At 70.0% G+C, this 57,523-nt stretch carries 48 protein-coding genes and 1 pseudogene (1 of these 49 cut by a window edge); 23 read left to right on the plus strand and 26 right to left on the minus strand.

The annotated features are described in order from the left end of the window. Positions 1-755, minus strand: a pseudogene (locus ABT070_RS35400) (Fe-S oxidoreductase); the annotation flags it as partial. A gap of 306 nt (positions 756-1,061) precedes the next feature. Between ABT070_RS35400 and ABT070_RS35405 the strand changes: the two are divergent. The 5 genes from ABT070_RS35405 to ABT070_RS35425 all read left to right on the plus strand — a co-directional run bounded on the left by ABT070_RS35405 (position 1,062) and on the right by ABT070_RS35425 (position 6,536). Further along, positions 1,062-2,276: an MraY family glycosyltransferase gene (locus ABT070_RS35405; protein WP_351766848.1), complete on the plus strand. Its 1,215-nt coding sequence runs from the start codon at positions 1,062-1,064 to the stop codon at positions 2,274-2,276. A gap of 95 nt (positions 2,277-2,371) precedes the next feature. Continuing rightward, positions 2,372-4,210, plus strand: a complete 1,839-nt coding sequence (gene dnaK / locus ABT070_RS35410; RefSeq protein WP_171398464.1) for a molecular chaperone DnaK — start codon at positions 2,372-2,374, stop codon at positions 4,208-4,210. Continuing rightward, positions 4,207-4,863: a nucleotide exchange factor GrpE gene (gene grpE, locus ABT070_RS35415; RefSeq protein WP_351766849.1), complete on the plus strand. Its 657-nt coding sequence runs from the start codon at positions 4,207-4,209 to the stop codon at positions 4,861-4,863. Before dnaK ends, grpE begins: the two co-directional genes overlap by 4 nt. A gap of 39 nt (positions 4,864-4,902) precedes the next feature. Further along, positions 4,903-6,078: a molecular chaperone DnaJ gene (dnaJ, locus tag ABT070_RS35420; protein ID WP_351766851.1), complete on the plus strand. Its 1,176-nt coding sequence runs from the start codon at positions 4,903-4,905 to the stop codon at positions 6,076-6,078. 5 nt (positions 6,079-6,083) lie between these two features. After that, positions 6,084-6,536: a heat shock protein transcriptional repressor HspR gene (locus tag ABT070_RS35425; RefSeq protein WP_351766853.1), complete on the plus strand. Its 453-nt coding sequence runs from the start codon at positions 6,084-6,086 to the stop codon at positions 6,534-6,536. 112 nt (positions 6,537-6,648) lie between these two features. Here ABT070_RS35425 and ABT070_RS35430 read toward each other — a convergent pair whose 3' ends face one another. Next, a complete protein-coding gene (locus ABT070_RS35430; RefSeq protein ID WP_351766854.1) occupies positions 6,649-9,555 on the minus strand; it encodes a hypothetical protein in 2,907 nt (968 codons plus the stop codon). 136 nt (positions 9,556-9,691) lie between these two features. Here ABT070_RS35430 and ABT070_RS35435 point away from each other — a divergent pair, with 136 nt between their 5' ends. Continuing rightward, positions 9,692-10,264 (plus strand): hypothetical protein, encoded by a 573-nt coding sequence (locus ABT070_RS35435; protein WP_351766855.1) that lies wholly within the window; start codon positions 9,692-9,694, stop codon positions 10,262-10,264. 22 nt (positions 10,265-10,286) lie between these two features. Here ABT070_RS35435 and ABT070_RS35440 read toward each other — a convergent pair whose 3' ends face one another. The 13 genes from ABT070_RS35440 to ABT070_RS35500 all read right to left on the minus strand — a co-directional run bounded on the left by ABT070_RS35440 (position 10,287) and on the right by ABT070_RS35500 (position 24,716). Next, a complete protein-coding gene (locus ABT070_RS35440; RefSeq protein ID WP_020129155.1) occupies positions 10,287-10,544 on the minus strand; it encodes a hypothetical protein in 258 nt (85 codons plus the stop codon). 45 nt (positions 10,545-10,589) lie between these two features. Continuing rightward, positions 10,590-12,086 (minus strand): WhiB family transcriptional regulator, encoded by a 1,497-nt coding sequence (locus ABT070_RS35445; protein ID WP_351766857.1) that lies wholly within the window; start codon positions 12,084-12,086, stop codon positions 10,590-10,592. A 133-nt stretch (positions 12,087-12,219) separates the two neighbouring features. Beyond that, entirely contained in the window at positions 12,220-12,972 is a 753-nt protein-coding gene (locus tag ABT070_RS35450; protein ID WP_351766858.1) for a hypothetical protein, read from the minus strand. Positions 12,973-12,979: 7 nt separating this feature from the next. Next, positions 12,980-14,233 carry a hypothetical protein gene (locus ABT070_RS35455; RefSeq protein WP_351766860.1) on the minus strand — a complete coding sequence of 418 codons (1,254 nt, stop codon included), beginning with the start codon at positions 14,231-14,233 and terminating at the stop codon, positions 12,980-12,982. After that, entirely contained in the window at positions 14,230-14,838 is a 609-nt protein-coding gene (locus ABT070_RS35460; RefSeq protein WP_351766861.1) for a hypothetical protein, read from the minus strand. Before ABT070_RS35460 ends, ABT070_RS35455 begins: the two co-directional genes overlap by 4 nt. A 37-nt stretch (positions 14,839-14,875) precedes the next feature. Next, complete coding sequence (locus ABT070_RS35465; RefSeq protein ID WP_351766863.1) at positions 14,876-15,505, minus strand: hypothetical protein; 630 nt, start codon at positions 15,503-15,505, stop codon at positions 14,876-14,878. A 54-nt stretch (positions 15,506-15,559) separates the two neighbouring features. Further along, positions 15,560-17,743 (minus strand): hypothetical protein, encoded by a 2,184-nt coding sequence (locus tag ABT070_RS35470; RefSeq protein WP_351766866.1) that lies wholly within the window; start codon positions 17,741-17,743, stop codon positions 15,560-15,562. Between the two features lie 19 nt (positions 17,744-17,762). Then, complete coding sequence (locus tag ABT070_RS35475) at positions 17,763-18,380, minus strand: hypothetical protein (RefSeq protein ID WP_351766867.1); 618 nt, start codon at positions 18,378-18,380, stop codon at positions 17,763-17,765. Between the two features lie 13 nt (positions 18,381-18,393). Then, positions 18,394-19,023 (minus strand): hypothetical protein, encoded by a 630-nt coding sequence (locus tag ABT070_RS35480; RefSeq protein WP_351766869.1) that lies wholly within the window; start codon positions 19,021-19,023, stop codon positions 18,394-18,396. Between the two features lie 65 nt (positions 19,024-19,088). Further along, the gene (locus ABT070_RS35485) at positions 19,089-22,085 is read right to left on the minus strand and encodes an ATP-binding protein (protein ID WP_351766870.1); all 2,997 of its coding nucleotides are present in this window, start codon (positions 22,083-22,085) and stop codon (positions 19,089-19,091) included. Between the two features lie 54 nt (positions 22,086-22,139). Then, entirely contained in the window at positions 22,140-22,625 is a 486-nt protein-coding gene (locus ABT070_RS35490; protein ID WP_351766872.1) for a hypothetical protein, read from the minus strand. A 64-nt stretch (positions 22,626-22,689) separates the two neighbouring features. Beyond that, positions 22,690-22,944 (minus strand): hypothetical protein, encoded by a 255-nt coding sequence (locus ABT070_RS35495; protein WP_230195104.1) that lies wholly within the window; start codon positions 22,942-22,944, stop codon positions 22,690-22,692. Between the two features lie 68 nt (positions 22,945-23,012). Next, positions 23,013-24,716, minus strand: a complete 1,704-nt coding sequence (locus ABT070_RS35500) for a conjugal transfer protein (RefSeq protein ID WP_351766874.1) — start codon at positions 24,714-24,716, stop codon at positions 23,013-23,015. A gap of 335 nt (positions 24,717-25,051) precedes the next feature. Here ABT070_RS35500 and ABT070_RS35505 point away from each other — a divergent pair, with 335 nt between their 5' ends. From ABT070_RS35505 to ABT070_RS35530, 6 genes are all read left to right on the plus strand, one after another. Next, entirely contained in the window at positions 25,052-25,678 is a 627-nt protein-coding gene (locus tag ABT070_RS35505) for a hypothetical protein (protein ID WP_351766875.1), read from the plus strand. A 105-nt stretch (positions 25,679-25,783) separates the two neighbouring features. Continuing rightward, a complete protein-coding gene (locus ABT070_RS35510; RefSeq protein WP_351766877.1) occupies positions 25,784-26,146 on the plus strand; it encodes a DUF4913 domain-containing protein in 363 nt (120 codons plus the stop codon). A gap of 200 nt (positions 26,147-26,346) precedes the next feature. Next, a complete protein-coding gene (locus ABT070_RS35515) occupies positions 26,347-27,027 on the plus strand; it encodes a hypothetical protein (protein WP_351766879.1) in 681 nt (226 codons plus the stop codon). A gap of 6 nt (positions 27,028-27,033) precedes the next feature. Next, entirely contained in the window at positions 27,034-29,142 is a 2,109-nt protein-coding gene (locus tag ABT070_RS35520) for a peptidoglycan DD-metalloendopeptidase family protein (RefSeq protein WP_351766880.1), read from the plus strand. Further along, complete coding sequence (locus ABT070_RS35525) at positions 29,139-30,584, plus strand: outer membrane protein assembly factor BamB family protein (protein WP_351766882.1); 1,446 nt, start codon at positions 29,139-29,141, stop codon at positions 30,582-30,584. Before ABT070_RS35520 ends, ABT070_RS35525 begins: the two co-directional genes overlap by 4 nt. 129 nt (positions 30,585-30,713) lie before the next feature. Beyond that, positions 30,714-32,444, plus strand: a complete 1,731-nt coding sequence (locus ABT070_RS35530) for a type IV secretory system conjugative DNA transfer family protein (protein WP_351766884.1) — start codon at positions 30,714-30,716, stop codon at positions 32,442-32,444. 78 nt (positions 32,445-32,522) lie between these two features. On the opposite strand, the gene ABT070_RS35535 is transcribed toward ABT070_RS35530, so the two are convergent. Beyond that, entirely contained in the window at positions 32,523-33,812 is a 1,290-nt protein-coding gene (locus ABT070_RS35535; protein WP_351766885.1) for a hypothetical protein, read from the minus strand. A gap of 360 nt (positions 33,813-34,172) precedes the next feature. Then, positions 34,173-35,873, minus strand: a complete 1,701-nt coding sequence (locus tag ABT070_RS35540; protein WP_351766887.1) for a fibronectin type III domain-containing protein — start codon at positions 35,871-35,873, stop codon at positions 34,173-34,175. Positions 35,874-36,166: 293 nt separating this feature from the next. On the opposite strand from ABT070_RS35540, the gene ABT070_RS35545 reads away from it, so the two are divergent. Then, on the plus strand, positions 36,167-37,276 hold the full coding sequence (locus ABT070_RS35545) for a sugar ABC transporter substrate-binding protein (protein ID WP_351766889.1): 1,110 nt from the start codon (positions 36,167-36,169) through the stop codon (positions 37,274-37,276). 371 nt (positions 37,277-37,647) lie between these two features. Here the strand turns inward: ABT070_RS35545 and ABT070_RS35550 are convergent, their stop codons facing one another. Next, on the minus strand, positions 37,648-37,887 hold the full coding sequence (locus ABT070_RS35550) for a hypothetical protein (RefSeq protein WP_351766891.1): 240 nt from the start codon (positions 37,885-37,887) through the stop codon (positions 37,648-37,650). Between the two features lie 340 nt (positions 37,888-38,227). Between ABT070_RS35550 and ABT070_RS35555 the strand changes: the two genes are divergently transcribed. Next, positions 38,228-39,328 (plus strand): helix-turn-helix transcriptional regulator, encoded by a 1,101-nt coding sequence (locus ABT070_RS35555; protein WP_351766893.1) that lies wholly within the window; start codon positions 38,228-38,230, stop codon positions 39,326-39,328. On the opposite strand, the gene ABT070_RS35560 is transcribed toward ABT070_RS35555, so the two are convergent. Both ABT070_RS35560 and ABT070_RS35565 read right to left on the minus strand, forming a co-directional pair. Beyond that, positions 39,231-40,283 (minus strand): helix-turn-helix transcriptional regulator, encoded by a 1,053-nt coding sequence (locus tag ABT070_RS35560; protein WP_351766895.1) that lies wholly within the window; start codon positions 40,281-40,283, stop codon positions 39,231-39,233. The genes ABT070_RS35555 and ABT070_RS35560 overlap by 98 nt on opposite strands. 141 nt (positions 40,284-40,424) lie before the next feature. Then, positions 40,425-41,273 carry a hypothetical protein gene (locus ABT070_RS35565; RefSeq protein WP_020129176.1) on the minus strand — a complete coding sequence of 283 codons (849 nt, stop codon included), beginning with the start codon at positions 41,271-41,273 and terminating at the stop codon, positions 40,425-40,427. 525 nt (positions 41,274-41,798) lie between these two features. Between ABT070_RS35565 and ABT070_RS35570 the strand changes: the two genes are divergently transcribed. Further along, positions 41,799-42,134 (plus strand): Rieske (2Fe-2S) protein, encoded by a 336-nt coding sequence (locus ABT070_RS35570; protein ID WP_054241900.1) that lies wholly within the window; start codon positions 41,799-41,801, stop codon positions 42,132-42,134. A 177-nt stretch (positions 42,135-42,311) separates the two neighbouring features. Here the strand turns inward: ABT070_RS35570 and ABT070_RS35575 are convergent, their stop codons facing one another. Next, positions 42,312-42,725: a pyridoxamine 5'-phosphate oxidase family protein gene (locus ABT070_RS35575; protein ID WP_351766897.1), complete on the minus strand. Its 414-nt coding sequence runs from the start codon at positions 42,723-42,725 to the stop codon at positions 42,312-42,314. Between the two features lie 121 nt (positions 42,726-42,846). Here ABT070_RS35575 and clpB point away from each other — a divergent pair, with 121 nt between their 5' ends. Next, complete coding sequence (clpB, locus tag ABT070_RS35580; RefSeq protein WP_351766899.1) at positions 42,847-45,450, plus strand: ATP-dependent chaperone ClpB; 2,604 nt, start codon at positions 42,847-42,849, stop codon at positions 45,448-45,450. A gap of 60 nt (positions 45,451-45,510) precedes the next feature. Here the strand turns inward: clpB and ABT070_RS35585 are convergent, their stop codons facing one another. After that, the gene (locus ABT070_RS35585) at positions 45,511-46,026 is read right to left on the minus strand and encodes a hypothetical protein (RefSeq protein WP_351766901.1); all 516 of its coding nucleotides are present in this window, start codon (positions 46,024-46,026) and stop codon (positions 45,511-45,513) included. A 142-nt stretch (positions 46,027-46,168) separates the two neighbouring features. Between ABT070_RS35585 and ABT070_RS35590 the strand changes: the two genes are divergently transcribed. Further along, complete coding sequence (locus tag ABT070_RS35590; protein WP_351766903.1) at positions 46,169-46,732, plus strand: type III secretion system chaperone family protein; 564 nt, start codon at positions 46,169-46,171, stop codon at positions 46,730-46,732. Positions 46,733-46,867: 135 nt separating this feature from the next. Here the strand turns inward: ABT070_RS35590 and ABT070_RS35595 are convergent, their stop codons facing one another. Together ABT070_RS35595 and ABT070_RS35600 are read right to left on the minus strand one after the other, a co-directional pair. Next, complete coding sequence (locus tag ABT070_RS35595; RefSeq protein WP_351766904.1) at positions 46,868-48,064, minus strand: pyridoxal phosphate-dependent aminotransferase; 1,197 nt, start codon at positions 48,062-48,064, stop codon at positions 46,868-46,870. 401 nt (positions 48,065-48,465) lie between these two features. Beyond that, positions 48,466-50,226, minus strand: a complete 1,761-nt coding sequence (locus ABT070_RS35600) for an ATP-binding protein (RefSeq protein ID WP_351766906.1) — start codon at positions 50,224-50,226, stop codon at positions 48,466-48,468. Between the two features lie 546 nt (positions 50,227-50,772). Between ABT070_RS35600 and ABT070_RS35605 the strand changes: the two genes are divergently transcribed. Next, the gene (locus tag ABT070_RS35605) at positions 50,773-51,567 is read left to right on the plus strand and encodes a hypothetical protein (protein ID WP_351766908.1); all 795 of its coding nucleotides are present in this window, start codon (positions 50,773-50,775) and stop codon (positions 51,565-51,567) included. Positions 51,568-51,590: 23 nt separating this feature from the next. Here the strand turns inward: ABT070_RS35605 and ABT070_RS35610 are convergent, their stop codons facing one another. Together ABT070_RS35610 and ABT070_RS35615 are read right to left on the minus strand one after the other, a co-directional pair. Next, positions 51,591-52,397 (minus strand): protein phosphatase 2C domain-containing protein, encoded by an 807-nt coding sequence (locus ABT070_RS35610; RefSeq protein ID WP_351766910.1) that lies wholly within the window; start codon positions 52,395-52,397, stop codon positions 51,591-51,593. Positions 52,398-52,401: 4 nt separating this feature from the next. Next, a complete protein-coding gene (locus ABT070_RS35615) occupies positions 52,402-53,247 on the minus strand; it encodes a sigma-70 region 4 domain-containing protein (RefSeq protein WP_351766914.1) in 846 nt (281 codons plus the stop codon). Positions 53,248-53,704: 457 nt separating this feature from the next. On the opposite strand from ABT070_RS35615, the gene ABT070_RS35620 reads away from it, so the two are divergent. The 5 genes from ABT070_RS35620 to ABT070_RS35640 form a co-directional block, all read left to right on the plus strand. Then, the gene (locus ABT070_RS35620; RefSeq protein WP_351766915.1) at positions 53,705-53,974 is read left to right on the plus strand and encodes a DUF6284 family protein; all 270 of its coding nucleotides are present in this window, start codon (positions 53,705-53,707) and stop codon (positions 53,972-53,974) included. Then, positions 53,971-55,089 carry a conjugal transfer protein gene (locus tag ABT070_RS35625; protein WP_351766916.1) on the plus strand — a complete coding sequence of 373 codons (1,119 nt, stop codon included), beginning with the start codon at positions 53,971-53,973 and terminating at the stop codon, positions 55,087-55,089. Before ABT070_RS35620 ends, ABT070_RS35625 begins: the two co-directional genes overlap by 4 nt. After that, positions 55,086-55,703 (plus strand): GGDEF domain-containing protein, encoded by a 618-nt coding sequence (locus ABT070_RS35630; RefSeq protein ID WP_351766918.1) that lies wholly within the window; start codon positions 55,086-55,088, stop codon positions 55,701-55,703. Before ABT070_RS35625 ends, ABT070_RS35630 begins: the two co-directional genes overlap by 4 nt. Further along, positions 55,700-56,524, plus strand: coding sequence for a phosphoadenosine phosphosulfate reductase (locus ABT070_RS35635; protein ID WP_351766920.1), 825 nt, complete (start codon positions 55,700-55,702; stop codon positions 56,522-56,524). The genes ABT070_RS35630 and ABT070_RS35635 overlap by 4 nt, the downstream gene beginning before the upstream one ends. An 83-nt stretch (positions 56,525-56,607) precedes the next feature. Continuing rightward, positions 56,608-57,523: the start of a cell division protein FtsK gene (locus ABT070_RS35640; RefSeq protein WP_351766922.1), read on the plus strand. The gene runs 1,322 nt beyond the window's last position; the window shows 916 of its 2,238 coding nt (coding positions 1-916); its start codon is at positions 56,608-56,610; its stop codon lies beyond the right edge, outside the window.

Genomic DNA, 57,523 nt, shown 5'->3' on the forward strand with positions numbered 1-57,523 from the left:
TCGCGCTTGAACCAGATGTTCGGGAACGCCAGGAAACGGTGCCACGCCACACCCATGTTGGTGTTGAGCGAGACCACGATCATCCAGATGAACGACGTCCCGATCTTGATCATCGCGACGAGGTAGACCAGGTTCTGGAGCGTGGTGACGCCCAGTCCCTTGAAGGCCAGGACGAGCGGGTACGAGGCGAAGTAGCCGGCCTCGTAGTGCTCCACGTGGTGCAGTGCACCCTCCAGGCCGCGCAGCACGTAGATGGCGAGGCCGATGGTGAGGATGACGTACTCGACGAAATAGGCCTGACCGGACTTGGAGCCGGCGAAGCGGGACTTGCGGCCCGCGCGTGAGGGCAGGTTCAGCAGGCGGATCGCCATGAGGACGACGATGCCCAGGATCGTCATCACGCCGATGAACTCGATGTAGAGCTCGAACGGCAGGAAGTCGCCGATGACCGGCAGCACCCAGTCGGCCTCGAAGAGCTGGCCGAAGGCCTGGGCGAGGGTCGGCGGCAGCGTCAGGAAGCCGATCGCCACGAACCAGTGGGCGAAGCCCACGATGCCCCAGCGGTTCATCCGCGTGTGGCCGAGAAACTCCCGTGCCAGCGTCACGCTGCGCGCGTAGGGATTGTCTGTCCGGGTTCCGGCGGGGAGCGGCTGGCCCAGCTTGAAGTACCGGACGAACTGGCCGATGGCACGTGCGATCAGGGCGACGCCGACCACGGTCAGAAGCAGCGACACGATGATCGCGGCGAGTTGCATTTGGGGGCTCCTCGGGCCTGCGAGGGAAATTACTAAGCGGTAACTTATGCAGTCCGTTTGAGACTACCCCGTATTCTCCGTCGCACTGTAGCGGGGTGCGGAGTGATCTCAGTCGCTGAGGGTTGCCTCAGAATCCGGTCGGGTTGAGGTCGAGTTCGGGTCGGGTTCGGGTCGGGTTCGGGTCCGGTTCGGGTGGGTATCGGGTCGGCTCCGGGTGGAGGGAAGGTCGGGTTCCGGTGGGGATCCGGTCGCGAATCGGCCGTGTTATTCGTACCAAATTGGTACATATGTGACTAATTTATATCCGTGCTCTACGGGATCGTCGCAGCCATCACCGCCCTGTTCCTCGCCGCCGTCCTCGCCGCGCTGCTGCGCGTGCCCGCCCTGCGCCTGGGGTTGCTCGACCGGCGGCAGCGGCAGCGGCGGGTGCCTCTGTTCGGGGGTGCCGCCGTGGTGCTCGCCACCTGTCTCGTCGCGGTCGCCGGGGACTGGACGGGCATCGCCCCGCTCGGCGACGGCATCGAGGTGCTGCTCGTCGCGGGAGGCGCCGTCGCCGCGCTCGGACTGGTCGCGGACGTGTGGCGGCTCAACGCGCGGTTCCTGGTGGTCGGTACGGCGGTCGCGGCCGCCTTCGTGGTGCCGTACGGCGACACCGGGGCGGCGGCCGGAGTGGCGGGCGTCGGCTGGATCACCTTCGTCGCCCTCGCCTTCCGGTCGCTCGACCACGCCGACGGAGTGGCCGGAACCGTCGGGGTCGTCACCGCCTTCGGAGTGGCCGCCTGCGCCGCGGCCGAGGTCATGGACGGGCTGGCCGTGCTGCTCAGCGTGTTCGCCGCCGCGCTGACCGGGTTCCTGATGCACAACTGGCCTCCCGCGCGTGTCGCCCTCGGGGCGTGCGGGTCGCTCTTCGCGGGCTTCCTCCTCGCGGCGGCCGCCGTGATCGCCCGCGCGGGGCACGATCCGGTCGCCGGCGCGGGGGTGCTGTTCGCGCTCACCGCGGTCGCCGTGGCCGACGCCGTCCTGGTCGTGCTGTCCCGGCGGCTGGCCCGGCGGCCGTTGCTGCGTGGCGCGTCCGACCACCTCGCCCACCGGCTGCGGCGGCTGGGGCTCACCGCGCAGGGGGTGACCGTGCTGCTCGGGGTGGCGGCCTTCGCCGCGGTGCTCGTCGGGGTGCTGGTGCACGCCGGGTCGGTCGGCGCGCAGGCGGTGTCGTGGGTGGCCGGCGGGGCACTCGTCTTCGTGCTCGGGATGCTGCGGGTCGCGGTGTACGGGCCGCCACGCGCGCGTGGCCGTCGTCCCCGGCGGTCCGGCCGGGCCGGGCGCGCGGGCCGTTCCGCCTCACGCCCCGCGCCCCGCCCCGCACCCCGTCCGGCGTCGCGACCCGGGTCGGGTTCGGCGTCGGTGTACGCGCCCCGGCGTCAATCCGAGGACCCGGCGGACCACCCGGAACCTGGTGTGAGGCGCACCGGGCGATCTGTATCGCCGCAGGTCAACGCTTCCTTGCGTGTAAGGAACGGATAAGAGTTGAGCGGGTGCGACTCAGGTCTGTTGACCCAGAGGGGAGGCTCGTGCACACTTGAGTCCGTTCCACTCAAGTCAGCTGGAGGAAGATCACCATGGCACGTGCGGTCGGCATCGACCTGGGCACAACAAACTCGGTCGTCAGCGTTCTGGAGGGCGGCGAGCCCACCGTCATCACCAACGCCGAGGGTGCCCGGACCACGCCGTCCGTCGTCGCCTTCGCCAAGAACGGTGAAGTGCTCGTCGGCGAGGTGGCCAAGCGCCAGGCAGTCACGAACGTGGACCGGACCATCCGCTCCGTGAAGCGTCACATGGGCACGGACTGGACGATCGAGCTCGACGGGAAGAACTTCAACCCGCAGCAGATGAGCGCGTTCATCCTGCAGAAGCTCAAGCGCGACGCCGAGGCCTACCTGGGCGAGAAGGTGGCCGACGCGGTCATCACCGTCCCGGCGTACTTCAACGACTCCGAGCGTCAGGCGACGAAGGAAGCCGGCGAGATCGCCGGTCTCAACGTCCTTCGTATCGTCAACGAGCCCACCGCGGCCGCGCTCGCGTACGGCCTCGACAAGGACGACCAGACGATCCTCGTCTTCGACCTCGGCGGCGGCACGTTCGACGTGTCCCTCCTGGAGATCGGTGACGGCGTCGTCGAGGTGAAGGCCACCAACGGCGACAACCACCTCGGTGGTGACGACTGGGACCAGCGTGTCGTCGACTACCTGGTGCAGCAGTTCAAGGCCGGCCACGGTGTGGACCTCGCCAAGGACAAGATGGCGCTCCAGCGTCTGCGCGAGGCCGCCGAGAAGGCGAAGATCGAGCTGTCCTCGTCCACCGAGACCTCGATCAACCTGCCCTACATCACGGCGTCCGCCGAGGGCCCGCTGCACCTGGACGAGAAGCTCACGCGCGCCCAGTTCCAGCAGCTGACGGCCGATCTGCTGGAGCGTTGCAAGACGCCGTTCCACAACGTCATCAAGGACGCCGGCATCAACCTCTCCGAGATCGACCACGTCGTTCTCGTCGGCGGTTCGACCCGGATGCCCGCCGTCGCCGAGCTCGTCAGGGAGCTGACCGGCGGTCAGGACGCCAACAAGGGCGTCAACCCGGACGAGGTCGTCGCCATCGGCGCCGCGCTCCAGGCCGGTGTCCTCAAGGGTGAGGTCAAGGACGTCCTGCTCCTCGACGTGACCCCGCTGTCCCTCGGTATCGAGACCAAGGGCGGCATCATGACCAAGCTGATCGAGCGCAACACGACGATCCCGACGAAGCGTTCGGAGATCTTCACGACGGCCGAGGACAACCAGCCGTCGGTGCAGATCCAGGTCTACCAGGGCGAGCGCGAGATCGCGGCCTACAACAAGAAGCTCGGCATGTTCGAGCTGACCGGTCTGCCGCCGGCGCCGCGTGGCGTCCCGCAGATCGAGGTCGCCTTCGACATCGACGCCAACGGCATCATGCACGTCACGGCCAAGGACCTCGGCACGGGCAAGGAGCAGAAGATGACCGTCACCGGCGGCTCCTCGCTGCCGAAGGACGAGGTCGACCGCATGCGCCAGGAGGCCGAGCAGTACGCGGACGAGGACCACCGCCGCCGCGAGGCCGCCGAGTCCCGCAACCAGGGCGAGCAGCTCGTCTACCAGACGGAGAAGTTCCTCAAGGACAACGAGGACAAGGTCCCGGGCGAGGTCAAGACCGAGGTCGAGGCCGCCGTCGAGGAGCTGAAGGCCGCGCTCAAGGGCGAGGACACCGCCGAGATCCGCACGGCCACCGAGAAGGTCGCCGCGGTCTCGCAGAAGGTCGGCCAGGCCATGTACGCCGACGCCCAGGCCGGCCAGGGCGCGGACGCCCCCAAGGCCGACGCCCCGAAGGCGGACGACGACGTCGTGGACGCCGAGATCGTGGACGACGAGCGCAAGGACGGTGCCGCGTGACGGAGGAGACCCCGGGCTTCGAGGAGAAGCCCGACGTCCCCTCCGGCGCCACCCCTGAAGACGCCGAGCCGAAGGCCGCTCCCTCCCCCGCCTCGGCGGCGGGTGCGGCCCCGGCCGGGGACACGAACCAGACAGCCGGTCTGGTGGCCCAGCTGGACCAGGTGCGCACCGCTCTGGGCGAGCGCACCGCCGACCTCCAGCGCCTCCAGGCCGAGTACCAGAACTACCGCCGCCGGGTCGAGCGCGACCGGATCGCGGTCAAGGAGATCGCCATCGCGAACCTCCTGACCGAACTCCTGCCCGTGCTCGACGACATCGGCCGCGCGCGGGAACACGGCGAGTTCGTCGGCGGCTTCAAGTCGGTGGGCGAATCGCTGGAGACCGTCGCGGCCAAGATGGGCCTCCAGCAGTTCGGCAAGGAGGGCGAGCCCTTCGACCCGACGATCCACGAAGCCCTGATGCACAGCTACGCGCCCGACGTCACCGAGACGACGTGCGTGGCGATCCTTCAGCCCGGGTATCGGATCGGCGAGCGCACCATCCGCCCCGCGCGGGTGGCCGTCGCCGAACCGCAGCCCGGTGCACAGGCGGCCAAGGCCGACGAGGCCGAGGCGGCCGACGACAAGGAGAGCGGTGGCCCGGACGAGGGCTGAGCTCGATCGGATGAGCGGGTGGGAGGAGGGACGTCGAGGATGAGCACCAAGGACTTCGTCGAGAAGGACTTCTACAAGGTCCTCGGCGTCCCCAAGGACGCCACCGAGGCCGAGATCAAGAAGGCGTACCGGAAGCTCGCCCGCGAGTTCCACCCCGACGCCAACAAGGGCAACGCCAAGGCGGAGGAGCGCTTCAAGGAGATCTCCGAGGCGAACGACATCCTCGGTGACCCCAAGAAGCGCAAGGAGTACGACGAGGCGCGCGCCCTCTTCGGCAACGGCGGCTTCCGCCCCGGCCCGGGGGCGGGCGGCAACTTCAACTTCGACCTGGGCGACCTCTTCGGAGGCGGCGCCCAGGGCGGCGGTGCCCAGGGCGGCTTCGGCGGCGGCATCGGGGACGTGTTCGGCGGCCTGTTCAACCGCGGCGGCCCCGGCACGACCCGAACCCAGCCCCGGCGCGGCCAGGACATCGACACCGAGGTCACCCTGACCTTCACGGAGGCGATCGAGGGCGCGACGGTCCCGCTGCGCATGTCCTCGCAGGCCCCCTGCAAGGCGTGCTCGGGGACGGGCGACAAGAACGGCACCCCGCGCGTGTGCCCGACCTGCGTGGGCACGGGCCAGGTGGCGAGGGGCTCGGGAGGCGGTTTCTCCCTGACCGACCCCTGCCCCGACTGCAAGGGCCGCGGCCTGATCGCCGAGCATCCCTGCCTGGACTGCAAGGGCAGCGGTCGCGCGAAGTCGTCGAGGACCATGCAGGTCCGCATCCCCGCGGGGGTGACGGACGGTCAGCGCATCAGGCTGCGCGGCAAGGGCGCCCCGGGCGAGCGTGGCGGCCCGGCGGGCGACCTGTACGTCGTCGTCCATGTCGGCGCCCACCCGGTGTTCGGCCGCAAGGAGGACAACCTCACGGTGACCGTGCCGGTGACGTTCACCGAGGCGGCACTCGGCGGCGAGATCAGGGTGCCGACGCTCGGCGGACCGTCCCTGACCTTGAAGCTTCCGCCCGGCACGCCCAACGGCCGCACCATGCGGGCGCGGGGCAAGGGCGCGGTCCGTAAGGACGGCACCCGCGGAGACCTGTTGGTCACCGTCGAGGTGAGTGTTCCGAAGGACTTGTCGGGGAAGGCTCGTGAAGCGCTGGAGGCGTATCGCGAGGCGACCGCGGACGAGGACCCGCGGGCGGAGCTGTTCGAGGCCGCGAAGGGAGCATGAGAGTGATGGAGGGTCGTCGGCGTAACCCGTATGAACTGACCCAGGAGACTCCGGTCTACGTCATCTCGGTGGCGGCCCAGCTCTCGGGCCTGCATCCGCAGACGCTGCGCCAGTACGACCGCCTGGGTCTCGTCTCCCCCGACCGCACCGCCGGCCGGGGGCGCCGCTACTCGGCCCGCGACATCGAGCTGCTGCGCACGGTGCAGGCCCTGTCCCAGGACGAGGGCATCAACCTGGCCGGCATCAAGCGGATCATCGAACTGGAGAACCAGGTGGCCGCGCTCCAGGCGAGGGCCGCGGAGCTGGAGGCCGCGCTGGACGGCGCCGCCACGGCCATGCAGCAGCGGGAGGCGGCGGTGCACGCCTCCTACCGGCGGGACCTGGTGCCGTACCAGGAGGTGCAGCAGACCAGCGCGCTGGTGGTCTGGCGGCCGAAGCGGCAGCAGTCGACGGACTGACGTCCGGCGGCAGGTATACGGAAAGAGGGGCCCGGAGATTCGTCTCCGGGTCCCTCTTTCCGTATGTCTTCGTCGCGGGGCTGTTCAGCCGCCGTCTTGTACGCAGGGCTCTTCAGTCGCCCATGTCGACGCCCGGCTCAGGTCGCTCCTGGCCCGGCGGCTGTTGCCGGGGCGGCTGCTGGGCGGGACCGGCTGGCCGGTCGGCCCCGCCCCGAGGCAGACCCATCTGCCAGAGATGCGATCCGGAGACACCGGGGGCGGGGGAGGGGGCGGGGGCGGGGGAGGAGGCGGGAGATGGTGCCGGTTCGGGTGCCGGTTCCGGTTCGGGTGCCGTTGCCGGGGCCGGAATCGGGGACTGGGCCGGTGCGGGGGCTGGCGCCGGTGCCGGTGTCTGTGCCGGAGCCGAGGTCTGGGCCGGGGCTGGGGCTGGTGCAGGCGTCTGTGCCGGAGTCGCGGGCTGGGGCTGGGCCGGTGCTGCGGGCTGAGGGTGGGCTGGGGTTGGGCCGGGGGTGGTGGGGGGCTTCGGGGTCTGTTCGGTCCTCGAGTCCTGTTCCGCCTTCGGCTCGGACTTCTCCTGGGGCAGGGTGGGGTTCTGGGGGCTCGCGGCCGGCGGCTTCGTGCCCTCGCCCAGTTCCGGGCGCTGCCAGCGCTCCGGGACCGTCGACAGCCGTCGTACGGCTTCGGGGTCGCCCGCCTCCGCCGCCGCGACGGCGCGAGCGCGCAGGGCGCTCTGGCGGGCGATGGGGGAGAAACCGGGGGCCGCGTTGCCGGTCTCGGACGGCAGACCGCGGATGCCCATGCCGTTCAGCGCGGCCTGGACTCCCGTCTCCGGGGCGAAGATCTCGCGCGGCAGCTGCCAGGAGGCCGCGCCGTCCACGTCGACGCGGTGTTCCTTCCCGTCCACGGCGAAGGTGAGCCCGTAGCCGATGTACTGGTCGTCCCTGTCGAACAACAGGTCCCCGGAGATCTCCCCGCCCCGGTCGCGCACCTCGTCGGCGAGCACCTGGAGGGCGGGCGGGAGGGGGTTGGTGCGGCCGAGACTGGAGACGTAGCCGCCGGCCCGGGCGGTCCTCCGTTCCCCGGTGGCCTCGATCACGTACTCCGCCTGGAACCAGGTCTCCCCGTTCTCGTGCCGGTAGGTCTCGACCGCGCCCACCTCCGCCCGGCCGATCGTCAGCCGCGGGTTCTCGCCCGCGCCGTACCGGCTGAGCATCTCCGGGTACTGGACCTGGTGCCGGAGCGCGGCGGGCGGAGGCGAGCCGACGATCGTGACGTGGGCGTCGGGGTTCTCCCGCAGGATGATCTCCGCGTTGGCGACCCCGGTGCCGCCGGACCCCGCGATGATCCAGTGCTGGGCCGCGTGCGGGTCGAAACGGTTCTCGGCGACCTCGTCGCCCAGCAGCGCCCGGCCCTCGGCGGCCTCCCGCGCCGCCTCCCACTTCTCCGTCGACTCGAGGGCGGTGAAGCAGTTCTTCATGCGCGCGGCGGCATCGCCCTCCAGATCCGCGGAGAGAGCGTCCTTCAGCATCGAGGAGTCCAGGGCCTCCAGCACGGTACGGGCGTCCGCGCCGCCCCGCTCGGCCTGGGCGAGCCAGGCGCGCACCTCGGCCGCGTGGGTCGTTCCCCGGCTCTCCAGCTCCCGCAGCCGCTCACTGATCAGCCGTACGGCCTCGCTCCGGCTCTCCACCCCGGTCGTGCCGCGTGGCATGCCCGGCACGACGTCCGGCGTGAGGCCGGTCGCGACGCTCGGCGTCCCGTCGCACGCCACCCACAGCGGGGTCCCGCTCTCCTTGCCGTCCGGCCCCAACCCGCGCACCTCGGCGAGGAGTTCGCCCTCCCGGCCCAGGCGCAGACGGGCGTGGCCGTTCACCACGTCGCCCTGGGTGGCGAGCTGGTCCTCCCAGACCCGTACCGCGTGGATGGACACCCGGTGCCGGGGGTCCTCCACCGCCGAGTACGGGTCGACGCCCATCCACTGCGCGAGGTCGCGGTCCTGGTCCGCCGACTGCACGATCCCGTTCCCGGGGTCCAGGTGCCAACGGCCCGCCCCGTCCACCAGCAGCGCCTCCGGGTCCCGCCCGGTGAGGCTCGCGCCACCGCCGATCACGACTTTGCGCAGCGGGAGCTGCCCTTCGGCGAGCTGCCCCTCCAGCGTCTGCACGGTGCGCTCGCTGACCTGCGCGCGGTACTCCGCCCACCGCTCGGCGGCGGGTTGCAGCTCGTCGCGGGGGAGCGGCAGCCCGTCCTGGTCGTAGCCCGGCATGGGCATGGTGACGTCCCGCCGCCCGATGAACGCCTCGACCTGGCGTTCCGCGCGCAGGGCGGCGTCGCGGGAGGCCTGGAGGGCGGTGGCGTCGGCGGGGGAGAGGCTCTCCAGGGGGTGGGCGAGGGCGTCGAGGAGACTCACGGAGTCGGTGGAGAGGGAGCCGAACGCCACTCGGTACCGGACGCGGGCCGCCCTCTCCTGGGGGCGGAACGCCTCCTCGTCGCTCATGGCGGCGGTCGGCCGGATGCCGTACGGATCCAGCAGCGCGGAGAACTCCGCACGCGCCTCCGTCCGCTGCTGAGCGGAGAGATCGGGGGCCGCACTGCGTGCGGCGAGCCAGTTGAGCTCGCCTATGCGGCCCCTGTCCCCCGCGGACAGCTCCTGTTCTGCCGGGAGTTGGGCTCCCTCGCGCAGAAGGTCTTCCCGCACGGGCGCCAGACCCGCGGCGGCGCGTTCGCGCACGGCCATGAGCTCACCGAGTTCGTGAGCGAGTACCCGGTCCAGCATCTCGGTCGGAAGGCGGTCGGAGACGCGGACCACGTAGTTCTGCGATGTGGTGTTCGTCGCCGTGTCGGCGATGGTCCCCGTCACCAGGGGAACGGCGTCCACCCAGACCGTCGCGGGCTCTCCCGGGCCGTCCCGCAGTACGAAGAACTGACGTCCGTCCCTGGTGCGATCCGCGTCGAGGGACTCCAGCCCGTCTCCGAGGACAGCGGCGGCCACCGCGGCCATGCCGCGCCTCGCGGCCGACACGAGTGCATCCTGGTGCGCGTGTGGGTACTGCGGCAGTGTGCCCATCGTCATCCGGGGATTGGCCCAACTGTCCATGTGATGCCCCTCCCCGGGCCCGCAACCTGTTCAAATCGCACAACAGCCCTAGGATCATGTCATGTTGAAAGCCCGTTCCTCGTTGGAAGCGCACCTGTACATGGACTTGCACCCGTGCGAGTGCGGGAGTCCCGACTTCGACCGCCGGCACCGGCTGGAGCAGCGCGGTGACGACATCGTCGCCGTGTACGAGGGCGCCTGCCGGGAATGCGGCCGCAACCGGAATTTCACTTTCCTGATGGCGGACGAGATCCCCCCGCCGCCGCCCGCCTTCGGTGGCCCGGCGCAGTCCGAGATCATCGATCCCGGTGAGTTCGCGACGGTCGCGTCCGATGTCTCCGCCCGTGCCGGACTCGAACTGCTCAACTCACCCGAGTCCGAGCACCGCAAGCACCGCGGGGCGATGGCTTACGCGGTCGCAGCCGTCGAGGAGATCCTGAAGTTCATTCCTCCGGGCCAGGACGCGGTGCCCGCATCGGCTTTCACCTCCGAAGTGGGCAGGGCCCGCTACGAGAAGGATCCGGGGAAGTTCCGCCGCGACATCCTGGAGATCGAGCTCCGCCTCACGCGACAGATCCTCGCCGACATCGACACCGTCAGCCCCCCGCCCGGGGCGACCGGCCCCCGGGCCTGAGGTCCGGCCCGGCGGCGGTCGCTCAGCCCAGCTGTTCCGTCGTGCCGTCCGGGTGGATCAGGAGGCGGATCGCGCCGCCGTAGCGGTTGTCGGTGATGGTGGCCGGGGTGGGGGCGCCGAGCTGCTGGGCGCGTTGCTGGAGGATCGCCAGGACCACGTCCTGGATGTCGCCGTAGGGCGGGGCGGTGACCGGGACGCCGTCGATCAGGCCGGCGTTGGGGGAGAAGACGTGCACCTGGGCGTCCGCCGTGGCGGGGGGTGGCGGCGTCGGTTCGGTCATCGGGGGTCTGGGTTCCTTCCGGCTCGGTTCCGGATCAGTTCCGGCTCAGGCGCTCTTCGCCTCGTCCTGTTCGGGGACGGCGGCCACGGTGACGTCCGGGGCGACGTCGACGGTGCGAGCGTACGTGCCCCGGGCGAGGCGTTGAAGGCGGCCCGACTTGACGAGGGCGGACAGCACGTTGCTGATCGTCTTGGAGGGATCGCCGTAGACGCCGGGCGGGAGGGCGCGCAGGACGTCACGGGCGGAGAACGGGCCGGGGAAGGTCGACACGGCCGTTTCCACGGCCGCCCGGATGCTGGGAGCGCCGGAGGGCACGAGGGTGGCGGCCTGGCCCGTGCCGTTGGACGTCCTGCCGTTCGGGGCCGGATGCGGGAGGCAGGCGCGGATGCCTTGCAGCGCGGTGCGGATCGGTTCCAGAGGGATCTCGTCGCCGTCCGAGGCCCCGGTCGCGGCCAGCATGGTCGCCACCTTCTCTATGTTGGCGAGCGAGGAGGCCAGTTCGCGCAGCAGCGGCTCCAGGAAGTCGCGGCGCAGGGCCGCCACCGGGTCGGTGGTGGCGAGTTCCACGGAGACCGAGCCGGTGAGGGCGCGGAGCGGACCGGCGGCGTCCGGGGCGGTCTCGGCGGAGTCGCAGGAGCCCCGGCCGTCCTCGGGAGCCAGTGCCTCGACGGCCTTCCGCGCGGCGCGGACGGTGTCCGGCATCTCCGGCGCGATCTCGCCGCCGGGCACGCTCGCCAGCATCGTGACCAGCTGGTCCAGGCTGGTGAGCGTGGGCAGCGCGGAGCGGATCAGAGGGGCCAGCAGAGCTTGTCGTACGGCCTGGGCGGGATCCTCGTAGGAGAAGGCGATCCGCTGCCCGGACTCGGCCGCTGCCATGTCCTCGCTCCTGCTTTCCGGGTGGGTGTGTCTTGGATCGGGACCGTTGCCGTGCGCCTGCTGTGGGGTGGTGTGCTCGTGCAACTGCCGCGGGATGCCGGGCAACTCGCGCTGCAGCCTGGCCAGTTGGTCCTGACGCGCGTCGAACGCGTCGAGTATTCGCTCCACGGTGGGCTGACCGCGCTCGGTGTCGTGCCGGGCGGCCGCGTCGGTGCTGAGGGAGCGCAGACGCAGCAGGCGGCGGGACGTTTCGCCGGAGCTGTAGCCGGGGCCCGCGCCGGGGCCGTCCACCGTGTGGGTGGGCAGGTCGCCGCTCGCGTCGCCGACGCCGAGGGCGCGGCGGATCCAGCGGCGGTCGTCCAGAGTGGTCGCGGCCGCGTAGCCGTAGGGCTCGGCGTGGGCGACGGCGTCCTGGAGGCATTCCGCCCACAACGGGCAGGAAGCGCACAGGTCGCGGGCGGTGCGCAGCAGGACGAGGTGCTGGTGGCGCTGTTCGGGCGAGGTGTACGGAATGTCCGTGGGAGCCTCCAGCAGCGGGTGCTGGAAGACGTCCGGTCGGCGCTGGCAGGGCAGAGCGGCGTCGGGAGTGTGGACCCCCGTCCCCGCCCCCGTTCCCCGTACCGGCCCGCGCGCGGGACGCGTGGGCAGCGCCGTATGGCTGGCCATAGGCATGTGTGTTGTCCCCCGTGGTGATACGTGATCGGGGGGGAGCCTAAAGCGTTCTGTCAACCCGGTGCAACGCATCTGCAAAGCATGTGCCGACTTGGCACAGTGACGAGACGAAACGTTCACACGGGCCTCAACTGTCCGCCGGGTCACTGGCTTTGCGCTTCCGCAGGCGGCCAAGTGCCTGGCGGGCCCGGCCTGCAACCGCTTTCGCGCTGCTGCCGCGGATCGCCAGTACGGCGATCACGCCGAGGAAACCGAGCGGTACACCTGCTTCCGGAAGGAACATTCCGACGACGGACGCGATGACGAGGATCACATCCGCGAGGACGACGGTGACGCCCCGTCGGCCCGGGTGTTCCTTCACCATCCAGGCGCCGAGGAGGGCCATGCCGGCGAGGGCCCAGTAGCCGAAGGCGGCAGCGCCGGTGACGGTGGCGCCGGCGTCCTCGCTCGTGCGGGCCGCGTCGCCGACCGCGGAGAAGTAGCCGGTGAAGGCGATGGCGAGGATGCTCACCCCGATCGCCAGGAGCAGCTGGGTACGGCGGCGGAGCAGCCAGAGCGCGAGACCGAGGAGCAGCGCGGTGACGACCGCGACGAAAGCGGAGCCGCTCTGGGAGGCGAGGGTGATCACCGTGTAGAGCGCGGCCACGCCGAAGACGATGCGGGGGAGGAGACGGACGGCCCAGGCGTCGTCCTTCTCCTGGCGGAGGAAGCGGCGCAGGAGCGGGATCGGCGGGGTGGTGGGTGCCGGGGACACGGGCGTGTCCGGCCGGTCGGCGGTGCGCGTGGTCGGCCGGTCGGCAGCGGGCTGCGGGGTGGTGCGGGGGGTGCCTGGAGTACGGGTGGTGCCCGGGGTACGCGGGGTGCCCGGCGTGCGGCTCATGGGCCGGTCACACTCCCATTCCGGTGTCGTTGGACTGCTCAGGGGCAGGAGGCGCCTTCGGGGGAGCCGTCGGGGTGTCGGTCCTGTTCGGGGCGACGACCGACTTCGCCTGCGCGTCGACGCCGGGGAGGAAGCTGTGGGCGTCGGCGGTGACCGCTCCCGCTGTCGGAAGGGTGAGTGACCCGAGGGGGGCCGGTCCCGTCCTGGCGTTGACGGTGACGCCCGGGAGGTACTGGCCGTGGGTGCTGACGGCTACGGGCGGTGGACCCGCCGGCGAGTCCGGTTCCTGGTTGCGGAGTTCGGCCGCCCACTGCCGGTCCTCGACGCTGGGCAGCGTGACCTCGTGGTCCGGACGCAGGACCTTGATCTCCTCGATGAGCTTCTCCACGTCGGCCGCGCGAGCGGGGCCGTCCATGGTCGCCACCCGGGCGCACACCTCCAGGACGGCGGCGCGCTGTGCCTCGGGGGTGGAGAGCGCCGCCAACTGCTTCAGATCCAGGTGGCCCGCCTTGGTCAGCGGCGTGCACTTCGCGTCGTTCTCGTCGTACGAGAAGGTGTGAACCTGGGCGCGGACGGCTTGGGAGGAGAGCAACTCCTGTGTCTCCGGGGCGAGATCCGCGTACTTCTGCGCGGGTGCCGGATACATGAACTGGATGATGCCGAGCTTGCCGTCCTGGCGGAGCTGCCGGGACTCCGTCTGATAGGCGACGGTTCCCGGGTTGAGCTCGGCCATGAAGAAGAGGGCCTCGTTCTCCGTCTTCGCGGCGTATTTCTCGGAGAGGGTGCCCCAGGCGTCGTAGGCCAGGGACAGACCCGCCTTCTCATCCAGGTCCAGCGCATCCTGCATTTCCGTGTCCCACAGATGGAGCCGGCCCAGCGCTTCGCCGCCGGGCGTGCCCTCCAAGTACCGCAGGGTGTCCTGCACGATCGAGTTCTGTGCCTCGGTGTACGCAGCCGCCATGTGCATGCTGTACAGCTCTTCCCCGGGCTCCGAATTGATCTGCGGGTGATCCTCCAGCCGGTAGGACCAGAAGGTCGACCTGGTGTCGGGGGAGGGCAGGTCGACGTCCTGAGCGGACGCGAACTCCTTCAGCCGCCGGTGGAGTTGCTCCCTGTATTCCTTCTCCGGGAGGTGATCGATGCCCTCGCGCAGCCCTCTCGCGATCCGCTTGGCCTCGGCCTCGGTCAGCTCGGGCTCGACGGTCCGCTGGCGGTCTCGGGCGTTGTCGAGGACACGGTCCGGGATATGTGCCTGGATCACACGGCCTCCGGCGGATAGCAGGTTGCTTTGATCGATGCGCGTCGGAGCGCACCCGGCGCCCGGACGGATCCTGGCTTGACGGCGAGAACGGTGACGTGGCCCTCCGGCCCTTCCTCCCGCCAGACCGCCATGCGGTAGGGATCCATGTCCTCCAGACGAAGGTCCCTGGGGATGAGCCAGTGCCGGTCGTGCGGCGGTTCCGGGAAGGCGGGGTCGTCCCAGGCGCCCGTGTAGGAAGGGTCACCGAGCACAGTGCGGGCAGCCTCCACATAGGCAGCCCATGTCTCGGCAGCCTGGGTGAGGACCTCGTCGTTCTCGGACGGGTCGTCTGCGGACAGGTGCCAGCTCGTCCAGCTGAGCTGTTTGACCGGAGCCCATCCGGCGGAGCGCACCGGGAAGAGAGCGAAGTCCTGGCCCGTGCCACTGCGCACGGTCAGCACCCGCTCCGCCGATGTCGGCTTCCAGCCGAACAGCGCGCACCAGTCGTCCAGTGCCTGACCGGGGTTCGGCGGGCCCGCCCAGACGGCGGGCCAGTCCACGTGCTCCAGTCCCCTGAGCTCCTCGGCCAGCTGCTCGGGGCTGCGTTCGATCCTTAGGGTCGTCATCGCTTGTCACCTTCCTCGCGTTCCGCACGGCTCCGGTTCATCCGTGCCGCGCCTGCCGACGGGACTCCGCGTGGTCGGGGTCATGGCAGACGAGTTCGATCCTCGCATTGGCCGGTACCGGACCACGTCGTGCCGTCGCACCGAGCGTCGCCCTGAGCTCGAACACCGGTGCCTGCGGCACCCGGAACCGCCACACCGCGAGACGGTGCGGGTCCTGGTATTCCGTGCGCCACCGGGCGTCGGGCCAGGCACCTGGACCCGGCAGTTCCGGGAAGTCCGTGGTGTTCCAGGTGCCGTGCCAGGCCGGGTTTCCCAGCAGGGTGCGCAGGGCGGTCAGGGCGGCGGTCCAGCGGGCCTCCGCCAGGTCGGTGACGAGGGCGTTCTCGTCCGTGTCCCGGGCCCGGGCCGACCACACCGTGTGGTCGATCCGGGTGACCGGGCCGCCGGGGGCGGCGGAGGCGAGATACAGGCGGCCGCCCAGTGCCGTACGGACGCGCAGTCCCGCCTCGGACCACAGCGGGAGCCAGCCGAAGCCGGCGCACCACCTTGCCCGCTTCTCCGCGTCCTGCGGAACCCCCGCCCACACCGTGGGCCAGTCCACCCCGATGAGCCGCTCCAGTTCCGCGACCAGTTGGTCGGGGGTGCGGTCGGCGGTCAGGGCGGGCATCGGATGGCTCCTTGGTGTGGGAGGGGAGACGGAGACGGAGGCGGCAGGGCGGGGCTAGACGCGGCCGCTGGGGCCGCGCGGGTCCCTCGGAGGCGGGGTCGGTGCCACCGGCGGCTCGGCGGGCCGGGGACGGGGAGCCGGCGCCTGCCGTACGGGAGCGGGAGCAGGAGCGGGTGCGGGTGCCGGGCGGGACTCGGTCGGCGTCGTGGACTGCGGAGCCGGCGCACTGCTGGACCCGCTGACACGGCGGCCTCGGGTGCGGGGCGGCTCCGGAGCCGGTGACTCCTGGCCTCCCTGCTCGCCGAATTCCCGGTCGTAGTTCTTCTGGGCGACCTGCGAACCCTGGTAGGCCGTCTGCCGCTGCTCGCGCTTGGACTGACCGAGCCAGCCCTTCTCCTGCATCTTGGCCCGGCCCTTGCCCTTGAAGGCGAGCTTGTCCACCGCCCAGGCGGTCCCGCGTGCCGTGCTGCCCGTCGCGCGGGCCGTGCCCTTGGCCGTGGTGCTCGCGACGCGGCCCGTGGTGCGGGCGGTGGAGCCTGCGGCGGACGCGGCCAGACCGGGCGCCATGGCGGTCACCTTGCCGGCCATGTCCCCGACGCCGAGAGCGTCGTCCGCTCCCTGGACCTGCGGGCTGAACTTTCCGGACAGCAGGTTCTTGAGCAGCATGATCACGGCGATGGTCACCAGCAGGAGCATCAGCAGCTGCATGCCCAGCGGGACCTGGAGCGGCAGGATCAGCTGGTAGAAGAGCAGCAGGATCGTGAGGATCACGCCGAATCCGGCGCGCAGGACGAAGCTGTGCACGAAGGTCTGCCACCAGCCCCGCAGCAGCTTCTGCTGGGTCGGGTGGATCGAGATGATCGCGACCAGGGGCAACAGGATCACCATGATGAGCGTGACCGCGTGCCACAACAGTGTCAGGGCGCTGAGCACGACCACCATCAGGCCGACGATGAGCGAAGCGATCAGGGCGTAGACCCCGATGCTGATGCGGTTGGCGGGTTTGTCGCCGGACCACTGCTCGTAGATGCGCGCATCCTCGTTCTTGGCGATGTAGTTGCGCAGCTCGCCGTACTGGTTCTCCTTCGCCTTGATGATGTCGCCTTCTTCGCCTTCCTCGACCTCGACCGGCGAAGGGTGCTGGTAGTACTCGATGTTCGTCACCGACTGGATGATCACCTGCTTGACCCGCAGGTCGGTGCAGCGTTTGCCCGTGCCGAAGTCGCACTTCTCGGTGCCCTTGTACTCCATGCGAGCCTTGCCCGGGTCGCCGAACTGGCCGATGGCCCACGGGCGGAACGCGAGGGTGTCGTACATGGCACAGCTGGAGATGCGCATGCCGCGCTGCGGTGCGTTGTCGGGCAGGTCGCAGGGCGGGTCGACACCGTCGATCGCGCCGTCCAGCACGGCTTCGGTCAGGGCGGCGTTTCCCTGCGCGATCCCCGAGTCGGCGGTTTCGACCACGGCCACGTAGTTCCCGTTGACGAGGAACGCCGACACGGCGATGACGACGAACGCGGCCCAGCCGACACCCGACCAGACCTCGCGCATGTCGCCCTTGCGCCACTTGCCGAACACCCAGAGGCCGGTGAGCAGGATCATGGTGGGCACGGCGAGCTTGAAGACACCGTTGTTCAGGCGGTCGACGACGCTGTCGTCACCCGAGACCGTGCCGTCGTAGAGGGCGGCCAGCGGGCTGGGGTTGGAGGAGATCTCCTTGATGCTGATCGCGGCCCGGCTCATGATCTTGCTCAGGTCGAAGATGGCCTGGGCGATGCTGTTGTAGATCTCGTTCTGGAGGCTGCACTCGTCGTCGTCGGCGGCCTGCCCGCGCTCGCCCTGCTTCGCGTCGTGTTGGCTCTGCTGGGTCGAGGCCCAGTTGAGACCGCGCATGGCGCTGAGTTCGTAGAGCGTGTACTTCGACGCGGGGCCGTCCATCTTCGTCGCCCCGGCGACGAGTTCGCGCTTGCCGTCCCATTGCTTCACCGAGGGGAAGATGTTCTCCGCGGCGGGGCCCGGCATGTCGGCCTTCTGGTTGATGCTCTGCTGCGCCCAGTCACAGGTGTCGAAGAGGGCCTGCGCCTGCTGTGGAGCGGAGAACGAGAGCGCGATCACCCCGAGGACCAGGAACAGCACGGCCCGCGCGGCGATGCCGGTGCTGATGAGTTTCTCGCGCGGGGAGCGCCTCGTCCGGGGCCGTGCCGGACGGCCGGAGCGCGGCCGGAAGCGGGTCAGCATGAAAAGCCCTTCGGAGGGATCAGTTGGCGTAGTAGTTCGTGAGGACGCACCCGTCCACCTGCGCAGGCTCCTGCTTGTAGCCGCTGGGTATCTGGCGTTCCGGATCGCACGACAGGACCACGAGGCCGGAGGCCTTCAGGTCCTCGATCGTTTCGGTGCCGCCCGGCTCCACCGCGAAGTCCTTGCCGATCAGGATGGAGCTGTAGTTCCCGGCGTGCATGGAGGTCTGGAACTTCTTCATGTCCGACAGCACCAGCAGCGTGCTGGAGTCGTCGTAGTTGTCCCGGCAGACGGCACGCTCCTTGATCCCCCAAGCGGGGTCGCGGGTCATGCTGTCCTCGCCCCAGGCGGGATCATGGTCTGCCAGGGAGGAGTCGTCGTACTCGGCGCCCGGTGTGAGATCCAGGCAGGATCCGTACTGGTTGAGGTAGTACGCGATGGACGCCATGTCCGACGCCTCCGGCAGCCCGGTGCTCGCCGACTCACCGCTGTCGCCCTTGCCGGCGCCCTTGCTCGCGCTCGCGCTGCTCTTGCCGTCGCCGTCGCTGTTCCCGGCGTCGCTGTCGCCGCCGCACGCCGTCATCGAGGCCGACATGAGGAGGAGGGCGCCGATGGTGATCGCTCGCCTGAGTCGCATGGTGTTTCTCGCCTTACTCGGGGACGTAGTTGGTCAGGACACAGCCGTCCACGAGGGCCGGCTCCTTCTCGAAGCCGCTCGGCACCGCGAGGTCCGCGTCGCACGTCAGGAATCTCAGGTCGGACCGCTGGAGGCTGCGGATCGCCTCGTCACCGACCGGAACGACCGCGAAGTCCTCGCCGACCAGGAACTCGTCGCCGCTCGCCTTGGCGGCGGTCTGGAACTCCTTCATGTCGGAGACGGTGAGCAGGGCGATGGGCCGGCCGGACCCGTCCGTGCAGACGGCGCGCTCCTCGATGCCCCAGGCCGGGTCCTCGGACTCGTCCGTGCCCCAGGCGTCGCCGTCGTGGCCGCTGTCGTACTCGTCGCCCGTGGCCACGTCCTGGCAGGGCGTGTACGGGTTCAGGTAGTCGGCGATGGACGCCGTGTCCGACGCCTGGGGCAGGCCACCGGTCGTGGTCTGTCCGCCGTCGCCGTCCGCACCGGAGTCGGAGCCGGTCTCCGAGCCGCCGTCCGAGCCGAAGACGGCGTCCGCGCCGGTCTTGGCACCAGAGCCGGACTCCGAGTCCGACCCGCACCCGCTCAGCGTCGCGAGCAGGGCGAGGGCCGCGGCCCCGGTGGCGAGACTTCTGGACAGGCGCACGGTGGGACGGGCTCCTCGATGGGTGTGTGTGCGGGTGTGCGTGCGGGTGGGACCGGTGAGGCGCGTCATGCCGTTGCCGTTGCCGTCGCTGTTTCCTGCGCGGCTGTCGTGGGCTGTGCCGGGTCCTCCTCCGCCTCCTGGAGGAAGGTCCAGTCCCAGACGCTCAGCGGCGGGTTGACGCCCTGGCGGGCCGGGCGGGTGGTGCCGTTGGTGTCCGTGGCGGCGAGGATCTCCTTGAAGACCAGGTCGACGGCGACCGTGCCGACGCGCTTGTCGACGTCGCGCTGGAGGCAGACACCCGTGCGGAGCTCCTGGAGGGCCGCGATGACCTTCGGGTCGTTCTCCGGGCGGCCCAGGAGCGGGGCCACCAGGGACGCTTCCTGCGCCGACTTCTGCTTGAAGGCGAAGACCGTGTGGATCTGGTTGGCGCCGCCGCTGCGGGCCTCGGAGTCCTCGATCTGGACCAGGTCGATGGCCTGCTGGGTGATCAGGACGGTGACCGCCAGATAGGAGCGGCCCTGCTTCAGCGCGCGGCGCATCAGGTCGCGGCCGGACTCGGTGGCCGTGACGACGTACGCCTCGTCGACGAAGAGCGCCTTCGGGCGCAGGCCGATCTCGCCGGTCACCGGGTTCTTCTCGTAGCCGACGTCGAGCATCTGGCTGCCCAGTTCCACGACCGCCATGAGGGCCGTCGCCGCGAGGCGTTCCGCCGGGTTCCAGCTGCGCGGGTCGGAGGCCGCCGGCGACTGGAAGCCGCGCAGGGTGATGACCGTACGGCGCTTGCGCATGCTGGACAGGGGCTGCGGACGCTCCGCGAAGGAGAGCCGGGCGTAGGGGAGCGTACGCAGCTCGGTCAGGAGCATCTGCGCGAGCTTCAGGTCCTTGATCGCTTCCCGGTCGCCGCTGGCCATCGCCTGGTCGTACGCCGCGACGACCTCGTCGACGACCTGCCACAACGTCGGTCGCGGGACGGCCACTTCGGCGTCGCGAGCGGTCAGGCCCTGCTCGACGGCCTGCCGGATCGCGGAGTTGTAGCGGCCGATGACGGTCGCCATGCCCTCGATGACGGGGAGGCGTACGCGCTGGTAGTCCTCGTCGCCGAGGAAGCCCCGGAGCATGGTCTCGGCGAGCAGCCGGCCCGCGGGGACGTCGCGGGCGATGACCCAGGGGTCCAGGACGCCCGCCTGGCCCTTCAGGAGGTCGACGACCTCCGTCTCCGCCCAGAACTCGGGGTTCACCGGCTGGAACTTGCTGGCGGGGGTGCCGAGGAGGCCGGACTCCGCGTCGGCCGCGAACGACGGGTCGTTCACCTGGGCTCCGAAGCCCAGGTAGTAGCAGAGCTGGGCGAAGTCGGTCTTCGGGTCGATGACCAGGCAGCGGACGCCCGACTCCGACTCCTCGTAGAACTTCTGGAGTGCGAGCGAGGACTTGCCTCCGCCGGACGCGCCGACGATGGCCAGACCACCGCCGTCGTTGCGGGCCGGGCCGACGTGCAGCGAGTAGTGGACCGGCATCTTGCCCGCCCAGCCGACCAGGTTGCCGACCCAGCCCAGGCGCTTGCCGGAACGGTGCTCGGGGTTGTCGCCCAGCTCCGTGCCCGCGGTGGGCAGTCCGGCGCCGAGCTGCTCGACCTCCTGGAGGCGGAGGTAGGGCGCGATCGGCAGCTTGGGCGCGTCGCCGGGGAGCTGTGCCTGGAGCAGCCGCCACTGCTGGCGGGTCGGGCGCAGCAGGGTGACCTTCAGGTCCTGCTTGAACTGCATCTCCAGGACCCGGCGCCGGCGCTCGAGCTCCTTCACGTCGTGCGCCGAGATCGTGAAGCGGATCTGCGCCTCCATGCCCGGCATCTTGTGCTCGTCGATGTCGTCGACGAGCTCCTGGGCACGGGTGACCTGGGTGCCCAGCTTGGTGTCGGGGCTGCGGCCGGAGTTGGCCATGTCGTTCATCTCGTCGACCAGGTTGCCGCGGATCTTGTCGGCGCGGTCCTTGAACTTCAGGTACGGGATGAGCGTGAACCGCATGTCGATCTCGACGGGGAAGTCCACGTGCTGGGCGGCGTAGCGCGCCCACGCGGTCGACTGGCGGAAGCGGGTCTCCGCGGGCCAGTTGGCGGCCACGAGGGTGGTGGTGTAGCTGGTCTGCTGCTCGCCCGTCACCTCGTCGTACTGGTTCAGCACGATGTGCGTCTTGCGGTTCTCGCCGGAGAAGTCGACGACCAGGTCGAACTGGTTCGGTCCCCAGGCGCGCGAGCCGAGCACCGGCTCCGGCGGCACCGGCAGGTCGCCGTGGAGCGGCTTGCGGATCAGCCAGACGAGCTCCTCGCGGCTGAGCGGGGTGCCCTTGAGGCCTTCGAGGCTCTCGTGGACCTCGGCGGCGACCTGCGTCCACTCGGCGAGGACGTGCGGGGAGAGGTACTCGTCGGCGACGCCGGTCGCGGTGGCGGCGGCCTGGTCGGCGGCGCCGCGGACACCCTGGAGGAGGCCGGGCTCGTCGTACGGCTCGTCGTCCTGGGCGACGACCCCGCTGCCGCCGTTGGTGCGCTTCAGTGAACCCAGCTTCACCAGCAGGATGTTGCGCTCGCGCTTGGCGCCGATGCGCTCCTGGTACTCGGCCTTGCGCAGGTTGTACGCCTTGTAGTTCTCGGTGGGCTCCCAGGCGATCGCGTTCAGTTCCTCCGCCCAGGTCATCGCCGTGATCGGCTGGTAGACCTTGCGGTAGTGGCACTCGACGTTGCGGTCGCCGCGGGCGAGGTTGAGCAGACCGCGGGCCGGGCCCTCGGCCATGGCCTGGAGCTCGCCGGCGTTCAGGTACTCGTCGATGGCGTTGGGCAGGACCACGCCCGTCCATACCGAGTCGCCGTGCACGAAGATCATGTCGTCGGCGTAGCGGTAGGGGAGGCGGAGGTCCTCGCGGCGGGCGGCGGCCGACGAGCCGGACGGCTTGGAGCGTGCCGAGGACGACTGCTTCGAGCCGCCCTGGCCGTTCTTCTTGCTCGACGAGGCGGCCATGATCATGGCGACCACGAAGAAGGCGGCCGCCCCGCCCAAAAGGATCAACATGAACATGGAGGACTCATCCTGCGGTAGTCGGCATCGGGAAGTGGTGGGGTGATCGCGGGGTCAGCGCCTGGCGGCGGCGAACGCGCTGCCGCGCTCGGCGGCGGCGCGGCGCGCGGCCTCGTAGTGGGCCTGCCAGCGCGGCGAGCCGGGGGCGAAGAGGATGACCTGCCAGTGCAGGTGCTCCGGCTCCTGGTCTGCGGAGAGGCCCTGCAGCCGCTTGGGCTGGAACCACCAGTCGGTCCACACCACGATCTGCTGGCTCAGCGTGAGCGCCGAGGGCAGCGGGCGTCCCCAGACGAAGTAGATGCCGAACGGCGGCCCGAAGTAGAGGATCGACGTCCACATCGACATGCCGAGGAAGGGCAGGAACGCCGACACGGTGAACAGGGTGATGAGCCAGACCAGCCCGAAGCCGAAGGCCGCGCCCAGCGCGGGCAGCAGCAGGCCGGGCAGCGGGATGTTGCCCCAGTTCCAGATCCTCTTGGGACGGTTGACCAGATCGGTGTGGTCGTACGCGACCAGCGGCTCCGGTGCCTCCTGGCTCATGTCTGCGAACTCCCCTGTTAGGGACGGCTACTGACGGTGCGTCGGGCAGGGCCCGAGCGGTCCGTCAGTTGCCGCCGCCGATCTGGCTGCCGAGGCCGATCAGGACACCGGCGAGGCCGCCGGCGCCACCGATGATCAGGGCGGCCAGCGCGATCATGCCGAATCCCTGGAAGGCCTCACGCATGCCGTCGCCGCGCTTCATCGACAGGAGCATGCGGATGCCGAGGATGAGCAGGGCGATGACGGCGACCATGGTGCCCGCGTTGCGCAGGATGTCCTCGATCTGCCCGAACATGTCGTTCAGGGTCGTCTCGGCCATGTACATGGTGGTTCCTCTCGGGTGGTGGAGCTGCGGTGAGTGGTATGGGGGGTGGGGGCGCGGTCCGGTCAGGACTTGCCGGGCTTGGCCGTGGAAGACGGGACGGCCGCGGAGGCGGAGGCGGAGGCCGAGGGGGCTCCGGAGACACCGGCCGAGGGCGAGGCCGTCCCCGTCGCGGCATCACTGTCGGTGTCGCTGTCGGCCCGGCCGCCGTCGGCGTCGAGCACCCCGCCCCGGACGTCCCTGATGAACCATCCCTGGGCCGTGCTGACCATCGTCATCCGGTACGCGCGCCGAACGGCGACGCCCTTCGCGTCGGTCCAGTCGACGGCCACCCGCACCTGGACGGCCTGTCCGACGCTGTAGGTGTACGGCTTGGTGTCCTGGGCGCTCACCGGGACGAGCGCGACGACGGTGCCGATCTGCGGGCCTGTCAGGCGGCCGGCCAGACCGGTGGTGGCCGTCAGGGTCGCGTCGGGCGTGAGGAAGCGGGCCATGGCGGTGGCGTCGGAGGCGCCCCAGGCCTCGAAGTAGCCCGGCAGCACCTCCTTCTGGAGCTGCGTGGACAGGGTGTCGTCCACGACCTCGTCGCCCTGGTCGACCGCGGGCACGTCCGCGGCGGCCGGCAGCGGCATCTGGCCCACGTCGCCTGCGACGCGCATGCCCTCGCCCGTCTTGAGGTTCTCCACGTACACGGGGACGGTGAGGGTGGTGAGCGTGCCGTCGTCGGTGCGGACCTGGACCCCGATGTAACGGCCGTGGTCGCCGTACTCGGAGAGCTTCTCGGCGGTGCCGTCCCAGGTGACGGAGACGGCCTTGCTGGTGCCCTCACCGCTCCAGCCGCAGTCGGGGTCGACACCGGCGGAGGCGTAGCGGGCGAGATCGGTCCGGCGGGTGGACGCGGTGTCCGGGGTGAACGTCATGCAGAGCTGGGCGTACTGCTCGGCGAAGGCCGCCGCCTGCTCGGTGGGGAACTCGGTGAGGCGGTACCGGGTGGCGTCCGACGCGTCCAGCCCGGCGGTGGTGGACCCGGACGACTTGCCGATCACCAGTCCCATCACGCCGCACGAGCCCAGCGCGAACACGCAGGTCGTGATCAGCAGGGTGGCGCGCAGCGCGACGTGCGTGCGGCGCCCGCCGCCGGGGATCCGGCCGCCGGGCTTGGGCACGTCGAAGTCGCGCGCGGGGGCGGGCGTCGGGGTGGCCCGGCCCGGGGTGGCGTCACCCGGGGTGACGCCACCCCGGGCCGGGGCGGTCGCGCCCGTGGCCGGGGCCGCCGTGGCCCTCAGCGACATCGTGGAAGAGCTGTGGGCGGGGGCCTGGTGGCCGTGCTGGGGCGGGTGCGGGGCGGCCGTGGTGGGCGCGGGCGCCTGCGCGGCGGTCGCGGCCGTTGCCGTGCCGCCCCGCTTGCGCTGCTCCTTCTCCGCCTTCTTCTGCTCGTACGCCGCCTTGCGCGCCGCCCGTTCCCGCTCGCGCTTCTCCTTCTTCGACTCGCCCTGGGACCGCGTCTCACGCGGCGGCAGCGACGGGACGGCGGCCTGGCCGGCCCGGGGCGTGCTGCGCACCCAGGCGGCGGCGACCTGGGCGCGGGCCGCGTCGGAGGGCATGGGCTGCGGCTGCTGCGGAGCGGGGGCCTGTTGCGGGGCGGGGGCCTGCTGCCCTTGCCCCTGCCACGCCTGCTGCTGCGGCTGCTGGGAAGGACCGAAGGACCCGGGCTGCCCGGAAGGCTGGCCTCCGCCGACCGCGCCAGCAGGGCTGTTGTGGTCTGTCATCGAGTCGGTTACTCCAGCGAGTCGGTTCCCCGTCCGCCTGGGCGGGTTCACGACCGCACCGCACGACGGGCCCTGGCCCGGCCAGGTGCGCTTGGCAGTGTGACAAAGACCCGTCACCGGACCGGTGTTGTTTTCCTCGTCGGGACTGCGGGAATTCCCGATGTCGTGCCCATGGGGAAAATGGCCGGGAAAACTGTCAGGGACACGGCGGGACGGGGTCGTGCCGTACCGGGCCGCCCTGGGCCCACAATGCGCTGGGCGCGTGTGCCCGAGGTGCTGGGTACCGCCACCCGGCACCACCCCCTGGACCCGACGGACCCGGCGAAGGACGAGAGTTGACCGACCACAACGGGCACCCGCAGCAGCCGCAGTACCCGCAGCAGCCGCAACCCCCGGAGCAGCCCGCCCCGCGCACCTGGGAGATCCCTCAGCAGACCCCGCCGGTCCAGCAGGCCCCGCCGGTCCAGCAGGCTCCTGCCGCTGTCCCCGCTCCTGCCGCTGTCCCCGCTCCTGTCCCGGCCCCTGCCCCCGTCGCCGTACCGGCTCCTCAGGAGGTCCAGGCCCCGCAGGTCTTCCAGGCCGAGCACGCCTGGGTCGACGGCTATGAGCCCGGCAACCCCTGGCAGGCCAGCCTGTGCGTGGAGACGCCGTACGGGACCTTCGCCTATCCGCTCACGCCGAACACGATTCCCGAACTCCTCGAGCAGATGGTCCTGGTGGCGCAGGAGCAGCAGGGGATGCCGGTCGGTTTCGACGAGGACCCGGAGCTCTCGCCGGCCGACGAGGAGGTCGTGGACGAGGAGCCGCAGACGGCCGCCGCAGGTCTCCACGGTGGTCGGGCCGCGCGCCTGACGGGCTGGGCGGTCGTCCACGACCTGTGGGAACGCGAGGACCCCACGGCGCGCATCGTGATGGGCGCCGTGGTGGTCGTACTGCTGCTGCTCGGTATCTTCCTGACCTGATCACGCGGTGTCCGACCCGTGACACCCGACCGCGTGACACCCGACCACGCGGTACCCGACCACGCCACAGCCGCAGACCGACCGACCGACCCATGGGGGGCACCGATGTCCGGCACCGCAGAGGGCTCCGAGGAGCCGGAGTTCTACTTCGCGGACGTCTTCGTCTTCGTCTCCGACTACCTCGCCCAGGTGATCCGCCGCCGGGTCAACGGAGCGACGGCCACCTGGTGCCCGAGGTGGTGGGAGCACCCCGAGGCCGGCGCCCGTCTGTCGGCGCTCTGGCTGGCCTGGGAGCATCTGCGCCTGGACCCGGCACTCGGCATGTCGACGTGGTGGCTGCACCATGCCGACCCGCATCTGCGGGTTCTGATGGACGCCGACTCGGGCCCGTTCGCGGCCTGTTCGCCCAAGGACGGGCATACGGCGTACCCGTTCGACCCGCTGCCGGTGGACCCGCGCCCGGAGTGACCGCCGTGGCGGGCGGCCGGACGCGCGTTCCGTGGACGGCGCCGCCGTGAGTTGAGCCCGCGTCGGGCTTTCCCCTGCTTTCCCGCCGCCCGCCCGCCCGCTTTCCTCGCCGGGAAATCCTCCGACTCCCCGCTTCCGCCTCCCCCTACCGTGTCCCGGTCACCCGCCGTACCGGCTCAGCACAAGGGAGGCGCGGGAACGTGGACTTGCCTGCGGAGAACAAGCGCACGGGGCTCTTGGCCCTGGGGGTGCTCGGGTTTCTCCTGATCGCCGTACTCACCGTGTTCACCGTCTTCGACGGAGACGACGAGGGCGACGGCGGTGACGCCAAGGACGGCTCCGCGGTGCCCACGGCCACCGCGGGCGGCAGCGCCGCCGGCTCGGACGGGGAGGGAGCCGACGGCGACGGATCGCAGAACACCGCGGTCGCTCCGATCGTCTCGGCCGCCGATGCCGTGAAGGCGCACGCCGCCATGGTCCAGTACATGGCAGGGCTCACCACGTACGACCACGAGAGCACTGCCGCGACCTGGAGTGTTCCGCTGGTCCGGCTCACCACGAACGACGACCGGATGAAGGCCGCGACCTCGCTGCCGACCGGCAAGGAGTGGGCGACCTGCCAGGCCGAGCAGTGCTCCTCCAAGGGGGAGGCCGTCGTGGTGCGCGATGCCCTGGTCTCGGACGACCTGGTGCGGGACAGCGGCCGCTCGATGTCCACCCTGGTCAAGGTGACCGCCACGCACACCGCGGACGGGCAGACCACGACCGAGTCCAACCAGTGGCTGGTGACGGTCAAGGAGGACGGCGGCGACTGGCTCGTCTCCGGGTTCGACGTCTTCGGCCTCGGTGACGTGGGCGCGTCCGACGACTCGGGGGTGTGAGCCGGCATGGTTGCACCAGCGGTACTGGCCGCCGCCAGCAAGGCGGCGAAGGTCGCCAAGGCCGCGAAGGCGGCCAAGGCGGCGGCCCAGCGCGGCGGCGGTCAGGGTGGCGGCGGCGGCAAGAAGAACAACAAGTGGATGTGGCTGGCCGGCGGTGTCGGCTGCCTGCCCGTCGCCGGTGTCGGCACCCTCGTCATGGTCCTGGTGGGCAGCATGATCGGCGGAGTGGGCGCCGGTGCCGCGGCCGCCTCCTGCGGCGACTACGCCGACAACGCCAACGCCGGCAACACCGGTGACGCGGCGGCCACCAACCCGGTCATGCCGGCCGGCAAGATGTACATGCCGAGCGAGACGGCGCGCAACGAGATACCGCCGAAGATGATCCTCGCCGCGATGCGTGCCGCCGCCCGCTACGACGGCCTCGACTGGACGCTCATCGCCGGGCAGATGTACCAGGAGACCAAGTACGGCCAGGACCCCTCGGCCGCGCCCGGCGGCGCGAACTCCCTCGGCTACATGGGCCTCCTCCAGTTCGGCAAGCCGGCCTGGACGGACTACGGAGCCGACGGCAACGGCGACGGCACGAAGGACCTGTACAACATCGACGACGCGGCCTGGGCCGCCGCCAACTTCCTGCACGCCAAGAAGGCCGAGACCGCTCCCTTCAAGGCGCTCCAGGTCTACTCCGGCTCCACGGCCGCCAACACGATCTACCCGCGGGTCGTGCTCACCCAGGCCGCCCGCTACCGGGGGGTGCTCACCGGCGACCAGGACCTCATCAAGCGCTGGTACGCGCATCTGAAGGAGACCATCGAGAAGAACCCCGGCTTCCCCACCCTCGGGAAGCAGTCGGACATTCCCGAGCCGGTCGGCAACAACGCCCAGCCCGGCTCCGCGCTCAGCATCGCCGCGACGCCGGCCCGCTCCTGGTCGACACCGGCGCTGGACGACGACAGCGGTGACGGCAGCACGACCGCGATGTCCCTGGCCGCGTACAGCACTGACATCAGCGGCAGCGGCAGCATCGGCGCCGGCTACGCGACGACCGTGTCCTTCCCCCTTGCCAAGGTGCCCACCACCGGCAAGGACTGGCAGTGGCCCATGAAGCAGGGCACGTACACGGTCGGCACCCCGTACCACCAGAACGGCCGTATGTGGAGCCTCGGTTACCACACCGGTCTCGACCTGGTGGCCACCAGCGGCACCCCGATCTACGCCCCGGCCGACGGCAAGGTCGTCCACGCCGGACCCGGCGGCTCGTACGGCAACATGACGAAGATCGAGCACGCGGGCGGTGTCATCACGCTCTACGGCCACCAGACCTCGATCAAGGTGTCCGTCGGGCAGACCGTCAAGCGCGGTCAGCAGATCGGCACGGTCGGCGCGACCGGCAACGTCACCGGACCCCACCTGCACTGGGAGGTCCTCGTCCCGGGTGTCGACAACCCGTTCGTGGGCGGTCAGGACAAGGGCCCGGGCATGGTCGACCCGGACGAGTGGATGAAGGGCAAGGTCACCGCCAACCCCGACTACGGGACCGTCCCGGGATCCGACGAGAGCAGCAGGGACGCGCAGTACGCCGACTGCGCCGAGGACAACGGCGGCGCCGCGGTGGCCCCGGACGGCGCGGGCGCCTCCGGCGTCCTTCCCGACGCCGACGACCCGGTGATCCGCGCGGTCCTCGGCTGGGCCCAGCGCGGCATCGGGGTCCCGTACGTGTTCGGCGCCCCGCGGCTCCAGGGCGAGAACCCCACCAGCTTCGACTGCTCCAGCTTCACGCAGTGGGCGTACTACATGGCCAGCGACGGCAAGATCAACATCGGTACGACGACCTACACGCAGGAGCCGTACCTCAAGAAGTACGAGGTGTCGCTGTCCGAGGCGCAGCCCGGCGACGTCATCTTCTTCCGGCCGGAGGCGGGCCACTCGGGCCATGTGGGCCTGGTCTGGGACCCCAAGGGCCACAAGATCATCCACGCCCCGCGCCCGGGCAAGTCCGTCGAGTTCAGCAACTGGGATTACCAGGACACGATCACCGGGGTCTACCGCGTGCCGATCCCCCAGGGCACGAACGCGGTCGAGGGCGACGGCACAGACAGCGGAACAGGAGCATGAACAAACAGATGAGGCGTCACCTTCTTCCCCTCACCGGGGCCCTGGTCTCCCTGGGACTGGTCGCGGGCTGCGGCGGAGGCGACGACCCGGGCAAGAGCGGCGCGACGAACGGGAAGGCGGCGCCCAAGGCGTCCGCGTCCCTCGCGCAGGGCCCCGCGTACCAGGGCGCCGCACTGCCCGGCCTGGCCCGCAAGCCCGCGTGGAGCCTGGCCGCCGACGGTGTCACGGGATGCCCCGGCGACCCGGTCGAGCGGGCCACGAGCCGGGTCGTCGGAGACCACTCCCAGACCTGCGTGCTCGGTGACGCCGTCGTCCTCACCGAGGACGCGACGACGTACCCCGACAACACCGGCGGTACACCGCAGGAGTACCTGTTCCGGGCCCGTCTCCTCGACGCGGTCACGGGCCGGGAGCGCACGTCGGTCGAGGTCACGATCCCCGCCGACGGCTGGTCGAGCGACCGGGACCTGACGCCCGCCGAGTTCTTCACGGTCGGCCTGTGGAAGGACGGCACACCCGCCCTCCTGGCCGTCGACGGCGACGTGACCCCGGCCGCCGGGCTGAAGAAGGCGTCGGTCCGGACGACGTACGCCATGTACGCCCCCTCCGGCGCGAAGCTGGGCAGCTCGGCCTACGACGGCGAGGACGGCGCCGACTTCACCGTCGAGGCCGGCCATGTGCGGCTGAAGGACGGGAGCGACAGCGGCTCCTACGCCCCGCTCGGCGGCGGGGCGGCCGTCGAGGTCCAGGACCGGTGGGAGGACCAGGCGCCGATCGGCCCCGGCTTCGGCTACCGGGTGGAGACGTCCCTCGCCGAGTTCTACGTCAGCGGCGAGCGGCTCCAGGTCGGTGACCGGCTCACCGGCAAGGAGCTGTGGACCACGGAGAGCGTCACCCTGCCCGCCGTCGTGGCGGCGCAGACCCCCGACGGCGACCGGGCGGCCGCTTCCCTCTTCCCGCTCGCCGGGGACAAGGGCCTGCTCGCCTGGGGCTTGAAGGACGACACCTACGACGCGCTCCTGACGGTGGTCGACCTCAGGACGGGCCGCACCCTCGTGGAAGGCCCCAAGACCGCCCTCGACCCCAACGACGCGCACGAGCCGGTCGTCGTCCTCTCCGCGGACGGCGGGAGCATCGTCACCCAGTTCGGCGGAGGGGCGGTCGCCTGGGACGCGGAGACGGGCAAGGAGCTCTGGCGACAGGGAGAGGACGAGCAGGACATCGAGCCGGTGGCCCTGCCGACCGGCGACGTGCTGTACGCCTCCGTCAGCGACATGGGGCTGACGGCGCTCGACATGCGCACCAAGAAGGTGCTGGCCTCCGGCCTCGACCCCGACTCCTCGCTGAACGACGACATCGACGTCCTGGAGCGCACGTCCGACGGCCACACCCTGCTGGCGACGAGCGACGGCGTCTTCGTCTTCGCTCCGGAAAAGGCCTGACCCCGGCCCCCCGGCCCCCGGCACCCCGGCCGCCCCGACACTCCACTCACCCCAACACCCCACTCACCCCAACACCCCACCCCCCAGACAACTCAGCAAGTCCACAGTCCAGAAAGGACGGACCCGCGGGTGACCGCAGAACAGCAGAAGAAACCCCGCGCCGAGGACGACTGGACCTTCGAGATCGTCATCGCTGTCGCGGTCGTGCTCCTCGTCGGTGCCGGTGCCTGGCTGGCGGCGAAGGTGGGGGCCGGGTACTCCGACGCGCCCGCGCCGCCCGCGAACCCGCTGACCTTCCTCGTCGAGGTGATCAAGGGCGACTACAGCTGGCCGGGTTCGGCGGCCAGCGCCGTCGCGGCCGGCGAGGCGGTGGTGGCCGGGATCCTCGGCCTGGTCGCCTACCGGGTGCGGGAGCGGTTCAGGAACAAGCCCAAGGTGGACGGCGCCGCCCGGCATCTCGCGAAGGGCGAGGAACTCGGCAAGCTGACCATGAAGGGCGCGGCCGCCACCGCCGAGCGCCTCGGGGTGCAGTCGAGCACCCCCGGCGTGTTCATCGGACGGTCCGTCAAGGGGCGTCAGCCGCTGTTCGGGTCGTACGAGGACATGCACGTCGACATCTGGGGTCCGCGGACCGGCAAGACGACCCGGCGCGCGATTCCCGCCATCCTGGACGGGCCCGGCGCCGTCCTCGTCACCTCCAACAAGCGCGACATCGTGGACGCGACCCGCGGCCCGCGGACCGCGCGCGGCCCGGTGTGGGTGTTCGACCCGCAGCAGGTCGCGCAGGAGGAGCCGAGCTGGTGGTGGAACCCGCTGTCGTACGTCACCGACGTGGCCAAGGCCCGCAAGATGGCCGACCACTTCGCCAGCGGCTCGCGGGACGCCAACGCCTCCACCGACGCCTTCTTCGACCCGGCCGGCCAGGACCTGCTCGCCAACCTGCTGCTCGCCGCCGCCTGCGCCAAGGCGCCGATCACCCAGATCTACACCTGGCTGTCCAACCCCAAGGACGACGCCCCGGAACGGATCCTGCGCGGCGCCGGACACGCCATGTCCGCGGACGGGCTGGCCGGCGTGATCAACGCCCCCGAGAAGCAGCGCAGCGGCATCTACGGCGTCGCCCAGCAGATGGCGTCCTGCCTGGTCAATCCCGAGGTCAACCGGTGGGTCACGCCCCCGGCCGACGAGTACGCGGGCGAGTTCGACCCGCACGGGTTCGTCCGCGGCGGCGGCACCCTGTACTCGCTGAGCCGGGAGGGGCGCGACTCCGCCGGGCCGCTGGTGACGGCGCTGACCGTGGCCGTCGTCGAGGCGGCCGAGGAGTACGCCACCACGCAGCGCGGCGGCCGCCTTCCGCTGCCCCTCGTCGGGGTCCTCGACGAGGCGGCCAACGTGTGCCGCTGGCGGTCGCTGCCCGACCTGTACTCGCACTACGGCTCGCGCGGGATCATCCTGATGACGATCCTCCAGTCCTGGGCGCAGGGCATCGAGGTGTGGGGCGAGCGCGGCATGGAGAAGCTGTGGTCCGCCGCGAACGTCCGCGTCTACGGCGGTGGCGTGTCCGACACCCGGTTCCTGGGCGACCTGAGCGAGCTGGCCGGCGAGTTCGAGCTGCGTGAGTACCAGACCAGCCGTGAGTCGGAGTTCGGCGGCTGGTCCGGCAACCGGGCGATCAGCGAGTCCACGCGCCGCGAACGCGTCCTCCAGGTCTCCGACCTCGGCGCGATGCCGCCCGGCCGGGCCCTCGTCCTCGCCTCCGGCACCAAGCCGGTGCTGGTCGAGACGGTCCCGTGGTGGGAGGGCGCGTACGCCGCAGAGGTCCAGGCCTCGCTGAAGAAGTACGACCCCGGGGCGCGCTGACAGCCGTACCGCGACAGCGACGAGGGGCCCGGAGGTGTCGACCTCCGGGCCCCTCGTCGTCGCTCGTCGCGCGGTGAATCAGCCGCGCGTCGCCCGCCGGCGACGCGTGCCGAACCAGGCCGCCGCTCCGCCGACGGCCAGCAGGGCGGCCGCGAGGGCGCCGTAGAGGACGCCGCCGCCCGAACCGGTGGCGGCGAGCGAACCGGTCGCGCCCGTGGTGTTCGTGGTGCCGCCGGCCGTGCCACCCGTGATGGTGGCCGCCGAGGTGGACGCGGACGCCGACGGGGAGGCCGGGGCCGAAGCGGACGCGGAGGCGGACGGCGTCGTGGACGGCGTACCGCTCGGCGCGGTGACCACCGCCGGGCCGGCCTTCACCTCGGTCTCGGCGCCGTTGAAGCCCCAGGAGTCGCCCATGGAGATCAGCGCCTCCAGCGGGACGACGGTGTCCTTCTCGATGTCGCTCTTCGCCCCCAGGGAGAGGTACAGCTTGATGCTCTCGGTGCCCGCGGACGAGCCGAAGCCCTTGGCCAGGACCGGGAGTTCCCACTCGCTGTCGTTGGACTCCTTCAGCTTCACGATCTTGCCGCCGACCTCGGCCTCCAGGACGAAGTCGGGGTGGCCCGCGCCCTCCCGGAACTGCTGGGCCGACACGGTGCGCTGCAGCTCGGCGGGGAACTCGCCGGGGCCGGTGGCCGTGGCGTTCAGCACCAGCTCGGCACGCTGACCGGGCCGGGCGACGGCACCCGTCTTCTGCTCCCACGCCACGTTCAGCTTGCCGGGCGTGATCGCCGGGTCCGTCTTGAAGACCTGGGTGTTACGGGACGGCTCGTCGTCGGTGTCGCCGACCAGCCGGCCGGCGGTGAGGGTGAAGTCGCCGTCGTTGGTGGGGTAGGAGACGCCGAGGCCGACCGTGACCTTCCAGGTGTACTCGGTCTTCGCCGGGATGGAGAAGGTGGACGCCGCGTTCCCGGTGGCCGGGAAGAACAGCCCCTGGAAGGAGCCGTCCTGCCGCCCGACGGCCGACTTGGTCGCGGGCGCGTCGACCGCGGTCACGTCGAAGACGATGGAGTCCTTCAGTACCGGGCTCGGCCCGTCCGGCGTGCCCGGCAGCCAGGCCGAGAAGTCCTGTGCCTTGTCGGAGGAGTTGGCGACCGTCAGGATCATCGACTCCGTCGCCCCGCCGCGCTTGAGCGGGCCGGTGGGGGCGGGCGCGCCGAGCGTCATCCTCAGCGCGTGGTCCCCCGCCTTGTCGGCGGCGACAGCGGCGACGGCGGTGGCCGGGACGAAGGCGGCGCCGGCGACAGCGGTGACGACGGCGGTCGCGGCCACGATGCGGATGCGGCGGGCGGCGGCGGAACGAACGGACATGATGAATCCCCCCAGGAATCAACAAGAGCGCGCCGTGATGACGGCGGCGAAGACACGAGCACCAGGTGCCACGAGCGAGAAGCGCCCGAGCGACGAGCCCGACGAGCGAGAAGCGCGACGAGAAGGAAGAGAAAGGACGCGACGAGAAGGAAGAGAAAGGAACCAGGAGAGTGACCGCCCGCCGGTCCTGCTCGTCCCCCGGCGGCTCGCGGTGCACTCATCTTCACCCCGCGTTCAGCAGTGATCAACCGTCGCTCCGTCACCACTTCGCAACAGCGCCGGAAGCGACGATTCCGCTGGTCAGCCCCTGAGTCAGAGGCTGAGTCAGGGGCTGAGCCAGGGCTGATTCAGGGGCTGAGGTCAGGGCCTGACGGTCAGGGCGCCGCCCACCGGCTGCGACTCGGTTCCGTCCGCCGCCACGGAGGTCACCCGGTAGTGGTGGGTGGTGCCGCGCGAGGCGGTGAGATCGTTGTACGACGGATAGTCGGAAGGGACGTCGGCGAGCTTCTCGTAGGCGGAGGCGGCCGGGTTCCAGCGGTAGACCCGGTAGCCGCCCGCCGCCTCGGGCGAGGACTCGTCGAGGCCGGTCCAGTCCAGCCAGACGCTGCCCTGCCACACGTCCACGGTCAGCTGCAGGGGCGAGCCCCCGGGCGTCGGGACGCTCGGCGTCATGTCGAGCTCGGTCGCCGTCCGGGTGTCGGCCCTGCCGGTCGACCCGTAGGGGGAGTTGCCGTGGTCGTCGACGACGTCCACGAAGAAGCAGCTCTCCTCGCCGTCCGGGACGGCGAGAACGTCGAAGGAGGTGTCGGCGGGGGTGTCGACGAACGCGATCGCCTCGTAGGAGGAGCAGACCTTGTCCTCCCCCTCGCCCTCGACCTCGCCCCGGTAGACCCGGTAGTACTCCACGTCCGTCGCCGGGGTGGCGTCCCAGGTCAGCCGGAAGCCGTACTCGGTGGGCGTGACGGCCAGCCCGGTCAGGGCGGGAGGCGCGGTGCCGTCCCCGCGCGAGGCCTTGACCGCCCCGGACCGCTGGGATTCGTTGCCGGCCGCGTCCACCGCGGACACGCGGTAGTAGAAGGCGGCTCGCTCGGCGATCGTGGTGTCCCGGTACGACGACCCGCTCTTCGCGGCGCCGAGATAGGTGAACACCCCGTCCGGCTCCGGCGACCTGTACACCCGGTAGGACACCGCGTCCTGGACGTGGCCCCAGCTGAGGTGGGCCCCGTCCGCGGGGTCGAAGGCGCTGATCCCGGTGGGCACGGCGGGCGGGGTCCTGTCGAGGGTGACGACGGCCCGGTCGACGCTGCCCGCGGACTCGTTGCCGGCCTTGTCGTAGGCGCGGACCTCGTACTGGTGGAGCAGGCCGTCGGCCGGCGGGGTGTCGGTGTACGAGGTCTTCGTCGTCGCGGCCAGCCGCCGCCAGCTCAGGTTCTCGCCCCGGCGGTAGACCCGGTATCCCGCGACGTCCATCTCCTTGTTCTTCGCCCAGACGACGTCGGTCCTGGCGGTGGCAGGGTCGAACCCGACGACGAGGCCCGTCGGCGCCAGCGGTTTCACCTTGTCGACGCTCGCCGAAGTCCGGGGCGCGTAGCCGAACTTGACGTTCGCGCGGCCCGTCCAGTTCGCGTAGTCGATCCGCAGGGTGTGCTTTCCGGCCGGGACGGTGACGTCGACGGTCCTGCTCACCGTCGACGCCCCGTTCTTCCAGAGGTTCACCTTGCGGACGCCGTCGACGTAGACGCGCAGTCCGTCCTGCACGGCGGCCGTGAACGCGAAGGGCCCGCCCGAGCCGAAGTCGCGGGTCACCGTCCAGCGGACGGAGAAGTCGTTCGAGGGAACGCCCGGCGCGGGTGCGCCCGTGCCCCAGTTCTCGGCGATCGCGGCGTCGCAGCCGGCCTTCTTCGGGGTACCGGAGAACGTCGTGTTGGCGAAGATCTGACGTTGGTACACCGGGGCGGCGCAGGTGGTCGCGGCCGAGGCGGTGGGGGCGGCGACGGCGGTGGTGAGGAGGGCGCCGGTCGTGGTGACCACGACGGCCGTCGCGAGTCTGGCGGGATTCATGCGTTCCTCTGGTCGGAAGGAAGGCTGTCGTGATCATGACCCGTGGCGAACGGCCTTGGTTGTGCGACTTTTTAGGCACTTCACTGGCCGGTTCTCTGCGCAGGTCTTTTCAACGTCTCCGCGTGGTCTCCATGTGTCTTCACCCGCTAAGCGGAGTGTGATGTTGCTACTTCGTTAAGTAGTTCCGCTTGACGCCGATGGCCGCCGCCGCGTTGTCTTTTCAGACACCTGGGTCGACATGTCACACCCATGTGTCCGGAATCGCACCGAACGCACCTGAAGTGAGCCCCCGAATGCGTCGTATCGCCATAGCTGTGGTCGCCTCCACGATGTCCCTGTCGCTCGCCGGGTGCGGAATGCTGGGAGCCTCGGAGAACAGCAGCAGTGCGACACCGACCCGGAGCAACGACGTCACGGTGGGCGTGCTGATGCCGGAGGAGACCAACACCCGGTACGCGGACTTCGACTACCCCATCATCAAGAAGAAGGTCGCCGAGCTCACCCAGAACAAGGGCAAGACCGAGTACGCGAACGCCGCGGGGGAAGCCGAGACGCAGACCACCCAGATGCAGAAGATGATCGACGAGAAGGTCGACGTCATCCTGCTGGACGCCGTGGACTCGAAGGCGATCGCCGAGATGGTGCAGAAGGCCAAGGACGCGAACATCCCGGTCATCGCCTACGACCGCCTGGCCCAGGGGCCGATCTCCGGGTACGTCTCCTTCGACAACGAGCTCGTCGGCGAGGTGCAGGGCCGCACCCTCGTGGAGGCCATCCCCAACGTCAAGCAGAGCGACAAGATCGTCATGGTGAACGGCTCGCCCACCGACCCGAACGCCGGGCAGTTCAAGGCGGGCGCGCTCAACGAGCTCACCGGCCGGGTCACGGTCGCGAAGTCGTACGACACCGACAAGTGGAGCCCCGAGGTCGCCGAGGCCAACATGACGAAGGCGATCGACCTGCTGGGCGCGTCCAACATCGCCGGCGTCTACTCCGCCAACGACGCCATGGCCGGCGGGATCATCAAGGCCCTCAAGGCCGCGGGCGTCAGCGACGGCGACCTGCCCCCGATCACCGGTCAGGACGCGGAACTGGCGGCCGTGCAGCGCATCATCAGCGGCGAGCAGTTCATGAGCGTCTACAAGCCGTACCCCGGTGAGGCCGAGGCCGCCGCGGAGGCCGCCGTCGCCAAGGTCCAGGGCCGCGACATCCAGTTCGACGCCCTCACCCGCGACCGGGTCGACAGCCCGACCGACAAGGACATCCCGGCCAAGCTGGTGACCGTGGTCGCGCTGACGAAGGACAACATCAAGTCGACCATCGTCGCCGACGGCATCTACAAGGTCTCCGAGATCTGCACCGCCAAGTACAAGGCCGCCTGCCAGGCCCTCAACCTGGTCTGAGCCCCGGACTCCCGGGCGGGCCGACAGCCCGCCCGGACCGCGCGCGACCATACTTCGCCCGCCTGGACCAGGCGCGCCCGTACTTCGCGCGCCTGTACTTCGCCCGCCCGGACCGCGCCCGCCCGCGTCGCCGCTCGCGCCACCCGAGTGAGCTCCACCCCCACGTCCTCCCGGGGTGCCGCCGGACCGCCGTACACGCGCGCGTACGCTCCGTCGGCGCCCCGGACGTGCTCCGCGGCTGCGGACGGGCTCCAGACGGCCACAGGGCCCCGTACGGCGGGCCGTGACGCTGTCGGCCAGGGCGTGCCAGGTGGTGCTCGGGCACTCCCGCATCGCCGAGGAGGCGGCTGCCTCACGGGCGCTGCGCGTGTTCAGCCGGGCGGATCCCGGCGCGCCCTCGACGGCGCGGGGATCCGGGCGGGAGCCGAAGGCGGCTGCTCCAGGACCGGCTGCTCCAGGACCGGCTGCTCCAGGACCGGCTGCTCCAGGACCGGCTGCTCCAGGACCGGCTGCGGACCGTCCCACGGCACATCGCGCCGGGATGCCCATGCGCAGGAAGAGGTGGGAACGGGCGGGATGAAGCGCGAGACGCTGCCGACCCTCAACTGCACCGATGCGGGCTCTGGTTGAAGGACGGCCGTCTGCGCCTGGCAGACGGCGTCTCCGTGGCCCGGGGCCTTGGCCCGGCCGGACTCCCCCGTGGTCCGGCCGGGTTGGCTGTGCTCTCCCCCGAGTGGGGAGCACCCGGGGGCAAGCGGAACCAACGATGCACTGTCGCGAACGCCCCGCACCACCGTCAGCTTGTTGCAGTGCGAGGGGAGGAGGTGGGGAGAAACAGGAGCAGATCGGTGGTTTTCCCGGGCGTCGGCCGGGGCAGCCGTGTTGCGGAGCGGGTCCGGGCCGCGCATAGTTGCGCTCCGGAAGTGGCGTACGGCGGGGGTGGGATGGGCGATGGCCGGGCACGGGACGGAGGAGCATCCACACGGTGCCGACCGACTGTGTGACGCCGGGGACCGCGTGTATTCCCGGGCCGTACGGCGCGGCCGGGTGGCGCGGACCGACGCCGAGCCGGTCCCGTGCCTCCTGGAACTCGCCCTGCTGCACCCCGACCCCGACGACATGGACTGGCTGGTGCCGACCTCCCCGCAGGAGGTCATGACCCGGCTGCTGCGCGGCCTGTACGACGAGGTCAGCGCGAGCGGGCGCCGGATGGGCTCGGCGGTCGCCGCCTTCGAGTGGTACGCGGGCCTGGGCGGTCCCGCGCGGGGCGGGGCGGCCGGCGAGGGCGCCGCGATCCGGGTCCTGGACGGCGCCTCCCGCATCCAGGCCGCCCTGGACGCGGCGACCGAGGCGTGCACGACCGAGGTCCTCACCGTGCAGCCCGGTGGCATCCGGCGTGAGCACGAGCTGTCGGAGGGCCTGCACCGGGCGCTGGAGCTGCGCGGCCGGGGCGTGCGCATGCGGGACATCTACAACCACGTCGCCCGGCACGGCCAGGGCCTGCTGACCTACCTGGAGCTGATGGGCGACGCGGTGGAGGCCCGCACGCTGGACGAGGTCATCGACCGGCTGATCCTGTTCGACCGCACGGTCGCCTTCATCCCGGCGAACACCGACCGCACGATGGCCCTGGAACTGCGCCACCCGGCCCTGGTCTCCTACCTGGTGACGGTCTTCGAGCGGCTGTGGCGGCTGGCGATCCCGCTCACCGCGCCGCTGCCCGAGACCCGGATCGAGGGCATCTCCCACCGGGAGCAGTCCATCGCCGCCCTGCTGGCGGAGGGGCACCAGGACGCGGTGATCGCCGAGCGCCTGGGCATCAGCGTCCGTACCTGCCGCGCGCACATCGCCCGGCTCTCGGAGACCCTGGGCGCGGCCAGCCGGACCCAGCTGGGGGTGCGGATCGCGCAGGTCGGCCTCGACCGGCCGTCCGCCGAGGCCGGGCCGCCGTCGGTCAGCCTTCCGGCGCCGGGGGCCGGTCCGGACCCGTCCGCTGCTCCTGCTCCTGCGCCCGGTTCTGTTCCCGGTCAAGGATCCCCGACTGCCCGATGAGGTAGCCGAGTTGGGCGCGGCTCTCGCTGCCGAGGGTGGTGGCGAGCTTGGCGATGTGGACGCGGGCGGTGCGGATGTTCATGCCGAGGCGGTCGGCGATGACGGCGTCGGTGTGCCCTTCGACGAGGAGGGCGGCGATGGCCTGCTGCCGGGGTGTGACGCCGTTGAGGGACGGGCGGTGCACCGCCTGCGGGTACATGGGCGTGGCCAGCCGCCAGAGGCGGTCGAAGGTGATGGTGAAGTAGGTGAGGAGGGCCGGGTGGCGGACCTCCAGGGCCAGTCGGCCGTCCTCGCCCGCGGGGATGAAGGCGACCGCGCCGTCGATGACGATGAGGCGGTCGGTGACCTCGTCGAGGGTGCGGGCCGCCACATCGCCCCGGAGCTGCTCGTAGCGGGCCAGTACGAGGGGCTGGTGGCGCTGGGTGTGCTGGTAGAGGGTGCGGATGCGGCAGCCCCGGTCGAGCAGGGCCTGGTCGCGGGCCATGGCCACGGTCTGGGCCGTCTCGCCGCGCGGCCCGCTGTAGTGGACGTTGGGCTGGATGCAGAGGAGTTCGTCCGTGGCCTCGGCGGTCGCCTCGGTGATGGCCCCGTTGATCTGTTCCGTGCCGCTGAGCAGGCGGAGGGAGGCGGGATCCGCGGCGGCGGTGCGGCTGCCGGTGACCCGCATGAGGGGTTCGAAGAGCGTCGCCAGCCGTTCCTCGCGGCGCCGTTCGTCGGCGATACGGGTGCCCGAGGCGCGCAGCAGCCGGTGCAGGGCCAGGGCCGGGGAGACGGGTTCGAGCTGGTGGGGGTCGTCCACGACCGGGTGCAGGAGGCCGAAGGACAGCAGGCAGGGCGCCGCCGTCTCGGCCTCCTCGGTCTTGATCCGCCCGTCGTGCAGGGCCCGCTCGTAGAGGCTCGTGCCGGCGGCGCACAGGTTCTCCACGCCGTGGTGGGGGTGCGGCGGCGCGTTCACTGCGAATCTCTCTCCTGTTCGAGCACGGCGGGCGGCGGGCGGCGGGCGGCGGGCAGTGGGCAGTGGGCGGTGGGGCAGGGGGGCGGGGCGCGGGGCGCGGGCGTGCCGTTCCCGGTTCTCGGTCCGGGCCCGCCCGCACGGTCAGGGTTCCTGTTTGAGGATCCCCGACTGGGCTATGAGGAAGCCGAGTTGGGCGCGGCTGCCACTGCCCAGAGCCGTGGCGAGTTTCGCTATGTGGGCTCGGCAGGTGCGTACGTTCATGCCCAGACGGCGGGCTATGGCCTCGTCGACATGCCCCTCGACGAGGAGCTTGGCGATGGAGTGCTGGATGTCCGTGATGCCGTCGGGGGCGGTCTCGTAGGGGGCGCCGGTGGCCAGCGGCACCGCACGGCCCCACATGAACTCGAAGACCTTGATCAGGTAGCGGACGAGCCCCGGGTGCCGGAGTTCGAGGGCGACCTGTCCGTCGTCCCGGGTCGGGATGAAGGCGACGGTCTCGTCGCAGATGATCAGCCGCTCCACGAGTTCGTCGATGGTGCGGTACTCCACCTTGCCGTCGGTGAACTGGGAGACGTAGCCGAGCGTCTCGGGGCTGTACCGGGCCGTGTGCTGGTAGAGGGTCCGGATCCGGCAGCCGCGGTCGATCAGCGGTCTGTCGCGCTCGAGTCCCTGTACGAGGGTGTGTTCGAGGCGCCGGCGGCTCGGCTGGACGGTGAGCATCTCGGTCTGGCACTGGGAGGTGGCCAGATCGAGTGCGGCGTTGATCCGGTCGATGCCCTCCAGCACCGTGATCGAGTGTGTCGTCGGCGTCGGCTGGGCGCTGAGGGTCATGAACGGCTCGAAAGCGTCGGCGAGTTCGACCGACAGCCGTCTGCGCTGGGTGATCTCGCGCTCGATCGGGTTGAGCAGTTGGGACAGTGCGATCGACGGGGGCACCGGACGTAGCCAGTTCGCGTCGTCGGGGTCCGCATGAAGCAGGGCGAACTCCATCAAACACGGAGCAGGCTCCACGTCCTCACGGGCTATGCGGCCCGTCCGAAGAGCGTTCCCATAGAGACGGCGACCTTCCTCGCACAGCTCAGTCGACGCATGAGGATGTGTCTGCTTTGTCTCATTTTTCGTCAAATCTCCACCCCCCAGGGTCCTGAACGTGCAGGAACATGATGCATCGATTGTGTGGCCATGACGTGCCCGAATGGGCCATCGTCGTAGTGGACGGGGGAGAGGTGACCTTCAAATGAGGACGAAGCCGACTATGCATAAGAGAATGCTTCGCTCGGCGCTTGCCGCCGCCTTCTCCGCTGCCTTGACCTTCGGGGCGCTGAGTGGCCTTGCGGGAACGACGGGTGACACGGCGCGCGACAGTACCTGGAGCACGGGTACCGAGACCGTCGCGGCGCCCGCGGACAGTACGTGGGTCGCGCCGCGTGACAGCACGTGGGTGATCACGGCGGCAGACGTGCCGGGTGACAGCACTTGGGTCGCCCCCGGCGACAGTACGTGGGTCGCCGAGTCATGACCACTCCACCCGACGACCGCTCCTTCCGCCGCGAAATGGCCACCGCCTACCGCTCCGGCTGGCACTTCATCGACCTGGTCACCGCCATCCCCCACAGTGGTGACTCGTTGATGGTGACCGTGTTCGGCGAGCCGGTGGTCGTGACGCGCGACGAGGACGAGGACGTACGGGCCTACCGGTGCCTGCGCAAGCCCCGGGGGGCGCCGCAGCCCGTGCGGTGCGCCATTCGTTACGGAATGATCTTTGTGAACCTGGACCAGCGGGACCACAGGCTCGTCGAGCCCGAGACCCCGCCCCTGAAGACCATCTCAGCCACCCCCCGCAGTGCCTGACGCGATTCCCCCGTCGTAACAGATCGCTCAGGTGCTTCCCCCCGCAGCGGCGTCACCGTGACCTGAACACGGTGACGCCGCTGTAATTTGCGGGGAAATCTCCGCACATGCACCCGCTTGAGCGTTGGCCGAAAAACGACGGGGACGGATTTGGTCACTCGCGTCCCGTCGGGCGGCTCAGCCGCGTCCCATCGCCCGGGTCAGCTCGATCTCGATCACCACGCGCGAGGGGTTCGGGCCGGGCGTGCGTCCGTAGCGTTCGGCGTACCGGCGCACCGCCTCCGCGACCCGGTCCGGCTCCCCGTGTACGTACGCCCTGCCCTCCAGGGTGGCCCAGCGCCGGCCGTCCACCTGGCACACCGCGACCCGGGCGCCGGCCGGGCCCGCCGCCAGGACGTTGCCCACCTTCGTGCTGCGCTTGTCGGCGATGACCCGAGCGAGGCGGGCCTCGGGTTCGTATGTCACTCCGACCGGAACCACGTGCGGACTGCCGTCCGGGCGTGGTGTGGTCAGGGTGCACAGGTGCCGTTCGCGCCAGAAGGCGAGATACGGCGCGTCCGGGGTGCCCGGGTCCTGGGGGTATGCGGCCATGGTCCGGAACCTAACCCGTCCCGGACGCCCCGCGCACACCTTGAGCGGAATAGACTCAACTTTGTGTACGCTGACTGAGTCAGATACGGGAGAGCGCTGACGCCAGGAGGAGAAAGCGAACGTGGACGCCGAGCTGACCAACCGGAGCAGGGACGCGATCAACGCGGCCAGCAACAGGGCCGTGTCCCAGGGACACGCCGACCTCATCCCCGCCCATCTGCTGCTGGCTCTGCTCCAGGGACAGGAGAACGACAACATCGTCGATCTCCTGGCCGCCGTCGACGCGGACCAGGCGGCCGTGCGGGCCGGGACGGAGAAGGTGCTCGGCGCGCTGCCCAGCGTGACCGGGTCCACCGTCGCGCCCCCGCAGCCCAACCGCGAGCTGCTGGCCGTCATCGCCGACGCGCAGAGCCGGGCCCGCGACCTGGGGGACGAGTACCTGTCGACCGAGCACCTGCTCATCGGCATCGCCGCCAAGGGCGGACAGGCCGGTGACGTGCTGGCCCGGCAGGGAGCGACCCCGAAGAAGCTCCAGGAGGCCTTCCAGAAGTCCCGCGGCGGGCGCCGGGTGACCAGCGCCGATCCCGAGGGCCAGTACAAGGCCCTGGAGAAGTTCGGGACGGACTTCACCGCCGCCGCCCGCGAGGGCAAGCTCGACCCGGTCATCGGACGGGACCAGGAGATCCGGCGCGTCGTGCAGGTCCTCTCCCGGCGCACCAAGAACAACCCCGTCCTCATCGGCGAGCCCGGCGTCGGCAAGACCGCCGTCGTCGAGGGGCTCGCCCAGCGGATCGTCAAGGGCGACGTGCCCGAGTCCCTCCGGAACAAGCGGCTCGTCGCGCTCGACCTCGGCGCGATGGTCGCGGGCGCCAAGTACCGGGGCGAGTTCGAGGAGCGGCTGAAGACCGTCCTCGCCGAGATCAAGAACTCCGACGGGCAGATCATCACCTTCATCGACGAGCTGCACACGGTCGTCGGCGCGGGAGCCGGCGGCGACTCCGCCATGGACGCCGGCAACATGCTCAAGCCGATGCTCGCCCGCGGTGAGCTGCGCATGGTCGGCGCCACGACGCTCGACGAGTACCGGGAGCGGATCGAGAAGGATCCGGCGCTGGAGCGCCGCTTCCAGCAGGTGCTGGTGGCGGAGCCGTCGGTCGAGGACACCATCGCGATCCTGCGCGGTCTCAAGGGCCGCTACGAGGCCCACCACAAGGTGCAGATCGCGGACGCGGCCCTGGTCGCCGCCGCGACCCTCTCCGACCGGTACATCACCTCCCGCTTCCTCCCCGACAAGGCCATCGACCTGGTCGACGAGGCGGCCTCCCGCCTCCGGATGGAGATCGACTCCTCCCCGGTCGAGATCGACGAGCTCCAGCGGTCCGTGGACCGGCTGAAGATGGAGGAGCTGGCGCTCAGCAAGGAGACGGACGCGGCCTCCCGCGAGCGGCTGGAGAAGCTGCGCCGCGACCTCGCCGACCGGGAGGAGGAGCTGCGCCTGCTCACCGCCCGCTGGGAGAAGGAGAAGCAGTCCCTCAACCGCGTCGGCGCGCTGAAGGAGAAGCTCGACGAACTGCGCGGCCAGGCCGAGCGCGCCCAGCGCGACGGCGACTTCGACACGGCCAGCAAGCTGCTGTACGGCGAGATCCCGACCCTGGAGCGCGACCTGGAGGCCGCGACCGAGGCCGAGGAGGAGGCCGCGAAGGACACCATGGTCAAGGAGGAGGTCGGCTCGGACGACATCGCCGACGTCGTCGCCTCCTGGACCGGCATCCCCGCGGGCCGCCTCCTGGAGGGTGAGACGCAGAAGCTGCTCCGCATGGAGGACGAGCTCGGCCGCCGTCTCATCGGCCAGGCGGAAGCGGTGCAGGCCGTCTCCGACGCCGTACGCCGCTCCCGCGCGGGTATCGCCGACCCCGACCGCCCCACCGGCTCGTTCCTCTTCCTCGGCCCGACCGGCGTCGGCAAGACCGAGCTGGCCAAGGCCCTCGCCGACTTCCTCTTCGACGACGAGCGGGCCATGATCCGCATCGACATGTCGGAGTACGGCGAGAAGCACAGCGTCGCCCGTCTGGTCGGCGCGCCTCCCGGCTACGTCGGCTACGAGGAGGGCGGCCAGCTCACGGAGGCGGTGCGCAGGCGCCCGTACAGCGTGGTCCTGCTGGACGAGGTGGAGAAGGCGCACCCGGAGGTCTTCGACGTCCTGCTCCAGGTCCTGGACGACGGCCGGCTGACCGACGGCCAGGGCCGCACGGTCGACTTCCGCAACACCATCCTGGTGCTGACGTCCAACCTGGGCAGCCAGTACCTGGTCGACCCGGTGACCACCGAGGCGGAGAAGAAGGAGCAGGTTCTGGAGGTGGTGAGGGCCTCGTTCAAGCCGGAGTTCCTCAACCGGCTCGACGACCTGGTCGTCTTCTCGGCCCTGAACAAGGAGGAGCTGGAGCGGATCGCCCGCCTTCAGATCGACCGCCTGGCCAAGCGGCTCGCCGAACGCCGCCTCACCCTGGAGGTCACCGACGCGGCCCTGGCCTGGCTCGCCGACGAGGGCAACGACCCCGCGTACGGCGCCCGCCCGCTGCGCCGCCTGGTCCAGACGGCCATCGGCGACCGGCTCGCCAAGGAGATCCTGGCCGGCGAGGTCAAGGACGGCGACACGGTCCGGGTGGACACCTTCGGCGAGGGCGAGGGCCTGATCGTGGGCCCGGCGACCGGCAAGACGCTGTAGCGCCCCCGCGCACGCCCTGACCCGTCCCCGTCCCCACCCCCGTCCCCGTCCCCGCTCAGGTCACGTCGTGAACGCCGAGTACCGCACCCGCGCGGTCTCGGCGTTCACGTACGTCACGCTCATGTCGACGTAGTAGGCGTCCGTCCCGGGACGGCCGGTGACGTCGAGCTGGAAGCAGTAGTCCGAACCGTGCGCACAGGCCTGGGTCCCCGGGCCGCCCGGCCCGGGCGCCTGCGGATAGGTGTCCTTCAGCCAGGTGTCGAAGCCCGCGCGCGGCATCCGGAACTCGGCCTGGTAGTTCGTGTCCAGCCAGGACTGCACCGTGCACTCGGCGTCCTGGGCGCCGGCCGGCAGCTCGGCCCCGCCGAACGCCAGCGCCTCGGCGCAGGGCACCTTCTGCAGCCGGGTCCCGTCGACTTCCTCGTCGTCGGTCAGCAACCAGAGGCCGACCAGCACCAGCAGGCCGACCACCAGCAGCACCGGCAGGGCCAGGACCGCCGCCACCAGGCCCCACCTGGTCCGGCCCTTCGGCGCCGGCCCCGCCGGCACACCGGCCTCGCTTCGCCCGTTCGCCATGCGATTCCCCTCCACCCGTCACCGCCCCTTGGTGCAACAGGCCGGATCATGTCAGCTCAGGGCTGACAGGCCCCTGCCGGGCTTGCCACCCCCCTCCCCGCATGGGGGAGGATGGCGGGATCCGTACGAAGGGAAAAACACGGTGAGCATCGACCCGTCCTCGATTCCGAACTTCGGGGGCCAGCCAGAGCCGCAGCCCCAGGGTGGACCGGCGGGCCCCGTCGTCCCGGATCAGGACCTCGTGAAGCAGCTCCTCGACCAGATGGAGCTGAAGTACGTCGTCGACGACGAGGGTGACCTCGCGGCGCCGTGGGAGGAGTTCCGTACGTACTTCATGTTCCGCGGCGAGGGAGACCAGGCGGTCTACTCGGTGCGGACGTTCTACGACCGGCCCCACCAGATCGACGACAAGGCGCAGCTGCTCGAGTCGATCGACGACTGGAACCGCCGCACCCTGTGGCCGAAGGTCTACACCCACACCCACGACGACGGCACCGTCCGCCTCATCGGCGAGGCGCAGCTGCTGGTCGGCGCCGGTGTGAACATCGAGCTCTTCGTCTCCTCGACGGTGAGCTGGGTGCGGGCGGCCATCGAGTTCGACAAGTGGCTCGTGGAGCAGCTGGGCCTGGAGTCGGCGGTCGACGCCGCCGACGAGAAGCCCGGCGACGGCGACGAGAACGTCGAGAAGGCCGACGGCGACGAGTAGGTCCCCGAACCGCCTGTACCGCCTGTACCGCCCGTACTGCCTGTATGGCCTGTACTGCCTGTACGTGAAGCGGGCGCCCGTCCACAGCCTGTGGACGGGCGCCCGCTTCCGTGCGCCCTCGGTCGGCCCGGGCCCTCAGCCGGCCAGCGCCTTCAGCCGGGTCGCCGCCTCCTCCAGCACGCTCACCCGCTTGCAGAACGCGAACCGTACGAAGGGCGCGCCCTCCTCGCGGTGGTCGTAGAAGACGGCGTTCGGGATCGCGACCACGCCCGCCCGCTCGGGCAGCGAGCGGCAGAAGGCGAAGCCGTCGGACTCGCCGAGGGGGCGGATGTCGGTGGTGACGAAGTACGTGCCCGCCGGGCGGAAGACCGCGAAGCCCGCGTCCGCGAGCCCCGCCGCCAGCAGATCGCGCTTGACCAGCATGTCCGCGCGGAAGTCGGCGAAGTAGCTGTCGGGCAGGGCCAGCGCCTCGGCGACCGCGTACTGGAACGGGCCGGACGACACGTACGTCAGGAACTGCTTCGCCGAGCGCACCGCCGTGACCAGTCCGGGCGCCGCCGTGACCCAGCCGACCTTCCAGCCGGTGAACGAGAACGTCTTGCCGCTCGACCCGATGGTGACCGTCCGCTCCCGCATCCCGGGCAGCGTCGCCAGCGGCACATGCTCGGCCTCGTCGAAGACCAGGTGCTCGTACACCTCGTCCGTCACGACGAGCAGATCCCGCTCCACCGCCAGCTCGGCGATCGCCGTCAGCTCCTCGCGGGTGAGGACGGTGCCGGTCGGGTTGTGCGGGGTGTTGATCAGCAGCAGCCGGGTGCGCCCGGTGACCGCGTCGCGCAGCTCGTCGAGGTCGAGGCGGAAACGGGCCTGCTCCGGGTCCGGGCGCAGGGTGACCGGCACCCGAGAGGCGCCCGCCATCGCGATGCAGGCCGCGTAGGAGTCGTAGTACGGCTCGAGGGCGACGACCTCGTCGCCGGGCTCCAGCAGCGCGAGCAGGGTGGCGGCGATGGCCTCCGTGGCGCCCGCGGTGACCAGGACCTCCGTGTCCGGGTCGAAGGACAGACCGTAGCGGCGGCGCTGGTGGTCGGCGATCGCCGTGCGCAGCTCGGGCACCCCGGGGCCCGGCGGGTACTGGTTGCCGCGCCCGTCGCGCAGCGCCCGCACGGCCGCCTCGCGGACCTCCTCGGGGCCGTCGGTGTCGGGGAATCCCTGCCCCAGGTTGATCGCGCCGGTCGCCGCGGCCAGGGCGGACATCTCGGCGAAGATCGTCGTCCCGAACTCGGCGAGACGGCGGTTGAGGAAGGGGCGCGCGGTGGAGGTCATGCCCGTCATCCTGCGCCGAAGCTCTGGAGTTCCTCAACTGACGTTCACGGATCGGGACCTGCGCGGGTGCCCAAGGCACCGCCTCTGAGCAGGAAAGACCGGTCGTTGTCTGTCGTCGTCTGTCGTCGTTGGTCACCCTTGGACGGCCCACGGACGGCCCGGCCCGCAGGGGGAGAACCGGGCCGTCCAGGGAGCGTGTGGCCTGGCACGCGGCGCATCTGATCCGTAGGCGCGTTCACCCGGATGTGTGCCACCTGTGACCCAAGATGCCGCCGAAGCGCGGGTCCGGGTTCCCGATGCTCGCGGCCTCTGCCACATCCACGGGGACGTATGAGTCGGCCAGCTGCACCAGGCGGTCACCGTCGTACATGTGCCTGGCGCGGATCACTGCCGTCCGGCAATCTGACGGTTCAGACAGCTCGCCATCGAGCGTTCTTCGAACGAGCCTTTCCCACGAGATCAACACGACCTTTATCACGGAGGGCCTTTAGGGCTCCTCTGACCTGGCCGAAGTCTAGTCCTGTCCGTTCTTCGATCTCATGCCTGAGGAGAGGTCCAGACTCCAAGCTCGCAAGCACCCTATTCTGCAAATCGCTAAGTTCCGCGCCATCCGTTGCATCTGCTAGCGGGATTGCCTCTTCGATAAATTCTGCCAAGAGGCCGTCGAACTGGCCCTCCGCTTGCCCCGAAAGCGTATAAACGGTTGATCCACGGGTTCCGACCTGGTCTGCGATGCCGCGATCGACCAGATCCTTCAGGTCCCTGCTAGCAGCCCGACTGTCTTGAACGCCCGTAGCTGAACGATATGAGCTATTGGTCATGACTTCACCATTACGCATCATAACGAGCGCGGTCATTTGCGGCCTGGAAAGAGGGTCAGAAGAGAGGCTGCTGAGCCAAGTCAGCGCATCCTCATCAATGAGCGTGTGATTAGGGAATTCTGCCGTGAAGGAAGAAATGTCATCGGTGAAGCGCGGAGGTTCCATTCCTGCATCCACGAGAGCGATTCGCATCCGCGCGATACCGCTGCCTCGATTCTCGCAAACCATACGGTTATCACTGTAGGGAGTATCCTCGAGAATCTTAAGGAGGGCCTTATTTCGCGAAGAAGAAATGGTCTCAGTTCCAAGCGAAGTTACCTCGACTGGTCCGTACAACCCTCCAGGGTTACGGATAACCAATCGATCTGGATACATCTCCACTTGGACCTGCATACCCCTAGCGAACTCTGAATAGTCTCGGTGCACTAGCGCGTTCACTAGTGCCTCACGGAGGACTTCTTCGGGGTACTCCCACTCGTCGGTCCTGAACAAGCCTGTCACGATGCTGCGGCGCCGCATATTCCGTTTCAGAATTCGAATGCATTCGCTCACCATCTCAGGAATTGATCCATCGATAGACCTGTTTTCGGTGAAACGCTCGCCCGAGGGCCCTAGAACGCCAGCTTCTGGTGTGGGGTAAGCTACGAATGTGATATCTAGTTGCGGTTCGAACTGCTGTGGGTAGACTCCGAACACGAGCAAGCCGGCAAGGGAGGGGACCAGATTATTGTCGTAATTCACCAAGACATTAAGCATACGCAGTGCTTCAGTGTCGCTGATCCTGGTAAAAATCTGGGACTTTGTTTCACGTACGCGTCTAAGGAATGAGCGAATCAGTTCACTGTCAAGGCTGTCTAGGGAAGCCTCAGGAACTGGCTTCAGGTCGTGCTTCTGCTCATTCCTATTCGCTAGGAGAAGTGAAACCTCGTAGTCGGTAAGCTTTCTGTCGCCATCACTTACGCGAACTCTCGACCCACCCCAAGGGCCCAGATTCTTCTTATGGCAAGGTCTTTGATCCTTTGGGATGGGCGGGATGTAGCATGTGATCACATGCTTTCCCTCTATCTCGATGGTGTGCATCTCTGCGCGCACGGGTGGTTCCATCTCGCTGCATACCCCTGCGAGATTAGCCTCGATTTTCGCAGGCTCATGCACTCCGACAACAGAGAAATCACTCTTCTCGTCCACGCCAAGAACCACGAGTCCACCCTGAGCGTTCGCGAAAGCGCTGATCGTTTCCCACATAGATGTGGGTAGACCACCCTGAGAACGCTTCACCTCACAGGTGAAGTGGTCGCCGCCGAACCGACGCAGCTTTGCAAGCAACTCTTGCAGGTCAGCTTCGGTCACTTGCCTGCCTCCTTGGGCGTCTGGGGAGTCTCAGAGTAGCGTCTTGGTAGTCCTTAACTCTCATGACGTACCCATGATGGTTGATAGACTCGCATGATGGCCTGTCACTCGGCACTGCGCACGAGTGGCCAAGCGCTGCTCGACGCGTGCTTCACATGGACGACCGCCCCCCCCACAGCGCGTTTCCCTCGGTCCCAAAACTCAGCGGGCCGCTGGGCCGGCCAGCCGGGGGCAGGAGGCAGCAGGCGGTGCCACGCGAGATGCTCTCAGGGTGCCAGCGCAAGGTTGCGCTTTCAGCATGGCAACTGGTTCGCTCACTCACTTCCGAGGCCTGTTCGTGCTGCTCAGAGCGTGATCGACAGCCGTTCAACCTCGTTGATTCCCGTCCTGCCGCCCGGGGTGCGGACCGCCGTGAACGGCTTCGGACGGGGGGAATGAGACGGAAACTGAGACGGGGTGCGGAAGAGGTGGCTACGAGCACCTGCACGTCAGGCCAGCTTCCTCGGAACTCCTGGCACTGTCGTTGCGCGGGGCTACCCTCACACCATGCCTGAGTACGACGACAACCCGGCCGGCCGCCTGCGAGCCGTTCTGATCGAGGTGCATCAGATGCCTCCGAACATGTTGGCGTGGGATGCAATGGTCAAGGTTCTAGCTCCGGAAGCCTCGCCGTCCTCGCCGGAAGCACTCAGGGCCATGACACTCCTGCTAGAGCTCCCGGCGGGCATCCGAGCCGCTGTGGATGCGCTTGATGAAGACGAAGAAGAGAAGGAGCACCTTCTTGAGCATCTGGACAAGGTCGAGGCGTTCCTAGCCTCTGTCGCTAACCGAAACCTCAACCTCCAGCAGGCGTTGCCGAGCTTTGCGGCCGGAGGCGACGTCCCCAACAGCGCGGCCGTGCAGTCCCTTGGCACGTGCTCGCGCCGCCTGCACCGCTACAGCCCTGAGCCTGTCATCCCTCGCGAGGAAGTTGACGCACTGATCCAGTCCGTGACCTCGCTCATGGTTGACATTCGCGCGTCCAGCCTCGACAACGCGGCCAAGCTCCTTCTGTTGCATCACCTCCATCGTCTGTTGCAAGACCTTGAGCTCATCCGCATCACTGGTGCCGCTCCCGTTGAGGAGAGCCTTGACGCGTTCCTTGTAGCTCTCTCGCGCAACCCTGAAGCTAGGCAGGAAGCCGAGCGGCAGGGTTTCACTGAGCGACTCGCGGTGATCGCCAGCACCGTCAGAAGGTTTTTCGATATCGCCCGAGGCGTTCGGCAGTTGGGAACGGAGACGCATGCTGTGATTGAACAGGGGGCTCAAGCAATCGAACAGGCCCGAAATCTGCTGTCGTAGCCAGATGGCCCTGTTCAGGGCTGTTACCACTCACAGAAGGCCACGGAAGCGTCGTCGCCGGACTTGTAGCGCGGCCACCGTTGACCCTTGGGGTCCGTAGCCTCCACCTTCCGGACGGCGCCGATCAACTCTCGTGGCCCCCCGGTCCGAAGCGTCGCGAAGACCTCGGGCCAGGACGACATGGAGTAGTCCGTCACGAGACAGGCCGCACCGTCGGACAGTAGGGCGGCGGCGCGCACGTCCTCGGTTGGAACGCTGCCGACCAGCGCGTGTTCCGCAGCTTCGGGGCCGGCGGCCGCGACCCAATATCCAGTCGCAGTGTTGCGAGTCTCCCTCTGCGCGGACACCAAGTTCCGCAGAGCCTCTTTGTGCCCTGCGGTATGCGTCTCGTGCCGAGCGACTTCAGCCTTCAATTCGGGAAGGATCTGATTTACCCGCAGGTCAGTGATCACGGAAAAGCCCTGACGGCCATCGAGCACGATCGGGGAGTCAGCCAAGACCAGGTGGTCGAGGTGCCCTTCTCGCTGCCGCAAGACCGCAACCGTTGCCGAGGGCGTTCCGGGGTTGCCGAGGTCGCATTCAGGGTGCAGAGCCGCCACCCCTTCAAGGGCGTGCGCGAGGCCGGCCGTGAGCGAGGTGTCCGAGTTGGCTAGCGCGGCGACAAGCTGACTGCCGAGGTTCCTCACGTACCAAGGCACACCGTGTCGACATCCGGTGTCCAGGCCCGCCGTGCTGAGTCCGTCCAGCACCACGGCGAGAGTCGGCGTGCCTGCCACCCAATCCTCATTGGGGGCCGCTCCGCCGGGTTGGGTGTCGATCGCGACGCGCATGCTCTCAGCCTTCGTGTCGGTACAGCGGGGTGACGCGTCGACTCTCCAGCACTTCGAGCGTCTTCGGGTCGTAACGGCACGAAATCAGGGTGGAGAAGCGACGCGTACGCACCTCTTTGTAGAGCTCTGCCAGGTTGTTTTCCAGGAAGTGAACGACCCCGTTCGCTCCGATGGAGTGGATACCGGCGATGTAGAGGAACGTCCCCTTTCCGTCCAGTCGGGGGAGTCGCCCCAGGTATCCCACGTCGCCGGCCGAGCCGTCCTCGTCCTGCGGTGACCGGAACTCCTTGCCTGCCACCTGGTCAACCAGGTGCCACGCGTGATCCTTGGCAAACCGAAGGTTGTCGTCACCTTCGAGTACCTGCGCCACGATCGGGGACAGCCGGGGTCCGCAGATGACGAGGTGGTTGTCCCGGTTGAGGTTGACGATCCCGGTCGGTGGGATCACCTCGTACTGAGTCTCCAACTTCATGCCACCGAGCAGCTTGCGCACGTGCTCGAAGTTGTTGAGGTCCTCCCTGGTGACTACCTCACTCGGGTTCTGGTCGGGCCCCTTGCCCGCTTCGTACTTCCCCCCGAGTGACACCGTCACGAGGTCCGTGCCGAAGAACGCGCGCTCTGGCGGCGGGCCGGCAGAGGCGAGCTGACCCACGCGCCCCCGACTGACCCCGAGTCGCTTCGCAATCTCGGCCTGTGTCATCCCGGATGCCTGAGCTTCTTCGATCGCTTCCCTGCGGACGCGCGACAGCTCGTTCACGTGGCTCTGATACCGCGCCATCAGGTCGATCGCTGCTTTGGCGCGGTCGACGGGGTCCGTGATCCCGGAGACCCGTTCCATGTCGTCTTGCACGTCTCTCCAATCGTTGCCTAGGGGGGCTAGTGAACTCTATCGCGAGAGGGGGTTGCACGCAGCCCTCAGTTTGCCTACCGTACCTATCAAGCAAGACGGCAAGCCCCCCTAAGCAACGTGAGGGTGACGGGTCGTCGCTGCATTGACCTGCACAAACAGCGCCCGGAGGAAAGCCCCTGTTCGCGGGGGTGAGTACGAAGGAAGCGTCGGTTCTTTGACAACTGAATGGGGATCACGCCGCCTCTCCTCGGCCAAGTAGGCGGCTACGCGGGACTTCCCGCGTGAGGTACAGCGCGACTCAATCTCGCAGCGCTCGCTGCGGCCGGTTGCCTCCGCTGCACGTCTCGTACGTGCAGCGCTGAGGGGAGCCGGAACCGACTCCAACGGCGCGCGGTCCCCGGGTTGCACCCCGGGGACCGCTGTTCGGGCCGTTCCTGTGTGAGAGGAACACTGACCCATGAAGCACATCGGTGCTGTTCAGGTGGTTGTTACCACCGACGCTTTCGACCGTGAACCGACGCTCGGAGAGCTGAACGCGATCGAGCAGGAGCTTCCGCTGATCCTGGCGGAGGTTGACCTGCTCGACGCGCAGATCAAGGCACTGGATCACCCCGAGAATCAGGTCGACAACCGCCGCATCCGCCGGGCCCGTAACCGGGTCCTGGCCGCTCGGCGGGACCTGACCAACCGCACCGCCGACGCGAACACCGCGGGCGGTGCGGCATGAGCGAGACCCGCAAGCCGCTGACAAGGGTGCAGTTCGGCGTGTTGACTGCCGCGTTCGTGCCCATGCTCGCCACGGGCGTGGTCGGCGGTATCGGCACCTACAGCAACATCGGCCACGCCTACGGCAAGGGGACCGCGCTCGGTGCGCTCGGTGCCGGTGAGGGCGCAACGGCCGTGCTCGCCCTGGTCCTGCTGGGCTTGACCATGCTGGGCCAGTCCTCGCCGCGCGTCGTGCGGGCGGGACTGTGGGTGCTGCCGGCCGCCGCCGCCGTGATGGGCGCGATGGCAGCCCCGGACCCGGGGCGCACGGTCGTCTACGCGCTGACCCCGATGGGCATGTCCGTCTCGGCCGAGGGCATGGCGTTCCTCGCCCGCCGGATCGTCGTGCACACCGACGGCCGCGACGCGGAGAACGAGCGGCGCACCGCCGACATCGTGCAGGCCCTCGCCTACCACCGGGCGCGGGCCGCCCACCACCCGACGCGTCGGGTGCGGAAGCGCTCGGATCGGGCGTCGTGGCGTCTGGCCCGCAAAGTCGGGGCCGGAGACGCGGCGTTGGGATCGAGGCTGCTGGACGTCCAGCGCGACCGCGTCACCAGCGGCGCGGATGCCGCACTCGCGGCGATGTTCACCCCGACCGCACTCGACTCCACCCGGGTCGCAAATGCGGAGGAATCGACTACAAATAGTCGAGAACGGTCTACGGCTGACCTGCCCGGATCGAGCACGCCTACGGTCGTGCTGACGCGGCTTGCGGTGCCCGATCCGGTACCGGTCGACCTCGGCAAGTCGGGTACCGGCATGAAGTCGATGCCCGCCGTCGCCCCGGCGGTGAAGCCGGTCCCGATCGCCCCGGCACCGGCCCGGTCACTGCCCGCCGCGTCGACCCGGTCGAGTCGGGCGACGGGCCGCGTCCCGGCCGCCGCGAAGTCGACCCGCACCCGCCGCACCCCCGAACAGCTCATGGCGGAAGCGCGGAAGGCTACGGCCGGCCTGACGGACGGGGAGGTGACAGGGGAGGGCATCCGCCGGGCCCTGCGCACCTCGCCCGCGAACGCCCGCATGCTGCGTGACGCTCTGCTCGCCGAACGCGCCGCCACGGCGGTGACGCCGTGAGCACCCTCGCCGCGCTCTTACCGGCCCTGCCGCCTGCTCTCGGGTGGGCGGTACACGCCCGGTGGCTGCACAACCGGCTGACCACCGCCCGCCGCGACCCGCTCACCGGGCTGTGGACGCGGGACGCCTTCACACGGCGGGCCCGCCGCCTGCTGCGCGACCCCCGCGCCGTGGTCGTCCTCGCGGACGTCGACCACTTCAAGCACATCAACGACACCCACGGCCACGCCGCCGGTGACGCCCTGCTCGCCACGGTCGCCGCCCGCCTCGCCCACGGCATCACTCTCGGCGGTGTCGTCGGACGCCTCGGTGGCGACGAGTTCGCGGCCGTCGTCGTCGACCGTGACGGCACGATGGCCGACCGGCTGCACACCCTCGCCCGCGTCCTCGCCCGACCAGTCGACACCAACCCCGACGTGCACACCAAGGTGTCTCTCGGGTGGGTGCGGGCCGCCGACCATCCGGGCGAGGATCTGTCGGCGCTGCTGCGCCGCGCTGATGAGGCCATGTACGCAGCCAAGCGGTCCGGTCGGTCCGGGCCCCGTAGGGCTCGTCTCGGGCGCCTGCTCGGGTCGGTCGCCGGCCGTCGAGCCGGACGGCGAGGTGCGGCATGAACAGCGCCAGCACTACGCCGGTGAAGACGTTCAGCTTCGGCGGGGGCGTGCAGTCCACTGCGGCTCTGGTCCTCGCGGCCACCGGTGAGCTGGACTACCGCACCTTCCTGATGGCCAATGTCGGGGACGACTCCGAGCACCCCGGCACCCTGCGCTACCTGCACGAGTACGCCATCCCCTATGCCGAAGCGCACGGCCTTGAGCTGGTCGTCCTGGACCGGGTGATGAAACGTTCGGGGGAGGTCCGCACGCTGTATCAGGACCTCACCCGGGAGGGGTCACGGTCGCTGAAGATCCCCATACGCATGTCGAACGGGGCCCCCGGCACCCGCTCCTGCACAGCCCAGTTCAAAATCAAGGTCGTCGGCGACGAACTCAAACGCCGTGGCGCCACGAAGGACGCACCCGCGACGGTCGGGATCGGCATCAGCCTCGACGAGATCGCCCGCGCCAACAAGCGGCGCTGCGAGCCGCACGAGCGCATCGAATACCCGCTGCTCGAACGCGGGATCCGCCGTATCGACTGCGCCCGCATCATCCGCAGTGCAGGTCTGCCGGTGCCCCCGAAGTCGTCGTGCTGGTTCTGCCCGTTCCACCGGCCCGAGACCTGGCACGACATGCGCCGCGACGAACCCGAGCTGTTCGAGAAAGCGTGCCAGCTTGAGGAACTCCTCAACCGCCGCCGTGACGAACTCGGCAAAGACCACGTGTGGCTGACCCGCTTCAACCGTCCGCTGCGCAAGGCGATCCCGGACGGCGTCGACACCCTGCCGTTTGACGAATGGGACTCCGGATGTGACTCCGGCTGGTGCATGACCTGACCCACCCTCCGCAGGGCCCGGCCGCCCGCCTCCACAGCAAGCCGGCCGGGCCCTTCAACTCCCCTGAAGGAGCGCAGTACATCGTGACCGAGAACCCGACGTTCCCGCCCCCGAACGACCCGGACAACACCCCGCAGGAGCGGACGGCCGACGTCCTGCCGTTCCCGCTGGAAAAGTCCACCCCGCCCGCCGCCCCTGCCCCCGCCGCGCCGACTGAGGTGAAGGCGGGTGCGTGGGAGGCCGAACTGCCCGACACCGACGACCCGGAGGCCGAGGGACTGGCCGAGGGCGCTCCGGTCGACCCGCCGCGTGAGGTGTATCCGCCGTCGGTGACGGAGTGGATACAGGAGCGGGACAAGGCCCGCCTGCCGGTGCTGCCGGACTGGGTGAAGCTGCCCGACCAGCGCACCGCCGTCCGCAAGTGGGCCGTCCGCCACTACTCCACCGTGGCCGGCTACCACGCCGTTCGCCTGCCCTGCGTCTACACGCCCAAGCTGCTCGCCTACACCCCGCGCGGCGCGTGGCGCTGGTCTACGGCCGTCGGCCGGTGGGTGTTCGACACCGAGGGCAAAAGCTTGCGCCTCGCGGCCGTGGCCGCCGAGGACGCCGGCGAGTACCTCAAGCTCTCCCGGCAGCGCAACGACCGCGTCCGCCTGCGGGGCATCGTCGCGGCCGTCGGCGGGTTCGTCGGCCTGATCGCCGCGCTCACCCTGTACGTCATGGCCCCGTCGTGGCTGCTCCTGCTGTCCGTGGCCACCCTCACCACGGCCCTCGGACTGTCCGGGGCCCCGGCGGACCGGCCGCTCATCGACCGGGCCAAGGTGACGTTCCGCAAGCGCAAGCTGTCCTCGGACATCGTGGTCCGCGCGCACGACGCGGCGAGCCTGACCACCAAGAGCCAGTCCATTGCCTTCCCGCGTCCGATCGGGCGGGACGGCGACGGGTGGCGGGTGGTGGTCGACCTGCCGTACGGCAAGACGTTCGAGGACGCCGTCAAGG

It is taken from the genome of Streptomyces sp. NPDC002884 (assembly GCF_040295245.1).
Lineage (GTDB): Bacteria > Actinomycetota > Actinomycetes > Streptomycetales > Streptomycetaceae > Streptomyces.

Bases quoted from the DNA above. Each gene is read 5' to 3' on its own strand.
- ABT070_RS35490 (WP_351766872.1), bottom strand. From the start codon at position 22,625: ATGAGCCAGGAGGCACCGGAGCCGCTGGTCGCGTACGACCACACCGAT.
- ABT070_RS35475 (WP_351766867.1), bottom strand. From the start codon at position 18,380: ATGCGACTCAGGCGAGCGATCACCATCGGCGCCCTCCTCCTCATGTCG.
- dnaJ (WP_351766851.1), top strand. From the start codon at position 4,903: ATGAGCACCAAGGACTTCGTCGAGAAGGACTTCTACAAGGTCCTCGGC.
- dnaK (WP_171398464.1), top strand. From the start codon at position 2,372: ATGGCACGTGCGGTCGGCATCGACCTGGGCACAACAAACTCGGTCGTC.
- ABT070_RS35570 (WP_054241900.1), top strand. From the start codon at position 41,799: ATGACCACTCCACCCGACGACCGCTCCTTCCGCCGCGAAATGGCCACC.
- ABT070_RS35585 (WP_351766901.1), bottom strand. From the start codon at position 46,026: ATGGCGAACGGGCGAAGCGAGGCCGGTGTGCCGGCGGGGCCGGCGCCG.
- ABT070_RS35460 (WP_351766861.1), bottom strand. From the start codon at position 14,838: ATGACGACCCTAAGGATCGAACGCAGCCCCGAGCAGCTGGCCGAGGAG.
- ABT070_RS35435 (WP_351766855.1), top strand. From the start codon at position 9,692: ATGTTGAAAGCCCGTTCCTCGTTGGAAGCGCACCTGTACATGGACTTG.
- ABT070_RS35565 (WP_020129176.1), bottom strand. From the start codon at position 41,273: ATGGAGTTCGCCCTGCTTCATGCGGACCCCGACGACGCGAACTGGCTA.
- ABT070_RS35520 (WP_351766880.1), top strand. From the start codon at position 27,034: ATGGTTGCACCAGCGGTACTGGCCGCCGCCAGCAAGGCGGCGAAGGTC.
- ABT070_RS35605 (WP_351766908.1), top strand. From the start codon at position 50,773: ATGCCTGAGTACGACGACAACCCGGCCGGCCGCCTGCGAGCCGTTCTG.
- ABT070_RS35445 (WP_351766857.1), bottom strand. From the start codon at position 12,086: ATGGCCAGCCATACGGCGCTGCCCACGCGTCCCGCGCGCGGGCCGGTA.
- ABT070_RS35625 (WP_351766916.1), top strand. From the start codon at position 53,971: ATGAGCGAGACCCGCAAGCCGCTGACAAGGGTGCAGTTCGGCGTGTTG.
- ABT070_RS35635 (WP_351766920.1), top strand. From the start codon at position 55,700: ATGAACAGCGCCAGCACTACGCCGGTGAAGACGTTCAGCTTCGGCGGG.
- ABT070_RS35535 (WP_351766885.1), bottom strand. From the start codon at position 33,812: ATGTCCGTTCGTTCCGCCGCCGCCCGCCGCATCCGCATCGTGGCCGCG.
- ABT070_RS35595 (WP_351766904.1), bottom strand. From the start codon at position 48,064: ATGACGGGCATGACCTCCACCGCGCGCCCCTTCCTCAACCGCCGTCTC.
- ABT070_RS35450 (WP_351766858.1), bottom strand. From the start codon at position 12,972: ATGAGCCGCACGCCGGGCACCCCGCGTACCCCGGGCACCACCCGTACT.
- ABT070_RS35485 (WP_351766870.1), bottom strand. From the start codon at position 22,085: ATGTTCATGTTGATCCTTTTGGGCGGGGCGGCCGCCTTCTTCGTGGTC.
- ABT070_RS35440 (WP_020129155.1), bottom strand. From the start codon at position 10,544: ATGACCGAACCGACGCCGCCACCCCCCGCCACGGCGGACGCCCAGGTG.
- ABT070_RS35470 (WP_351766866.1), bottom strand. From the start codon at position 17,743: ATGCTGACCCGCTTCCGGCCGCGCTCCGGCCGTCCGGCACGGCCCCGG.
- ABT070_RS35610 (WP_351766910.1), bottom strand. From the start codon at position 52,397: ATGCGCGTCGCGATCGACACCCAACCCGGCGGAGCGGCCCCCAATGAG.
- ABT070_RS35500 (WP_351766874.1), bottom strand. From the start codon at position 24,716: ATGACAGACCACAACAGCCCTGCTGGCGCGGTCGGCGGAGGCCAGCCT.
- ABT070_RS35510 (WP_351766877.1), top strand. From the start codon at position 25,784: ATGTCCGGCACCGCAGAGGGCTCCGAGGAGCCGGAGTTCTACTTCGCG.
- ABT070_RS35465 (WP_351766863.1), bottom strand. From the start codon at position 15,505: ATGCCCGCCCTGACCGCCGACCGCACCCCCGACCAACTGGTCGCGGAA.
- ABT070_RS35425 (WP_351766853.1), top strand. From the start codon at position 6,084: ATGGAGGGTCGTCGGCGTAACCCGTATGAACTGACCCAGGAGACTCCG.
- ABT070_RS35555 (WP_351766893.1), top strand. From the start codon at position 38,228: ATGGCCGGGCACGGGACGGAGGAGCATCCACACGGTGCCGACCGACTG.
- ABT070_RS35575 (WP_351766897.1), bottom strand. From the start codon at position 42,725: ATGGCCGCATACCCCCAGGACCCGGGCACCCCGGACGCGCCGTATCTC.
- ABT070_RS35525 (WP_351766882.1), top strand. From the start codon at position 29,139: ATGAACAAACAGATGAGGCGTCACCTTCTTCCCCTCACCGGGGCCCTG.
- ABT070_RS35495 (WP_230195104.1), bottom strand. From the start codon at position 22,944: ATGGCCGAGACGACCCTGAACGACATGTTCGGGCAGATCGAGGACATC.
- ABT070_RS35545 (WP_351766889.1), top strand. From the start codon at position 36,167: ATGCGTCGTATCGCCATAGCTGTGGTCGCCTCCACGATGTCCCTGTCG.
- ABT070_RS35620 (WP_351766915.1), top strand. From the start codon at position 53,705: ATGAAGCACATCGGTGCTGTTCAGGTGGTTGTTACCACCGACGCTTTC.
- ABT070_RS35540 (WP_351766887.1), bottom strand. From the start codon at position 35,873: ATGAATCCCGCCAGACTCGCGACGGCCGTCGTGGTCACCACGACCGGC.